The organism is Streptosporangium sp. NPDC050148 (assembly GCF_055586505.1).
Map to the genome: position 1 here is coordinate 23,552 of NZ_JBVJIA010000033.1, position 56,607 is coordinate 80,158.

The 56,607-nt window shown below is 73.0% G+C and carries 50 protein-coding genes (1 of these 50 running past the window's edge); 30 read left to right on the plus strand and 20 right to left on the minus strand.

Features of this window, described 5'->3' with window-relative positions; genetic code table 11:
• The 4 genes from ACZ6RT_RS29650 to ACZ6RT_RS29665 form a co-directional block, all read right to left on the minus strand.
• The coding region (locus ACZ6RT_RS29650) for an LLM class flavin-dependent oxidoreductase (RefSeq protein ID WP_470157251.1) at positions 1 to 1,109 on the minus strand (1,109 nt) is incomplete at its 3' end.
• Between the two features lie 10 nt (positions 1,110 to 1,119).
• Positions 1,120 to 1,515 (minus strand): TIGR04076 family protein, encoded by a 396-nt coding sequence (locus tag ACZ6RT_RS29655; protein WP_470157252.1) that lies wholly within the window; start codon positions 1,513 to 1,515, stop codon positions 1,120 to 1,122.
• 57 nt (positions 1,516 to 1,572) lie between these two features.
• Positions 1,573 to 1,998 carry a DUF4440 domain-containing protein gene (locus ACZ6RT_RS29660; RefSeq protein ID WP_470157253.1) on the minus strand — a complete coding sequence of 142 codons (426 nt, stop codon included), beginning with the start codon at positions 1,996 to 1,998 and terminating at the stop codon, positions 1,573 to 1,575.
• On the minus strand, positions 1,995 to 3,239 hold the full coding sequence (locus ACZ6RT_RS29665) for an amidohydrolase family protein (protein ID WP_399196460.1): 1,245 nt from the start codon (positions 3,237 to 3,239) through the stop codon (positions 1,995 to 1,997). The genes ACZ6RT_RS29660 and ACZ6RT_RS29665 overlap by 4 nt, the downstream gene beginning before the upstream one ends.
• A gap of 731 nt (positions 3,240 to 3,970) precedes the next feature.
• Here ACZ6RT_RS29665 and ACZ6RT_RS29670 point away from each other — a divergent pair.
• The 7 genes from ACZ6RT_RS29670 to ACZ6RT_RS29700 all read left to right on the plus strand — a co-directional run bounded on the left by ACZ6RT_RS29670 (position 3,971) and on the right by ACZ6RT_RS29700 (position 12,162).
• Positions 3,971 to 5,566: an ABC transporter substrate-binding protein gene (locus ACZ6RT_RS29670; protein WP_470157254.1), complete on the plus strand. Its 1,596-nt coding sequence runs from the start codon at positions 3,971 to 3,973 to the stop codon at positions 5,564 to 5,566.
• 13 nt (positions 5,567 to 5,579) lie between these two features.
• The gene (locus ACZ6RT_RS29675; protein ID WP_470157255.1) at positions 5,580 to 6,644 is read left to right on the plus strand and encodes an ABC transporter permease; all 1,065 of its coding nucleotides are present in this window, start codon (positions 5,580 to 5,582) and stop codon (positions 6,642 to 6,644) included.
• Between the two features lie 22 nt (positions 6,645 to 6,666).
• Positions 6,667 to 7,641, plus strand: a complete 975-nt coding sequence (locus ACZ6RT_RS29680; protein ID WP_470157256.1) for an ABC transporter permease — start codon at positions 6,667 to 6,669, stop codon at positions 7,639 to 7,641.
• A complete protein-coding gene (locus ACZ6RT_RS29685; RefSeq protein WP_470157257.1) occupies positions 7,638 to 8,678 on the plus strand; it encodes an ABC transporter ATP-binding protein in 1,041 nt (346 codons plus the stop codon). The genes ACZ6RT_RS29680 and ACZ6RT_RS29685 overlap by 4 nt, the downstream gene beginning before the upstream one ends.
• A complete protein-coding gene (locus ACZ6RT_RS29690; protein ID WP_344898265.1) occupies positions 8,675 to 9,640 on the plus strand; it encodes an ABC transporter ATP-binding protein in 966 nt (321 codons plus the stop codon). Before ACZ6RT_RS29685 ends, ACZ6RT_RS29690 begins: the two co-directional genes overlap by 4 nt.
• A 216-nt stretch (positions 9,641 to 9,856) precedes the next feature.
• Positions 9,857 to 11,059, plus strand: coding sequence for a metal-dependent hydrolase family protein (locus tag ACZ6RT_RS29695; protein ID WP_470157258.1), 1,203 nt, complete (start codon positions 9,857 to 9,859; stop codon positions 11,057 to 11,059).
• 26 nt (positions 11,060 to 11,085) lie between these two features.
• Positions 11,086 to 12,162: a LacI family DNA-binding transcriptional regulator gene (locus ACZ6RT_RS29700; RefSeq protein WP_399196466.1), complete on the plus strand. Its 1,077-nt coding sequence runs from the start codon at positions 11,086 to 11,088 to the stop codon at positions 12,160 to 12,162.
• Positions 12,163 to 12,278: 116 nt separating this feature from the next.
• Here the strand turns inward: ACZ6RT_RS29700 and araA are convergent, their stop codons facing one another.
• The 7 genes from araA to ACZ6RT_RS29735 all read right to left on the minus strand — a co-directional run bounded on the left by araA (position 12,279) and on the right by ACZ6RT_RS29735 (position 21,036).
• Positions 12,279 to 13,775, minus strand: a complete 1,497-nt coding sequence (araA, locus tag ACZ6RT_RS29705; RefSeq protein ID WP_399196468.1) for an L-arabinose isomerase — start codon at positions 13,773 to 13,775, stop codon at positions 12,279 to 12,281.
• Positions 13,772 to 14,443, minus strand: a complete 672-nt coding sequence (locus tag ACZ6RT_RS29710) for an L-ribulose-5-phosphate 4-epimerase (RefSeq protein ID WP_344898273.1) — start codon at positions 14,441 to 14,443, stop codon at positions 13,772 to 13,774. Before ACZ6RT_RS29710 ends, araA begins: the two co-directional genes overlap by 4 nt.
• The gene (gene araB, locus ACZ6RT_RS29715) at positions 14,440 to 16,122 is read right to left on the minus strand and encodes a ribulokinase (protein WP_470157259.1); all 1,683 of its coding nucleotides are present in this window, start codon (positions 16,120 to 16,122) and stop codon (positions 14,440 to 14,442) included. Before araB ends, ACZ6RT_RS29710 begins: the two co-directional genes overlap by 4 nt.
• Positions 16,123 to 16,192: 70 nt before the next feature.
• Positions 16,193 to 17,179 carry a galactofuranose ABC transporter, permease protein YjfF gene (gene yjfF / locus ACZ6RT_RS29720; RefSeq protein ID WP_399196470.1) on the minus strand — a complete coding sequence of 329 codons (987 nt, stop codon included), beginning with the start codon at positions 17,177 to 17,179 and terminating at the stop codon, positions 16,193 to 16,195.
• Positions 17,176 to 18,228, minus strand: coding sequence for an ABC transporter permease (locus ACZ6RT_RS29725; RefSeq protein WP_470157260.1), 1,053 nt, complete (start codon positions 18,226 to 18,228; stop codon positions 17,176 to 17,178). Before ACZ6RT_RS29725 ends, yjfF begins: the two co-directional genes overlap by 4 nt.
• The gene (locus ACZ6RT_RS29730) at positions 18,225 to 19,742 is read right to left on the minus strand and encodes a sugar ABC transporter ATP-binding protein (protein ID WP_399196472.1); all 1,518 of its coding nucleotides are present in this window, start codon (positions 19,740 to 19,742) and stop codon (positions 18,225 to 18,227) included. Before ACZ6RT_RS29730 ends, ACZ6RT_RS29725 begins: the two co-directional genes overlap by 4 nt.
• Positions 19,743 to 20,046: 304 nt before the next feature.
• Positions 20,047 to 21,036, minus strand: coding sequence for a LacI family DNA-binding transcriptional regulator (locus ACZ6RT_RS29735; RefSeq protein WP_470157289.1), 990 nt, complete (start codon positions 21,034 to 21,036; stop codon positions 20,047 to 20,049).
• A 235-nt stretch (positions 21,037 to 21,271) separates the two neighbouring features.
• Here ACZ6RT_RS29735 and chvE point away from each other — a divergent pair, with 235 nt between their 5' ends.
• From chvE to ACZ6RT_RS29755, 4 genes are all read left to right on the plus strand, one after another.
• Positions 21,272 to 22,408: a multiple monosaccharide ABC transporter substrate-binding protein gene (gene chvE, locus ACZ6RT_RS29740; RefSeq protein WP_344898285.1), complete on the plus strand. Its 1,137-nt coding sequence runs from the start codon at positions 21,272 to 21,274 to the stop codon at positions 22,406 to 22,408.
• A 103-nt stretch (positions 22,409 to 22,511) separates the two neighbouring features.
• Positions 22,512 to 24,041: a multiple monosaccharide ABC transporter ATP-binding protein gene (gene mmsA / locus ACZ6RT_RS29745; protein ID WP_470157261.1), complete on the plus strand. Its 1,530-nt coding sequence runs from the start codon at positions 22,512 to 22,514 to the stop codon at positions 24,039 to 24,041.
• Positions 24,042 to 24,050: 9 nt separating this feature from the next.
• On the plus strand, positions 24,051 to 25,304 hold the full coding sequence (gene mmsB, locus ACZ6RT_RS29750; protein ID WP_399196474.1) for a multiple monosaccharide ABC transporter permease: 1,254 nt from the start codon (positions 24,051 to 24,053) through the stop codon (positions 25,302 to 25,304).
• Positions 25,305 to 25,433: 129 nt separating this feature from the next.
• Positions 25,434 to 26,549, plus strand: a complete 1,116-nt coding sequence (locus ACZ6RT_RS29755) for a TerC family protein (RefSeq protein ID WP_470157262.1) — start codon at positions 25,434 to 25,436, stop codon at positions 26,547 to 26,549.
• Between the two features lie 50 nt (positions 26,550 to 26,599).
• Here the strand turns inward: ACZ6RT_RS29755 and ACZ6RT_RS29760 are convergent, their stop codons facing one another.
• Positions 26,600 to 27,340: a maleylpyruvate isomerase family mycothiol-dependent enzyme gene (locus ACZ6RT_RS29760; RefSeq protein ID WP_470157263.1), complete on the minus strand. Its 741-nt coding sequence runs from the start codon at positions 27,338 to 27,340 to the stop codon at positions 26,600 to 26,602.
• Positions 27,341 to 27,527: 187 nt separating this feature from the next.
• On the opposite strand from ACZ6RT_RS29760, the gene ACZ6RT_RS29765 reads away from it, so the two are divergent.
• Positions 27,528 to 28,238 carry a TetR/AcrR family transcriptional regulator gene (locus ACZ6RT_RS29765; RefSeq protein ID WP_470157264.1) on the plus strand — a complete coding sequence of 237 codons (711 nt, stop codon included), beginning with the start codon at positions 27,528 to 27,530 and terminating at the stop codon, positions 28,236 to 28,238.
• A gap of 34 nt (positions 28,239 to 28,272) precedes the next feature.
• Positions 28,273 to 30,489, plus strand: coding sequence for an SDR family NAD(P)-dependent oxidoreductase (locus tag ACZ6RT_RS29770; RefSeq protein ID WP_470157265.1), 2,217 nt, complete (start codon positions 28,273 to 28,275; stop codon positions 30,487 to 30,489).
• Between the two features lie 43 nt (positions 30,490 to 30,532).
• Here ACZ6RT_RS29770 and ACZ6RT_RS29775 read toward each other — a convergent pair whose 3' ends face one another.
• Complete coding sequence (locus ACZ6RT_RS29775; protein WP_470157266.1) at positions 30,533 to 31,204, minus strand: ArsR/SmtB family transcription factor; 672 nt, start codon at positions 31,202 to 31,204, stop codon at positions 30,533 to 30,535.
• A gap of 4 nt (positions 31,205 to 31,208) precedes the next feature.
• Entirely contained in the window at positions 31,209 to 31,703 is a 495-nt protein-coding gene (locus ACZ6RT_RS29780) for a cupin domain-containing protein (RefSeq protein WP_399196480.1), read from the minus strand.
• A gap of 255 nt (positions 31,704 to 31,958) precedes the next feature.
• Here ACZ6RT_RS29780 and ACZ6RT_RS29785 point away from each other — a divergent pair, with 255 nt between their 5' ends.
• A complete protein-coding gene (locus ACZ6RT_RS29785) occupies positions 31,959 to 32,555 on the plus strand; it encodes a DUF1349 domain-containing protein (RefSeq protein ID WP_399196482.1) in 597 nt (198 codons plus the stop codon).
• A 235-nt stretch (positions 32,556 to 32,790) separates the two neighbouring features.
• Positions 32,791 to 34,377: a golvesin C-terminal-like domain-containing protein gene (locus ACZ6RT_RS29790; protein WP_470157267.1), complete on the plus strand. Its 1,587-nt coding sequence runs from the start codon at positions 32,791 to 32,793 to the stop codon at positions 34,375 to 34,377.
• Between the two features lie 453 nt (positions 34,378 to 34,830).
• Here ACZ6RT_RS29790 and ACZ6RT_RS29795 read toward each other — a convergent pair whose 3' ends face one another.
• The 3 genes from ACZ6RT_RS29795 to ACZ6RT_RS29805 all read right to left on the minus strand — a co-directional run bounded on the left by ACZ6RT_RS29795 (position 34,831) and on the right by ACZ6RT_RS29805 (position 37,521).
• A complete protein-coding gene (locus tag ACZ6RT_RS29795) occupies positions 34,831 to 36,027 on the minus strand; it encodes an NAD(P)/FAD-dependent oxidoreductase (RefSeq protein WP_470157268.1) in 1,197 nt (398 codons plus the stop codon).
• A gap of 93 nt (positions 36,028 to 36,120) precedes the next feature.
• Positions 36,121 to 37,065, minus strand: coding sequence for an RNA polymerase sigma factor SigJ (gene sigJ / locus ACZ6RT_RS29800; RefSeq protein WP_470157269.1), 945 nt, complete (start codon positions 37,063 to 37,065; stop codon positions 36,121 to 36,123).
• 9 nt (positions 37,066 to 37,074) lie between these two features.
• A complete protein-coding gene (locus tag ACZ6RT_RS29805; protein WP_470157270.1) occupies positions 37,075 to 37,521 on the minus strand; it encodes a MerR family transcriptional regulator in 447 nt (148 codons plus the stop codon).
• Positions 37,522 to 37,548: 27 nt separating this feature from the next.
• On the opposite strand from ACZ6RT_RS29805, the gene ACZ6RT_RS29810 reads away from it, so the two are divergent.
• The 3 genes from ACZ6RT_RS29810 (at position 37,549) to ACZ6RT_RS29820 (ending at position 39,004) form a co-directional block, all read left to right on the plus strand.
• Positions 37,549 to 38,163: an MBL fold metallo-hydrolase gene (locus ACZ6RT_RS29810; protein WP_470157271.1), complete on the plus strand. Its 615-nt coding sequence runs from the start codon at positions 37,549 to 37,551 to the stop codon at positions 38,161 to 38,163.
• 90 nt (positions 38,164 to 38,253) lie between these two features.
• Positions 38,254 to 38,526 (plus strand): hypothetical protein, encoded by a 273-nt coding sequence (locus tag ACZ6RT_RS29815; RefSeq protein ID WP_470157272.1) that lies wholly within the window; start codon positions 38,254 to 38,256, stop codon positions 38,524 to 38,526.
• 253 nt (positions 38,527 to 38,779) lie between these two features.
• Complete coding sequence (locus tag ACZ6RT_RS29820) at positions 38,780 to 39,004, plus strand: DUF5999 family protein (RefSeq protein ID WP_470157273.1); 225 nt, start codon at positions 38,780 to 38,782, stop codon at positions 39,002 to 39,004.
• 42 nt (positions 39,005 to 39,046) lie between these two features.
• Here the strand turns inward: ACZ6RT_RS29820 and ACZ6RT_RS29825 are convergent, their stop codons facing one another.
• A complete protein-coding gene (locus ACZ6RT_RS29825; RefSeq protein WP_470157274.1) occupies positions 39,047 to 39,871 on the minus strand; it encodes a GNAT family N-acetyltransferase in 825 nt (274 codons plus the stop codon).
• A 449-nt stretch (positions 39,872 to 40,320) separates the two neighbouring features.
• On the opposite strand from ACZ6RT_RS29825, the gene ACZ6RT_RS29830 reads away from it, so the two are divergent.
• From ACZ6RT_RS29830 to ACZ6RT_RS29865, 8 genes are all read left to right on the plus strand, one after another.
• A complete protein-coding gene (locus ACZ6RT_RS29830; RefSeq protein WP_470157275.1) occupies positions 40,321 to 41,082 on the plus strand; it encodes a hypothetical protein in 762 nt (253 codons plus the stop codon).
• 206 nt (positions 41,083 to 41,288) lie between these two features.
• Complete coding sequence (locus ACZ6RT_RS29835; protein WP_470157276.1) at positions 41,289 to 42,035, plus strand: neutral zinc metallopeptidase; 747 nt, start codon at positions 41,289 to 41,291, stop codon at positions 42,033 to 42,035.
• A 1,068-nt stretch (positions 42,036 to 43,103) separates the two neighbouring features.
• Entirely contained in the window at positions 43,104 to 44,498 is a 1,395-nt protein-coding gene (locus ACZ6RT_RS29840) for an ATP-binding protein (protein ID WP_470157277.1), read from the plus strand.
• Positions 44,495 to 44,899 carry a roadblock/LC7 domain-containing protein gene (locus ACZ6RT_RS29845; protein ID WP_344898343.1) on the plus strand — a complete coding sequence of 135 codons (405 nt, stop codon included), beginning with the start codon at positions 44,495 to 44,497 and terminating at the stop codon, positions 44,897 to 44,899. The genes ACZ6RT_RS29840 and ACZ6RT_RS29845 overlap by 4 nt, the downstream gene beginning before the upstream one ends.
• Entirely contained in the window at positions 44,896 to 45,255 is a 360-nt protein-coding gene (locus ACZ6RT_RS29850; RefSeq protein WP_344898344.1) for a DUF742 domain-containing protein, read from the plus strand. The genes ACZ6RT_RS29845 and ACZ6RT_RS29850 overlap by 4 nt, the downstream gene beginning before the upstream one ends.
• Positions 45,233 to 45,844, plus strand: a complete 612-nt coding sequence (locus tag ACZ6RT_RS29855; protein ID WP_399196493.1) for a GTP-binding protein — start codon at positions 45,233 to 45,235, stop codon at positions 45,842 to 45,844. The genes ACZ6RT_RS29850 and ACZ6RT_RS29855 overlap by 23 nt, the downstream gene beginning before the upstream one ends.
• Positions 45,841 to 47,217, plus strand: a complete 1,377-nt coding sequence (locus ACZ6RT_RS29860; RefSeq protein ID WP_399196494.1) for a cytochrome P450 — start codon at positions 45,841 to 45,843, stop codon at positions 47,215 to 47,217. The genes ACZ6RT_RS29855 and ACZ6RT_RS29860 overlap by 4 nt, the downstream gene beginning before the upstream one ends.
• Positions 47,115 to 48,362: a cytochrome P450 family protein gene (locus tag ACZ6RT_RS29865; protein WP_470157278.1), complete on the plus strand. Its 1,248-nt coding sequence runs from the start codon at positions 47,115 to 47,117 to the stop codon at positions 48,360 to 48,362. Before ACZ6RT_RS29860 ends, ACZ6RT_RS29865 begins: the two co-directional genes overlap by 103 nt.
• Before the next feature lie 222 nt (positions 48,363 to 48,584).
• Here the strand turns inward: ACZ6RT_RS29865 and ACZ6RT_RS29870 are convergent, their stop codons facing one another.
• Complete coding sequence (locus ACZ6RT_RS29870) at positions 48,585 to 49,229, minus strand: class I SAM-dependent DNA methyltransferase (protein WP_399196496.1); 645 nt, start codon at positions 49,227 to 49,229, stop codon at positions 48,585 to 48,587.
• A gap of 215 nt (positions 49,230 to 49,444) precedes the next feature.
• On the opposite strand from ACZ6RT_RS29870, the gene ACZ6RT_RS29875 reads away from it, so the two are divergent.
• Positions 49,445 to 50,194 (plus strand): TetR/AcrR family transcriptional regulator, encoded by a 750-nt coding sequence (locus ACZ6RT_RS29875; protein WP_470157279.1) that lies wholly within the window; start codon positions 49,445 to 49,447, stop codon positions 50,192 to 50,194.
• Positions 50,191 to 52,707, plus strand: a complete 2,517-nt coding sequence (locus ACZ6RT_RS29880; protein WP_470157280.1) for a PEP/pyruvate-binding domain-containing protein — start codon at positions 50,191 to 50,193, stop codon at positions 52,705 to 52,707. Before ACZ6RT_RS29875 ends, ACZ6RT_RS29880 begins: the two co-directional genes overlap by 4 nt.
• A 130-nt stretch (positions 52,708 to 52,837) precedes the next feature.
• Here the strand turns inward: ACZ6RT_RS29880 and ACZ6RT_RS29885 are convergent, their stop codons facing one another.
• Positions 52,838 to 53,431 (minus strand): TetR/AcrR family transcriptional regulator, encoded by a 594-nt coding sequence (locus ACZ6RT_RS29885; protein WP_470157281.1) that lies wholly within the window; start codon positions 53,429 to 53,431, stop codon positions 52,838 to 52,840.
• 91 nt (positions 53,432 to 53,522) lie between these two features.
• Here ACZ6RT_RS29885 and ACZ6RT_RS29890 point away from each other — a divergent pair, with 91 nt between their 5' ends.
• The gene (locus ACZ6RT_RS29890) at positions 53,523 to 56,048 is read left to right on the plus strand and encodes a molybdopterin-dependent oxidoreductase (protein WP_470157282.1); all 2,526 of its coding nucleotides are present in this window, start codon (positions 53,523 to 53,525) and stop codon (positions 56,046 to 56,048) included.
• A gap of 46 nt (positions 56,049 to 56,094) precedes the next feature.
• On the plus strand, positions 56,095 to 56,607 hold the 5' portion of the coding sequence (locus ACZ6RT_RS29895; protein ID WP_470157283.1) for an FAD binding domain-containing protein. 417 nt of this gene lie beyond the right edge of the window; the window shows 513 of its 930 coding nt (coding positions 1–513); its start codon is at positions 56,095 to 56,097; its stop codon lies off the right edge, out of view.

Genomic DNA, 56,607 nt, shown 5'->3' on the forward strand with positions numbered 1-56,607 from the left:
CCCGCCGACGTTCCCGATCGTGGCGTGCACCAGGTACCCGCCCCCCCCCCCCCCCTCCCCTCCCCCCCCCACCCCCCCCCCCCCCCCCCCCCCCCCCCCCGGCCCCGGGTGCGGTCCAGCAGCGGCAGCACCGCGCCGCCCAGCAGCTCCACCCCGCCGTCGTCGGTCAGCCCGTGCGGGGTGCCGAACTCCACCCGGTGCGCGCCCGCGTCGATCAGGGCCTGGGCCTGGGCGGCCACCTGCTCCGGGGTGCCGGAGAAGGCGAACAGGTCGAGCACGTCGTCGGGGATCAGCCGCCCGGCGTCCTCGTCCCGCCCGGCGTCGACCAGCTCCTTGACCCGGCCGAGCAGGTCGGCGGGGACCCCCGCGGTCGGATCGAGGTCGGCGACCACCGCGAGGTACATGGCGACCTCGGTGCGGGCCCTGGCGCGGGCCGCGGCGCCGTCGGCGTCCACCACGGTCACCGCGCCCAGCACGACGCCGACCTCGCCGGGGTCGCGCCCGGCCGGGACGGCCCCGGCCGCGACCCGCTCGCGGATCACCCCGACCATCGCCGGGTTCGCGCTGCCGCCCACCTTGATCTCGTCGGCGATCCGGCCGGCCAGGGCCGCGCCCTTCGGCCCCCAGGCACCCAGCAGCAGCGGCGGACGGGGACGCCGTACCGGGTAGCGCAGCCGGGTACCGGGCGCGAGGCGGAACATCTCCCCCTCGAACCCCCCGGCGTCACCGGCCAGCAGCAGCCGGACCACCCGCGCGGCCTCCGCCAGCGCGGTCAGCGGGCGGGGCTGGGCGATGCCCACCGCGCCGAGCCAGGTGCCGCGCGCCAGCCCCAGGTAGGCGCGGCCGTGCGAGGCCAGGTCCAGCGCGGCGAGCTGCCCGGCGATCTCGTACGGGGCCAGCGAGTACGGGTTGAGGCAGGCCGCGCCGAGCCGTACCCGCTCGGTGGCGGCGGCCATCTCCAGCAGCGGGAAGATCGGCGGCTGGTACATCAGGTCGCCGAACACGCTCAGCACGTCGAAACCGTGCTCCTCGGCGCGGCGCGCGAGCCGCGCGTAGTCTCCGGCCCGCTTGTCGCTCTGCAGGCCGAGGCCGATCTCGGCGGTGCTCATGGGGACCCCCTCAGGTCAGGTCGGCGGAGTTCATCCGGCGGCGGCCGGTCCGCTCGACCCGCATCACCAGCCGTTCCTCCGGGTCGGGGCAGCAGAACAGGGAGTCGCGCGCCAGCCAGTCCCCGGAGGCCAGGTCGCGCTGCTTGGCCGCGAGGAAGGGCAGGACCGCGGCGAGCGCGTAGACGCAGAAGTGCTCGCCGTCGGGGAGCCGCAGGTGCGCGCTCCGTTCCAGGACGAAGCAGTCGCCCACCTCCATCCCGCAGACGGACCTGCCCTCGATGCGGTCGACCACGACCCGCAGGTCGTACAGCTCCATGTCACCGCCGGCACCGTCAGGGCCATCAGTGCCGTCAGTGCCGCCGGCGCCCTCGGCACCTCCGGCGCCGGTGTTCGCGTCGTCGCTCATGCCCGTCCCCTCTCCGGCCCGTGCGGGCCGCGGATCCCTTCCGCCCATGACGTGCCCTCACCCGTGCCCGGTGAGCAGTTCCGAGTGGTGGTGGACGATGAGCCAGTCACCGCCGACGCGGCGGAGCACGTCGGTCACCCTGCTGCGCTGGGCGGGCCCGCCCGGCGGCTCGGCGACCAGCACGTACCGCGCCAGTCCGGTGTCGCCCCACACGTCGATCCGCTTGTCCTCGGCCGCCAGCCGGTCGAGTTCGGGACGGGCGCCCGAGCCGTCCCGGCCGTCCCGGTAGGCGTCCAGCTCCGAGCGGGTCCGCAGCGGTCCCGGCAGGTGCGTCTCCCAGGTGGTCACCTCGGCGTGCAGGTGCCGGTCGAACCGGGCGCGGTCGGCGGACAGGAACGCGTCGTACATGTCGTCGATGCCCGCGGCGATCGCGGTGGCGTCCGCCCCGGTGTCCCTGGCGGAATCGATTGCGTCGGTGCTCACGGGCCCTCCCATCCCGACCGGTCGTCGCGGACGACCCGGCCCGCCTTCATCACCCAGCGGACCCCGCGGAAGGCCGAGGTGTCCGCCAGCGGGTCGGCGTCCATGGCGATGAGGTCCGCGTACTTCCCCGCCTCGACGGTGCCGAGGTCGGCGTCGGCGCCGAGCCAGCGCACCGGGCCGAGCGTCCCGGCGTGCAGCGCCCCGGCCGGGCCGAGCCCGCCCTCGGACATGAACTCCAGCTCGCGCACCGTGGCGTTGGTCCCCTCGAACGCCCAGAAGGGCGGCATGTCGCTGCCCAGCAGGACCTCCACCCCGGCGTCGAGGGCCATGGCGTAGCTCTCCAGGTGCCGGGGCCCGGCGCCGAGCGAGCGGCACTGCATCCACCCGGGCACGCCCAGCTCGTCGAAGAACTCCTTGCAGCGGGTGACCAGCAGCGTCGGCACCAGGGCCGTCCCGTGCCGGGCCATCCGCTCCGCCACCTCGGGGGTGAGCTGGTAGCCGTGCTCCACACAGTCCAGGCCCAGCTCGACGGCCTCGGCGATCACCGCCGCCGGTCCGGCGTGCGCGGTGACCTTACGGCCCCAGGCGTGCGCGGTCCGCAGCGCGGCGGCCATCTCGTCGGAGAACAGCTGCGGGGTGTCGATCCTCTCGTGCTCCCCGGCGATCCCCCCGGAGATCATGATCTTGATGAGGTCCGCTCCGGCCTTGATCTGGGCGCGCACCCCCCGGCGGAACCCGTCGGCGCCGTCGCACTCCAGGGTGTCGCCGCCCTCGTGCCCGTGGCCCCCGGTGCAGACCAGGGCGCGGCCCGCGGTGAAGATGCGCGGGCCGGTCGCCCTGCCCGCCTCGATCGCCCGCCGCAGCGCGAAGTCGGCGTGGTCCTTCTCGGCGACGCACCGCACCGTGGTGACCCCGCAGTGCAGGGTCCGGCGGGCGCCGTCGGCCATGTAGAGGGCCAGCTCGTGCGCGGTCATGTCCCTGACGTCGGCGCCGGCCCGTCCGGGCAGCGACAGGGACAGGTGGGTGTGCATGTTGACCAGGCCGGGGGTGACGTGCGCGCCGCCGAGGTCGATCACCCGGGCGTCACCGGCCAGGCCTGTCACCTCCTCGCGGGGGCCCGCCGCCTCGATCCGGTCGCCGTGGACCCACACCGCCGCGTCGGCGACACGCCCCTCGGCGGTGCTCCCCCGTGCGGCACGGGCGTCGGTGACCGTGCAGTTGACGATGACCACGTCGTTCATCGGGGCCTCCACTCCGTAGGTCCGGCGGGTGACGTCCGCCGGGACGCGGCCGTCGGCCGTGTCCCGCGAACCCGGTCCCGATCATGCCCGGCCGGTCCCCGCACCGGGCTCCGGAGCGGCACCCGCCCCGGCCGCGCGGTCGAGCCCTCTTCGGCCTCCGTCTTCGGCCTCCGTCGCGCGGGCGTTGTGAACGGGGATCGGCGCCGGGGCGCCCCGCGGGCGGCCGTGGACGGCCCGCCCGGTCCGCACATGCCGTATGTTCTATCAGACGCAAGTTCACTGAACAAGTGAACGATGATCGTTCATGGGCAAATCCCGTCCTCAGAGCGGGTACGGTGAAAAAAATAGATCGTTTCACCGGTTCCTGTTCATGGAATTTCACACAAATGTCTCCGATACGTGACCGAGGCGCCCTAGCCTTCGAGGCAGGATCGCATCGGTCCTCGCCCCTCCGGCACGCGGCCGGGCCCTCCGGGTCCGCGTCGCCCCGGCGCTCCGGCACCGCGGATCGCCCCGGAGCCCGAGGGGGCGGGACGGTCGCGGGTCCCGGCGCGCCCGGACGTCCCCGGGCCTTGCTTTGCAGAAACATTTCCGAAAGATTACGTATACGCTCACCTGTGGTTTTATCGGTCGAAGCCTTGACATAAAAGAGGTTGACCGGAATCGTTTGCGTCCTTGCGGAACCGTCTCGCGCCATGAGCCCGGTACGCGACGTATGAGAGGCGGACAGGATGGTTGGTCGTAGAGGTCTCGCGGTCCTCGGCCTGGGCGTGGTGGCCGCGCTGACCGCCGCCTGCGGCGGCGGAGGAGGAGCGGCGGGCACGGCTCCGGCGAGCGGCGGGACGGGCGGCGCAGCGGGCGGCGGCACGCTGGTCGTCGACACCTCGTTCCAGTTGAAGACCGCCGACCCGGCCCGGCAGTTCGAGCCCACGGCGCAGACGGTGCTCTATCCCGTCTACGAGACGCTGGTGACCTACAAGGGGGCCGACGTCAAGACGGCCGTCCCCGGGGTGGCCGAGCTGCCCGAGATCGACGAGAGCTTCAAGAAGTTCACCTTCACCCTGCGCGACGGCGTCAAGTTCAGCGACGGCACCCCGATGACGGCCAAGGACGTCGTCTACACCTTCGAGCGGATCGCCGGTCTGAAGGGCAACCCGTCCTTCCTGCTCGACGGCGTCAAGACCGAGGCTCCCGACGACAAGACCGTGGTGCTGACCACCGAGAAGCCCGACTCGGCGCTGATGGCCAAGCTCTCCAACCCCGCGCTCGGCATCGAGAACAGCGCGGCGGTCGAGAAGATGGGCGGCACCAAGGACGCCGAGAGCGACAAGGCCGAGCCGGAGTTCGCCAAGGCCTCCTACGGCAGCGGCCCGTACAAGATCACCAAGTTCGACGCGGCCAGCGAGGTCGTGCTGGAGCGCAACGACGGCTACTGGGGCACCAAGCCCGTCTACAGCAAGATCGTCGTGCGTAACGTCCAGGCGAACGTGCAGCAGCTCAACCTCACCCAGGGCGGCAGCCAGCTCGCGCTGGACCTGCGGCCGGACCAGGCCACCTCGCTGGGCGAGAACGTGACGGTCAACAAGACCGCCGCCGCCGACATCGCGTTCCTGCTGGTCAACGACGACCCCGCGGTCTCGTCGACCACCTCGAACAAGGACTTCCAGGAGGCCGTGCGCTACGGCGTCGACTACGCGGGCCTGCTGAACCTGGTGGGCGAGGGCGCGGTCCAGCCGGGCGGCGTCGTCCCCTCGATGTTCTCCGGGGCGCTCGCGCCGGCCGACGCCGTCAAGCGCGACGTCGCCCGCGCCAAGGCGGCGCTCGCCAGGTCGGGCATCTCCTCCCCCTCGGTGAAGCTGAACTACGCCTCCGACCTGACCTACAAGGGCGTGGGCATGGCCGACATCGCGGCCCGCCTCCAGCAGAACCTCAAGGAGGTCGGCATCGACGTCCAGCTCGACGGCAAGCCGGTGACCACCGCGCTCGACTCCTACCGCGCCGGCAAGGACGAGCTGAGCCTGCAGTGGTGGGGACCGGACTACAACCACCCCAACGACTACCTGCTGTTCACCCCCGGCCAGATGGTGGGCCTCCGGGCCGGCTGGAAGGAGGACGCGGCGCCGGAGATCACCAAGCTCGCCGAGAAGGCCGAGACCGCCGACGACGCCACCCGCGACGCCGACTTCCAGGCGCTGCAGAAGGCCATGAACGCCGAAGGCCCCTTCATCCCGCTGTTCCAGCCGTCGGCCGTGGTCGCGGGCGCCAAGCAGCTCGGCCCGCTCGACTACAACCCTCTGTGGACCGTCGACCTGACCACGCTGCGCTAGCCGGCGCCGATCGATGACGTCGTTCCTCACACCGGTCGCCAGACGGTGGTACGCGTTACCGGGCCTGCTCCGGTTCACGCTCCGCCGGCTGGCGGCCGGCATCCTCCTCGTCCTCGGCATCACGCTGGTCTCGTTCGTGCTGACCCAGCTGGTGCCGGGTGACCCGGTCACGGCCAACCTGGGCGAGCGCGCCGCCGCCGACCCCGCGGTCGTCGAGGCCTGGCGCCGCCGGCACGGCCTGGACCTGCCGCTGCCGCAGCAGTACCTGAACTACCTGGGCAACCTGCTCAGCGGCGACCTGGGCACCTCCCAGCAGAGCCACCGGCCGGTCACCCAGGACCTCGCGCAGTTCATGTCGGCCACCTTCGAGCTGGCCCTGGCCGCGATCGCGGTGGCGCTCGTGCTCGGCGTCGGCCTCGGCGTGCTGGCCGCCATGCGCCGCGACCGGCTCGCCGACCAGATCATCCGGGTCGTCTCGCTGGCCGGGGTCTCGGTGCCGACGTTCTGGCTCTCGCTGGTGGCGATGTACGTGTTCTACGCCCGCCTCGGCATCTCGCCGGGCTCGGGCCGGCTGAACCCGGGCACCACCCCGCCGCCGGACGTCACCGGCCTCTACACCGTCGACGCCGTGCTGAGCGGCCAGTGGACCGTGCTCGGCGAGGCCGCCGCCCACCTGTGGCTGCCCGCGCTGGTGCTGGCGATCTTCACCATCGGGTCGCTGACCCGTTTCACCCGGGCCTCGGTGCTGGAGGTGGTGGGCAACGACTACGTGCGGGCCGGCCGGGCCAAGGGCCTGTCGCCGTCGTACGTCACGTTCGGCTACATCCTCCGCCCCGCGCTGGTCAGCGTGATCACCGTGGCCGGGCTGGCGTTCGGCAACCTGCTGGGCGGCGCGGTGCTGGTGGAGACGGTGTTCTCCTGGCCGGGACTGGGCGCCTACGCCTACCGGGGCGCGCTGACCCTCGACCTCCCGGCGATCATGGGCGTGAGCCTGGTGGTGGCCGTGGTCTACGTGGTCGTCAACTTCGTGGTCGACCTGCTCTACGCGGTCGTCGACCCCAGAATCAGGCTGGGGTGAGCCCCTCGTGAAGCCCGCAGGCATGAAGCCCGGAGACGCGGGCACCGGTGGCGTGGAGCCCGGTGGCGTGGGCCTCGGAGGTATGGACCTCGGAGGTGTGGGCGCGGGGACGGTGAGCCTCAGGGCCTCCGCGCGTGCCGCCCGCCGCCTGGACCGCGAGGACGCCTCGGCGATGCGCTCGCCCTGGCGCAGGCCGCTCGGCGTGATCGGCCTGGTCATCCTGGCGCTGTTCCTGTTCCTGGCGATCGCGGCCCCGCTGGTCGCGCCGTACGACCCGATCGCGCAGGACTCGATGAAGCTGCTCCCGCCCTCGGCCGAGCACTGGTTCGGCACCGACCAGATCGGCCGCGACGTGTTCAGCCGGGTGATCCACGGGGCCCGGCTCTCGCTGCCGGTCGCCCTGCTGCTGGTCGCCGTCGCCTGCGCGGTGGGCACCCTGCTCGGCGCGATCGCCGGTTACTTCGGCGGCTGGGCCGAAGGGCTGATCATGCGCAGCGCCGACCTGGTCTTCGCCTTCCCCGGGATCATCCTGGCGATGGCCGTGGTGGCGGCGCTCGGGCCCGACCTGGTCAACGCGGTGCTGGCGGTCGTGATCGTGAGCTGGCCCGCCTACTCGCGGGTCGTGCGCGGCATGATCCTCAGCATGAGGGAGGAGAACTACGTGCACGCCAGCCGGTTGCTGGGCGCCTCCAGCCTGCGCACCCTCTGGGTCGACGTACGGCCCGGCGTGGTCGGTCCGATCGTGGTCCTGGCCGCGCTCGACGTGGGCAACGCCGTGCTGACCCTGTCGGGGCTGTCGTTCCTCGGCCTGGGCGCCCGCCCGCCGGTCGCGGAGTGGGGGTCCATGGTCGCCAGCGGCGCGCAGTACTTCGACAAGTGGTGGCTCGGCGTCTTCCCCGGCCTGGCGATCCTGCTGGTCGTGCTGGCCGCGAACTTCCTCGGCGACACCGTCCGCGACGTGCTCGACCCGCGCTCGGCACGCAGGGGACGGGCATGAGCGCCCCCGCGGAGCCGGCCGGCGCGCCCGCGCCCGTCCTGGACGTCCGCGACCTCACCGTCACGCTGCCGCGCCGCGGCGGTGCCCGGCTGTCGGCCGTCAGCGGCATGAACCTCGTCCTGCGCCCCGGCGAGATCGTCGGGCTGGCCGGGGAGAGCGGCAGCGGCAAGACGATGACCGCGCTCGCCGCGCTCGGCCTGCTCCCCGGCGGGGCGCGGACCACCGGGGAGATCCTCTTCGAGGGCCGCGACCTGCTGGCGCTGCCGCAGCGGGCGCTGCGCGACGTGCGCGGGCGCGACATCGCCATGGTGTTCCAGGACCCGATGACGTCCCTGCACCCGATGCTCACCGTCGAACGGCAGATCACCGACCACCTGCGTCACCACCGCAGGGTGAGCAGGGCCGACGCCCGCGCGCGGGCGCTGGAGCTGCTGGAGACCGTGCGCATCCCCGGCCCCGAGCAGGCGCTGCGCTCCTACCCGCACCGGTTCTCCGGCGGCATGCGCCAGCGCATCGCGATCGCGGTGGCGCTGGCCTGCGACCCGAAGGTGATCATCGCCGACGAGCCGACCACCGCGCTCGACGTGACCGTGCAGGCCGGCATCCTGCGGCTGCTCGACCGGCTGCGCCGGGAGCGGGACATGTCGGTGCTGCTGATCACCCACGACCTGGGGGTGATGTCCTCGCTGGCCGACCGGATCTCGGTCATGTACGCCGGCCGGGTCGTGGAGAACGGACCGCGCCGGGCGGTGCTGACCGAGCCCCGCCACCCCTACACGCGCGGCCTGCTGGACGCGCTGCCGCACCCGGAGGAGGAGACCTCCGAACTCCGCCCCATCCCTGGCCAGCCGCCCTCCGCCGGTACGACGCCCACCGGCTGCCCCTTCCACCCCCGGTGCGCGTGGGCGCGCGAGTCGTGCGTCGAACGGCTGCCCGGCCTCGTCGAGCTGGCGCCCGCGCACTCGGCCGCCTGCCCGGTCGACCCGTTCGGCCCGTCGCTCTCCGGTCCGCCGCTCCCCCGGGAGGTCCCCTCATGACCCTGCTCGACATGAGGGACCTGGTCGTCACCTACCAGACGCCGGGCAGGCCGCCGGTGACCGCGGTCGCGGGAGCCGGGCTCTCCGTCGAACGAGGGCAGATCGTCGGCCTGGTCGGCGAGTCGGGCTGCGGCAAGTCCACCCTGGGCAAGGCCGCGGTGGGCCTGCTGGCCCCGTCCTCGGGCACGGTCGTCTTCGACGGGACACCGGTGGCGCCGCTCACCCGGCGGGCCAGGCCGGTCGCCCAGCGCCGGCTGCAGATGATCTTCCAGGACCCGTTCTCGTCGCTGAACCCCCGCCGGAGCGTCGGCGAGCAGATCAACGACGGGCTGCGGCTCGCCGGTCACCGGCGCGACGCCGGCCGGGTACGGGAACTGCTGGAGCGCGTCGCGCTGCCGGTCGACGCGGCCGGCCGCTACCCGCACGAGTTCAGCGGCGGCCAGCGCCAGCGGATCGCGATCGCGCGGGCGCTGGCCGCCGAGCCGAGCTGCATCGTCGCGGACGAGCCCATCTCGGCGCTGGACGCCTCGGCGCAGGCGTCGGTGGCCACCCTCCTGGTTGGCCTGGCCAGGGAGCTCGACATGGGCCTGCTGTTCATCTCCCACGACCTGGCGATCGTGCGGCAGATCGCCGACGTGACCACCGTCATGTACCTGGGCACCATCGCCGAGCACGGCCCCACCCACGAGCTGTGGGCCCGTCCCCGGCACCCGTACACCCGGGCGCTCATCGACGCGGTGCCCAGGCCCGACGGTTCCGGGACGCTCCCGGCGCCGCTCCCCGGTGACGTGCCCGACCCGGCCGCGCCCCCCACGGGGTGCCGGTTCCACCCGCGCTGCCCGCTCGCCCTGCCCGAGTGCGCCGTCCGGGTGCCGGAACGGCTGGAGGTCGCCCCCGGGCACAGCGTCGCCTGCCCGGTGGTGAAGGAGCCGCTCACCGTCCCGCTCACCCCCCGTCCCTGACCCGTCCCCGACCCGCCCTCCGCGCCCGCGGACGGACCGTCCCCGTCCCGGCCGCGCGGCCCGTTCCCCGCCTCCTCCCCCGTCTCGCGGCCCCTCTCCCGCCCATCCCGGCCACGCGGCCCGTCTCAGCCCCGGCCACGCCCCCGTCCCCGTCGCGGTCACGCCCTCGTCCCCGCCCTGCCCGTCCGTCCCCCTGCCCCGGAAGGAGCCCCCACCGTGTGGCTCGCGAACTGCAACATCGTCGACGTGGAGTCCGGCACGGTCCTGCGCGGCCGGAGCGTCCGGACCGACGACGGGCTCATCGCCGAGATCACCTCCGGCGGCCCTCCCCCGGGTGGCGACGTCCACGACCTCGGGGGCCGCTACCTGCTGCCCGGCCTCATCTCCTGCCACACGCACCTGTCGGTCGTCTACCCGTTCTCGGCGACGGACGAGGCCGAGAACCCCGCGCTCACCGCGTACCGCTCGGCGGTCCGTGCCCAGGACGCGCTGCGCGCGGGGGTCACCACGCTGCGGTGCGTGCACGAGCAGAACCGCGCGGACCTGCTGCTGCGCGAGGCCGCGGCGCACGGCTGGATCGACGCCCCGCGGATCTTCGGCGCGGGCCGGGCGATCTCCCGTCCCGAGGGGCACGGCAAGGGCGGCGCCTGCGCGTACGCCACCGGCGCCGGGGAGTTCGGCGCGGCGGCCAGGCAGGAGCTGCGGGCGGGCGCCGACCACCTGAAGATCTTCATCACCGGCGGGCTGGCGCACGAGGGCGAGGACTTCGCCGAGCCGGAGATGACCGACGAGGAGATCCGGGCGACGGTGGAGGCGGCCCACGAGCACGACACCTACGTCGCCGCGCACGCCGGGGCCTGGCAGGCCATCAGGCAGGCCCTCGCCCAGGGCGTGCGGTCCTTCGAGCACGCCTACGACCTGGACCAGGAGACCGCGCGGCGGATGCGCGAGGCCGGGGCGTTCCTGACCCCGACGCTCTGCGTGACGCGCTCGGAGGGCTGGATGCGGGCCAAGGGGTTCGAGGAGTTCTCCATCCGCAACGCGCTGGACGCCGCCGACCGGCACCTGGACAGCATCCGTACGGCCGTGCGCGAGGGCGTGCCGATCGTGGCCGGCACCGACTACCCGCCGGGCGACGACGTGGACGGGGTCAGCGCGCACGTGCACGAGATGCTCCTGCTGGCGACCGCCGGGCTGAGCAACCTCGACGTGATCCGGTCCGCGTCGCTGACCGCGGCCGAGCTGGTGGGGGCCTCGTCGCGGCTGGGCCGGATCGCCCCCGGCTACGCCGCGGACCTCATCGCGCTGCGCGACGATCCCCTTCGTGATCTGAATGCGTACCGGGACGTGTCGTTGGTCGGCATCGGGGGCCGTATCATCCGAGATGATGATCTAGGGGACACCCGGACGGCCGGATAGCGCCGGCCCTGAGGAACGGTGAGGACATGGCCGCCACGCTCCGCGACGTCGCGGCAGCCGCCGGGGTTTCGGTGAGCACGGCGAGCCGCGCGCTCTCGGGGTCCTCGGAGATCTCCGAGTCGACGCGCCTGCGGGTCTCCCGGACCGCCCGCTCCCTGGGCTACCGGCGCAACCTGGCCGCCGCGAGCCTGCGGACCCGCCGCTCCGGGCTGGTCGGGCTGGTGCTCAACAACCTGGTCAACAACACCTTCCACACGGTCGTGGAGGCCGTGCAGCGGCGCCTGGTCGCCTCGGGCTACCAGGCGCTGCTCTGCATCACCAACGCCGACCCCGCGGTCGAGGCGGACTACCTGCGGCTGCTGCGCGACCACCAGGTCGACAGCGTCCTGATCGTGGGCACCGGCCGGAACGTCAGGGAGGTCAACGAGCTGCGCGCGTCGGGGATCACCGTCATCGACCTGATCCGGGAGATCGAGGGCTCACAGGGACCGGCCGTGCTCGCCGCCGACCGCGAGGGCGCCGTGTCCGCCACCCGCCACCTGCTCGACCTGGGACACCGCAGGATCGCGTTCGTGGGCGGGCCACCCGAGACCACCTCGGGCCGTGACCGGTACGCCGGGTTCGTCCAGGCGCTCGGTGACGCCGGCCTGACCCCGGACGCGGACCTGGTCCGGCGGGGCCCGTTCGAGGTGGCCTACGGGGCGCGGGCCATGGGCGAGCTGCTGGGGGCGGAGCGGGCGCCGACCGCGCTGATGCTCGCCAACCACGAGGCGACCTACGGGGCCCTGCCGGTGCTGGCCAGGTCCGGTATCGACGTCCCGTCCGCCCTGTCGGTCGTCGCGTTCGAGGACATGCCGCTGCTGGAGTGGTGGAGTCCGCCGATCACGGTCGTCGACACCGGAGCCCACGAGCTCGGCAGGCTCGCCGTCGAGCTCCTGCTGCGCTCGATCGACGGCCAGGAGCTGAAACCGCGCCGCTACACCGTCGGCGCCGACCTCGTCGTCCGCTCCTCCACCGCGCCGCCCCCGTCGTCCCCGCCACCCCTGTCGTCGCGGCCCGTCGATCCGCCTCCCGGAGAGCCCTCGGCCACGGAGGCGAGCTGAACCGCGCGGCCCGTACCGACTGACAGGGGCACGGACCGCGTGACAGGGACACGGACCGGACCGGCCGGGCGGACGTCCGCCCGTGCCGGGGGTCTAGGGGTTCCTCGGCGCTCCCCTCAGAGGCCCTGGGCCAGGCGGTAGTACGCCTGGTTCCAGCGGATCTCCTTGGCGAACTGGCGGGGGGTGGTGTCGGCGTCGATGACCAGCAGCTCGACCCCGAGCATGTCGGACAGGTCGGTGAGCTCCTCGACGGTCAGCGCGGCCGACAGCACGGTGTGGTGCGGCCCCCCGGCGGTCAGCCACGCCTCCGCCGAGGTGCTCAGCGAGGGACGGGGCTTCCACACCGCGCGGGCGACGGGCAGGCTGGGCAGCGGCTGGGCCGGGGCGACCACGTCGATCTCGTTGGCCACGAGCCGGAACCGGTCCCCCATGTCGGCCAGGCCGAGCACCACGGCGGGGCCGGGCTCGGCGTCGAACACCAGCCGGACCGGGTCCTCGCGCCCGCCGATGCCCAGCGGGTGGATCTCGCAGGAGGGCACCCCGGAGGCGATCGTCGGGCAGACCTCCAGCATGTGCGCGCCCAGGATGACCTCCTCGCCGGGCGTCAGGTGGTAGGTGTAGTCCTCCATGAAGGAGGTGCCGCCCTCCAGACCGGCCGACATCACCTTGAGCGTGCGGACCAGCACCGAGGTCTTCCAGTCGCCCTCGCCGCCGAAGCCGTAGCCGTCGCCCATCAGGCGCTGCACGGCCAGGCCGGGAAGCTGCCGCAGCCCGCCCAGGTCCTCGAAGTTGGTGGTGAACGCGCCGAAGCCGCCCTCGGTGAGGAAGTGGCGCAGCCCCAGCTCGATGCGGGCGGCGTAGCGCAGCGCGTCGTGCCGCTCGCCCCCGGCGCGCAGCTCGGGAGCGACCTTGTAGGTGTCCTCGTACTCGGTGGTCAGCGTGTCCACGTCGGCGTCGGAGGAGGCGTCGACGACGGCGACCAGGTCGTTGACGCCGTAGGTGTTGACCGAGACGCCGAAGCGCCGCTGCGCCTCCACCTTGTCGCCCTCGGTGACGGCCACGTCGCGCATGTTGTCGCCGAAGCGGGCCAGCCGCAGCGTGCCCACCTCGGCGCGCCCGGCCGCGGCCCGCGCCCAGGCAGAGACGCGGGCGGCCACGGCCGGGTCGCTCACGTGCCCGGCGACGGTCTTGCGCGCCACGCCCAGCCGGGACTGGATGTAGCCGAACTCGCGGTCACCGTGGGCGGCCTGGTTGAGGTTCATGAAGTCCATGTCGATGGAGCTCCACGGCAGTTCCACGTTGGCCTGGGTGTGCAGGTGCAGCAGCGGGGTGCGCAGCGCGTCCAGGCCGGCGATCCACATCTTCGCCGGGGAGAAGGTGTGCATCCAGGCGATGATCCCGATGCAGTCGTCGGCCGCGTTGGCCTCCAGGCAGACCCGGCGGATCGCCGCGGCGTCGGTGAGCACCGGCTTCCACACCAGGCGGAACGCCAGCCGCTCGCCGAGCTCCTCGGCGATGCGCCGCGACTGCTCGGCGACCTGGGCCAGCGTCTCCTCTCCGTACAGCCCCTGGCTTCCGGTGAGGAACCAGATCTCACGCTCGTGGACGGTCAACGCGGACTCCTTTGCCCGTAGACGTTCTGGTAGCGGTCGTACAGACGGTCGATGTCGGGTCGCGCGATCGGCAGCGGCTCGCCGAGCTGGCGGGCCACGTGCACGGTGCGCGCGACGTCCTCGCACATCACCGCGGCCTTGACCGCGGCGCGGGCGTCGGCGCCGACGGTGAAGACGCCGTGGTTCTGCATCAGGACCGCCGGGGAGCGGTGGCCCTCCAGGGTGGCGACGATGCCCTTGCCGATGTCGTCCCCGCCGATCAGCGCGAACGGACCGACCGGGATCTCGCCGCCGAACTCGTCGGCCATCGCCGTCAGCACGCACGGGATGGCCTCGCCGCGCGCGGCCCAGGCCGAGGCGTAGGTGGAGTGGGTGTGCACCACCCCGCCCACCTGCGGCATCGCCCGGTAGACATAGGCGTGCGCGGCGGTGTCGCTGGAGGGCGACAGCTCGCCCTCGACCAGCTCGCCGTCCAGGTCGCACACCACGATCGACTCCGGTGTCAGGTCGTCGTAGGACACCCCGGACGGCTTGATGACGAACAGGTCCTCACCCGGGACCCGGCCGGAGACGTTGCCGGCGGTCCAGGCGACCAGGCCGTAGCGGACCAGTTCCTCGTGGAGGCGGCACACCGTCTCCTGAAGCCTCCGTACCGTGACGCCGCTCACGCGTCCTCCTCCTTCTCGTCCACGGGTCGGCTCGCCTCGTAGCGCAGGGCCCGCAGGCCGTGCAGCATCGCTCCGTCGGCGAAGTGGTCGTGCAGCCGGCGGTACTCGGCGTACAGCCGGTCGTAGGCGTCGGCGCGGCCGGGGTCCGGCCGGTAGACGGTCTCGCCGCGCCTGCCCATCGCGGCCGACGCCGCGGTGATGTCGGGGTAGGCCCCGGCCGCGACGGCGGCGTGGATCGCCGATCCCAGGGCGCATCCCTGCTCGGAGCCGATCACCGAGATCGGGCGGCGCAGCACGTCCGCGTAGACCTGCATCAGGAAGCGGTTCTTGATCAGCCCGCCGGCCGCGACGAAGTCGGTGACGGCCACCCCGGACGCCTCGAAGGTCTCCACGATCGTACGGGCGCCGAACGCGGTGGCCTCGATCAGCGCGCGGTAGGTGTCCTCGGGCCGGGTCGCGAGCGTCTGGCCGACGACCACGGCGGAGAGGTTGTGGTCGACCAGCACCGAGCGGTTGCCGTTGTGCCAGTCGAGTGCCACCAGGCCGTGCCGGCCGACCGGCTGGGCCGCGGCGAGCTCGGTGAGGTACCCGTGCACGCTCAGCCCGCGCCGCTCGGCCTCGCGCTCGTAGGAGCCGGGCACCGAGGTCTCGACGAACCAGCCGAAGATGTCGCCGACGCCCGACTGGCCGGCCTCGTACCCCCACAGTCCCGGCACGATGCCGTCGCGCACCACCCCGCACATGCCGGGCACCTCGGCCAGGGTGTCCGACGGCATGACGTGGCAGGTGGAGGTGCCCATGATGGCGACCATCTGGCCGGGACGGACCGCGTCGGCGGCCGCGGAGGTGACGTGGGCGTCCACGTTGCCGACCGAGATCGGGGTGCCCTCCGGCAGCTTGGTCCACTCGGCCGCGCGGGCGGTCAGCCGGCCCGCGAGGCCGCCGAGCGGCGACGGCTCGCCGCCGAGCTTGGCGGTGAAGCCGGTGAAGCCGGGGTCGAGCTCGGCGAGGAACTCCTGCGACGGGTAGCGCCCGTCCTGGCGGACGGCCTTGTACCCGGCGGTGCAGACGTTGCGGGTCTCCACGCCGGTGAGCTCCCAGACGATCCAGTCGGCGGCCTCGATCCAGCGCTCGGCGCGGTCGTAGATCTCCGGGTCCTCCTGAAGGACCTGCAGGCCCTTGGCGAACGACCACTCCGAGGAGATCTTCCCGCCGTAGCGCGGCAGCCAGCTCTCCCCGCGGCGGGCGGCGACCGCGTTGATCCGGTCGGCGTGCGGCTGCGCCGAGTGGTGCTTCCACAGCTTGGGCCAGGCGTGCGGCCGGCCGGTGAACTCCTCCAGCTCGCACAGCGGGGTGCCGTCGGCGGTGGCCGGCAGCACGGTGCAGGCGGTGAAGTCGGTGCCCAGGCCGACGATCTGGGACGGGGAGACGCCGGCCGCGGCCACCGCCTCGGGCACCGCGGTGCGCAGCACGTCCCGCCAGTCGTCGGGCGACTGCAGCGCCCAGTCCGGGCCCAGGGGCGCGCCGCCCCCCGGCAGCCGGTCCTCGATCACCCGGTGGGCGTACTCGTGCACGGCGGAGCCGACCTCGGCGCCGTCGCTCACCCGCACCACCACGGCGCGGCCGGACAGCGTGCCGAAGTCGACCCCGACCGTGTAACGATCACTGTTAGCGTTCACATGCTCTCCCGGGACATCAGGACCTCCGTGGACGGGGCCCCGGTGCGGTCCGCCGCACCGGGGCCGTGGTTCAGGTGCGGCGGATCACGCCGAGGCGCTGCAGCAGGATGAAGGCGAACAGCAGCAGGCCGATGACGATCCTGGTCCACCAGGGACTGAGGGTCCCCTCGAAGCTGATGATCGTCTGGATCAGCCCGAGGATGAGCACCCCCAGCACGGTGCCGACCAGGTATCCCGACCCCCCGGTCAGCAGGGTGCCGCCGATCACCACCGCGGCGATCGCGTCCAGCTCCATGCCGACCGCGTGCAGCGGGTTTCCGGACAGCATGTAGAAGGAGATCAGCACCCCGCCCAGCGCCGAGCAGAAGCCGCTGATCGTGTAGACGGCGATCTTCGTTCTGGCCACCGGCAGTCCCATGAGCAGCGCCGACTGCTCACTGCCGCCGGTCGCGTACACGTTACGCCCCAGCCTGGTGTACTGCAGCACGTAGGCCCCGATGACGATCACCACGAACGCCACGATCACGCTGGGCGAGATGAACGCCCCGCCGGGCATGTCGATCCTGGTCTGGGCCAGGGCGGTGTAGGTGGGGTCGGTGATGGAGATCGACTCGGTGCCGATGACGTAGCACAGCCCGCGGGCCAGGAACATGCCGGCCAGCGTCACGATGAACGGCTGGATGTCGAAGTACTGGATCACACATCCCATGGCCAGGCCGATCACCGCGCCGATCAGCAGCACCAGCGGGATGACCAGCAGCGGGGACCAGCCCTTGTTCGTCACCAGGCTCGCCGAGACCATCGTGGCGAGCGCGGCCACCGCCCCCACCGACAGGTCGATGCCTCCGGTGAGGATGACGAACGTCATGCCGACCGCCAGGACCAGCAGGAACCCGTTGTCGACGAAGACGTTGAGCACCACCTGGCCGGAGGCGAAGCCCTCGTAGCGCAGGCCGCCGGCCGTGAACATCGCCAGGAAGAGGCCGGCGGTCACCAGCACCGGCACGTACGCCCTCGGGAACGGGCGGTTCAGGGAGAGAACGCTGGGGGTGGTCATGCCGGGATCCTCACCTTCGCATCGGTGCCGGAGGAGGGCGCGGCGGGACGGCCGCGTTCCCTGCGGCGGAACACCTTCGCCCGGAAGGTGGGTGACTGCAGCAGGCACACCAGGACGATGACGAGCGCCTTGAACAGCAGCGTCGTCTCCGGCGGCACGCCGATGGAGTAGATCGTGGTGGTCAGCGTCTGGATGATCAGCGCGCCGAGCACGGTGCCGCCGAGCGAGAAGCGCCCGCCGACCAGCGAGGTGCCGCCGATCACGACGGCGAGGATCGCGTCGAGCTCGATCCACAGGCCGGCGGCATTGCCGTCAGCGCTGGAGATGTTGGAGCTGATCATCAGTCCGGCGATGCCGGCGCACAGCCCGCAGAAGGTGTAGACCAGGATGATCAGGCCCCGGGAGCGGATGCCCGCCAGGCGGCTGGCCTCGGCGTTGCCGCCGACGGACTCGATCAGCAGTCCGAGCGCCAGGCGCCGGGTGAGGAACGCGGTCACCGCGAGCACGACCAGCACGATCAGGATGCCGAACGGCACGGTCAGCCAGTACCCGCCGCCGATGAGCTTGTACGGGGTGCTGTTGATCGTGATGATCTGGCCGTCGGTGATGAGCTGGGCGACCCCGCGGCCGGCGACCATCAGGATCAGCGTCGCGATGATCGGCTGGATGCCGATGCCGGCGACCAGGAAGCCGTTCCACACCCCCAGGACCAGGGAGAGGACCAGCGCCAGGCCGATCGCGGCCAGCACGCCGCCCACGGCGTTCTGGTCCTCCAGCCCGCTGATCTGCAGGCAGGCCAGGGCTCCGGAGATGGCCACCACCGAGCCGACCGACAGGTCGATGCCGCCGGTGGCGATGACCAGCGTCATGCCGATCGCGACCAGGATCAGGGGGGCGCCGAAGCGGATGATGTCGATGAGGCTGCCGTAGAGGTGACCGCCCTTCATCTCCACCGACAGGAAACCGTCGGTGAAGACGACGTTGACGGCCAGCAGCAGCACGAGGATGAGGGCCGGCCAGAAAAGGCGGTGCCGGATCACCTGGTTCATGTGCGGGCTCCGCTCGCGATGGTCTGCATCAGTACGTCCGTGGTCAGGGCGTCGTCGTTGGGAAGCTGGGCCACCAGGTGCCGGTCGCGCAGCACGCCGACCCGGTGGCTCAGGCGCAGCACCTCCTCCAGCTCGGCGGAGATGAACAGCACGGCCATGCCTCCGTCGGACAGGGAGGCGACCAACCGCTGGATCTCCGCCTTGGCCCCGACGTCGATGCCGCGGGTCGGCTCGTCCAGGATGAGCAGGCGCGGCTCGACGATGAGCCAGCGGGCCAGCAGCACCTTCTGCTGGTTGCCGCCGCTGAGGTTGCGGACGAGCTGCTCGGGGTTGGGCGGGGTGATCTTCAGGGCGGAGATGTACTTCTCCACCAGCTCGTCCTGGCGCCGCCGCGGCACCGGCCTGGCCCAGCCGCGCGCCGCCTGCAGGGCGAGGATGATGTTCTCCCGCACGGTCAGGTCGGCGATCAGGCCCTCGGTGCGCCGGTTCTCCGGGCAGAAGGCGATCTTGTGGGCCGTGGCCGCGCGCGGGGTGCGCAGCGAGGTCGGTGTCCCGTCGACGACGACCTCGCCGGTGCCGGCGTGGTCGGCCCCGAAGAGCAGGCGGGCGATCTCGGTGCGGCCCGAGCCGAGCAGCCCGGCCAGCCCCAGCACCTCGCCCTCGTGGATGGTCAGGGTGAACGGTTCCACGGCCCCGGCCCGGCCGAGCTCGCGCGTCTCGACGACGGCCTTGGCGTCCGGGGACAGGTCCTTGGGCTTGTCGTCGAGGCGTTCCAGGTCGGCGAGCGCCTGGCCGATCATCTTGCCGACCAGCTCGACCTGGCCGAGCTCGCTGGTGAGGTACTCGCCGACCAGCCGGCCGTTGCGCAGGATCGTCATCCGGTCGGCGATCTCGTAGATCTGGTCCAGGAAGTGCGAGACGAACAGGATGGCGATCCCCTCGTCCTTGAGCCGCCGCATCACCCGGAACAGCTGCGCGACCTCGCCGGCGTCCAGGCTGGAGGTGGGCTCGTCGAGGATGAGCACGCTCGCGGAGATGTCGACCGCCCGCGCGATCGCCACCATCTGCTGCACCGCCGGCGAGTACGACGACAGCGGCGCGTTCACGTCCAGGTCGAGCTCCAGGCGGGTGAGCAGCGCGGCGGCGCGGGTGCGCATCTCGCCCCAGCGGATGCGGCCCAGGCGGCGCGGCTCGCGCCCGATGAAGATGTTCTCCGCCACCGACAGGTTCGGGCAGAGGTTGATCTCCTGGTAGACCGTGCTGATCCCGGCCCGCTGCGCCTCCAGCGGGCCGGTGAAGGAGACGGGCCTGCCGGCCAGCTCGATCTCGCCGGCGTCGATGTGGTGCACGCCGGTGAGCACCTTGATCAGGGTGGACTTGCCCGCGCCGTTCTCGCCCATCAGGGCGTGCACCTCGCCCGGCAGGAGCCGGAAGTCCACGCCGTCCAGCGCCTTGACGCCGGGGAACTCCTTGCTGATGCCGGTCATACGCAGGATCGGATCGGGTGCGGTCATACGACGTCCCTTGTGCTCGCGGGGACGGGCCGTCCGCCGGGGGCGGCTCGTCGGGTCGGTGGTGAGGGGTGCGGGGGGCTCGGGCGTCCCGGCCCCCGGCGAGGATCTCCGGAGCCCGGTCCCGGACCGGAACGAGGGCCCGGACCGGAACGGAGGCCGGAGCCGAGGTCGGTACCGGCTCCGATGCCGGTCCCGAGGCGGGCTCCGGTGCCGGTGCCGATGCCGGTGCCGGTGCCGGTGCCGGCGTCGGTGCCGAGGCCGAGGCCGGTGCCCGCCTCCGGTGCGGTTCGCGACACGTCCGCGCTCATCCGCCCGGCGGGGCGGTGCTGGCTCTGGCCACGAACCGCGGCGGGACGACGTGACGTTCGTGGGACCATTCCGCTCCCGCCTCCAGCTGCCTGAGCAGCACTTCGATGCTGTGCCCGCCGACCGCCCCGAAGTCCTGGCGGATCGTGGTGAGCGGGGGCGTGAAGAACTCCGACTCGGGGATGTCGTCGAACCCCACGATGCTGATCTGCTCGGGCACCCGCACGCCCCGCTCGGCGAAGGCCCGCAGTGCCCCCAGGGCCATCTGGTCGTTGGCGACGAACACCGCGGTGACCCCGGGCGTCCGCGCCAGGCGCAGTCCCGCCTGGTAGCCCGATCTCGGGCTCCAGTCGCCGGGCAGCGCCTCGGGGACGGGACGGCCGGCGGCGGCCAGCGTGTCGCGCCAGCCCTCCAGCCGTCCCTCGACCTCCAGCCAGTCCGGCGGTCCCGCGATATGCCAGACGGTCTCGTGGCCCAGGTCGAGCAGGTGCCGGACGGCCAGGCGGGCGCCCTCCACCTGGTCGACGCTGACCACCGAGACGTCGCCGTCGTGGCCGCCCTCGACGGCGACCACGGGGATGTCGGTGGGCGCGTCGGCCAGCGCCGGGGCGGCCGAGCGCTGCGGCGCGACCACCACGATGCCGTCGACGCCCTGCTCGGCGAGGTAGCCGAGCGCGTCGCGCACGCCCGCGGTGTCGATGGTCTTGAGGCTGACCATGCTGACGAAGTAGCCGGCCGCCCTGGCCGCCTGCTCGATGCCGTAGACCATGCTGGCCGGGCCGTACAGGGTGGTGTCGAAGCTGACCACGCCCAGGGTGCGGGTGTGCCGGGTGACCAGGGCGCGGGCGACCATGTTGCGGCGGTAGCCCAGCTCGTCGATCGCCTCCAGGACGCGGGCCCGGGTCTCGGCGCGCACGTTGGGATGATCGTTGAGCACCCGGGAGACCGTCTGGTGGGAGACGCCCGCCTTCGTCGCGACGTCGGCCATCACCGGCGGGCGGCGGTCGCGGTTCGCGGTCACGGTCGGCTCCTTCTGGTGGCTTGGGACAGACTGTGAGCGTTAACAACACCCCGCGTCAAGCGTCTCCCGCGTTACGGTCCGGTTACACCAAGATCTTTGTTAACACCCTCTTGACGTGGTGGCCACTACCGCCTTAACTGACCCATACCCTTTTGTTAGCGCTCACATCTCCCGCGAGAAATACCCATACTGGAGGTATGCGATGAAGTTCGCGAAGCTGGCCACCGCAGCGGTGAGCCTGGCTCTCGCCATGGGGGTGACGGCCTGTGGCTCGAGCGTCAAGACCTCGGAGCAGGCCGCGACGAGCGGGGCCTCGGCCGCGCCCGCCGACACCCTGGTCGGCGTGACGATGCCCACGAAGTCCTCCGAGCGCTGGATCCACGACGGCGACAACGTCAAGAGCGCCCTGGAGAAGCTGGGCTACAAGGTCGACCTGCAGTACGCCGAGAACGACATCCCCACCCAGGTCAACCAGATCGAGAACCAGATCACCCGCGGCGCCAAGCTGCTGATCATCGCCTCGATCGACGGCACCGCCATCACCACCCAGCTCCAGCAGGCCGCCGACAAGAAGATCCCGGTCATCGCCTACGACCGGCTGATCCGCAACTCGCCGAACGTCGACTACTACGCCACCTTCGACAACTACAAGGTGGGCGTGCAGCAGGCCACCTCGCTGCTGGTCGGCCTCAAGCTGAAGAAGGAGGACGGCTCCGAGGGCGACGCCAAGGGCCCGTTCAACATCGAGGTCTTCGCCGGCTCTCCCGACGACAACAACGCCACGTTCTTCTTCAACGGCGCGATGGACACCCTCAAGCCGTACATCGACAAGGGCACCCTGGTCGTCAAGAGCAAGCAGACCGACTTCAAGACCGTCGCGATCCTGCGCTGGGACCCGGCCACCGCGCAGAAGCGCATGGAGGACCTGATCACCAAGTACTACTCCGGTGACACCAAGGTCCAGGGCGTGCTCTCCCCGTACGACGGCCTGTCCATCGGCATCCTGTCGGCGCTCAAGAGCAGCGGCTACGGCACCTCCGGCCAGCCCTACCCGATCGTGACCGGCCAGGACGGCGAGGTCGCCTCGGTCAAGTCGATCATCGCCGGTGAGCAGTACGCGACGATCTACAAGGACACCCGCCAGCTCGCCGCGGTCACCGTCGAGATGGCCGACGCCGTGCTCAAGGGCGGCAAGCCCGAGGTGAACAACACCAAGGACTACGACAACGGCAACAAGGTCGTGCCCTCCAACCTGCTGGAGCCGGTGATCGTGTACAAGGACAACTACAAGAAGGTCCTCATCGACTCCGGTTACTACACCGAGGACCAGCTCAAGTAGTACCGATCGGCACGACGGCGGACGAGACATCCGGCCGGCGGCGACCCCCGTCGCCGCCGGCCGGATGCTCGGAGGGTGGAGGGACCTTGCGAAGGCGGGCGGCATGACCGACGACATACTCCGGATGCGCGGCATCACCAAGACGTTCCCGGGCGTCAAAGCCCTGCAGGACGTCAACCTGGCGGTCCGCAGGGGCGAGATACACGCGATCTGCGGGGAGAACGGCGCCGGCAAGTCGACGCTGATGAAGGTCCTCTCGGGCGTGTACCCGCACGGCTCGTACGAGGGTGAGATCTTCTTCGAGGGCGAGCAGTGCCGCTTCTCCGACATCAGGGACAGCGAGAAGCTCGGCATCGTGATCATCCACCAGGAGCTGGCGCTCAGCCCGTACCTGTCGATCGCGGAGAACATCTTCCTCGGCAACGAGCGGACCAGCCGCGGCCTGATCGACTGGAACCGGACCAACGCCGAGGCCACCGAGCTGCTGGAGCGCGTCGGGCTCCGGGAGAACCCGACGACGCTCGCGATGGACATCGGGGTGGGCAAGCAGCAGCTCGTGGAGATCGCCAAGGCGCTGTCGAAGCGGGTACGGCTGCTCATCCTCGACGAGCCGACCGCCTCGCTCAACGACGAGGACTCCGCGCACCTGCTCGACCTGCTGCGCGGGCTGCGCGACGAGGGCATCACCTCGGTGATCATCTCGCACAAGCTGAACGAGATCCGGGCCATCGCCGACTCCACCACGATCCTGCGGGACGGGCGGACGATCGAGACCCTGGACATGCGCGGCGACGACGTCGGCGAGGACCGCATCATCTCCGGCATGGTCGGCCGCGACCTGGAGCACCGCTTCCCGCCGCACGAGCCGAACATCGGCGAGGAGGTGCTGCGGATCGAGGACTGGACCGTGCGCAGCCCCGCCGACCACGGCCGCGTGGTGGTCGCCGGCGCCTCCCTGACGCTGCGCCGGGGCGAGATCGTCGGCCTGGCCGGCCTGATGGGCGCCGGCCGCACCGAGCTGGCGATGAGCGTGTTCGGCCGCAGCTACGGGGTGGACATCACCGGCCGCGTCTACAAGAACGGCAGGGAGATCAAGGTCCGCACGGTCGGCGAGGCGATCGAGCACGGCATCGCGTACGCCACCGAGGACCGCAAGCGCTACGGGCTGAACCTGATCGAGGACATCAAGCGCAACGTCTCGGCCGCGGCGCTGGGCAAGCTGGCCAGGCGCGGCTGGGTGGACGACAACAGGGAGTACGAGGTCGCCGACGGCTACCGGAAGAGCATGAACATCAAGGCTCCCAGCGTGCTGTCGGTCACCGGGAAGCTGAGCGGCGGCAACCAGCAGAAGGTCGTGCTGTCGAAGTGGATCTTCACCGACGCCGACGTGCTGATCCTCGACGAGCCCACCCGCGGCATCGACGTGGGTGCCAAGTACGAGATCTACTCGATCATCAACCGGCTCGCCGACCAGGGAAAGGCCGTTCTGGTCATCTCCTCGGAGCTTCCCGAGCTGCTGGGCGTCTGCGACCGCATCTACGCCATGTCGGCCGGTCGCATCACGGGTGAGGTCTCCCGCGCGGAGGCCACCCCGGAGCGGCTCATGCAGTTCATGACCAAGGAAAAGGAATAGGGGAAGACAATGAGCAGCGGCAAGGTCCCGACAGAAACCGCGCCACCGACCGGCAGCCTTCCCCTGGTGCCCGCGAAGACGCCGGCGGGCCGTTTCTCGGTCAACCTGCGGCAGAGCGGCATCTACATCGCCTTCGCGCTGATCATCGTGCTGTTCTCCGTCCTGACCGACGGTGAGCTGCTCAGCCCGCAGAACATCTCCAACATCGTGGTGCAGAACTCCTACATCCTGATCCTGGCGATCGGCATGATCCTGATCATCATCGCCGGTCACATCGACCTGTCGGTGGGATCGGTGGTGGGGCTCACCGGCGCGATCGCGGCGGTGCTCATGGTCGACATGGACGTGGCGTGGCCGCTGGCGATCCTCGTCACGCTGATCGCCGGCGCGCTCATCGGGGCCTGGCAGGGCTACTGGATCGCCTACTTCGGCATCCCGGCGTTCATCGTCACCCTGGCCGGAATGCTGATCTTCAGGGCGCTGACCCTGACCGTGCTCGGCAACCAGGGCATCGGCCCCTTCCCCGACGAGGTCAGGACCCTGGCCAACGGCTTCGTGCCCGGCTACCTCGGCAACATCGGCCTGGGCCCGCTCGGCGGCGCCGACCTGCTGACGCTGCTGGTCGGCCTGGCCGCGGTGGGCGGGCTGGCCCTCACCCAGTGGCGGGCCCGCCAGGCCCGGCTGGGCTACCGGCAGAAGGTCGACGCGCTGCCGCTGTTCCTGCTGAAGATCGGTGCCGCCGCCGCGGTGGTGATGGTGGTCATCGTGCAGCTGGCCAGGTTCAAGAACCTGCCCTGGGTGCTGGTGCTGCTGGCGATCCTGGTGCTGGGCTACACGCTGATGACCGACCGCGCCGTCTTCGGCCGCCACATCTACGCCATCGGCGGCAACCTGAACGCGGCGAGCCTGTCCGGCATCAAGGTCAAGTCGGTCACCTTCTGGATCTTCGTCAACATGGGGGTGCTCGCCGCGCTCGCCGGGATCATCTTCGCCGGGCGGCTGAACCAGGCCGGCCCGACCGCGGGCGGCAACTTCGAGCTGGACGCCATCGCGGCCGCGTTCATCGGCGGCGCCGCCGTCCAGGGCGGGGTGGGCAGGGTGGTCGGCGCCCTCACCGGCGGCCTGATCATGGCCGTGATCAACAACGGCATGTCGCTGATCGGCGCGCCCAGCGAGCGGGTCCTGCTCTTCAAGGGCCTGGTCCTGCTGGCCGCCGTGGCGCTGGACGTCTGGACCAAGCGCCGGGCCGGCGCGGGCGGCTGACCCCGGGCCCGGGTCGGAGCCAGGGACGGACGCGGGACCGCGGCGGGTGCCGCCGTGGTCCCCGGGCCTGGTGTGGAGCCTCTTACGCCGGGTAAGGCGAATGATCTCGGCCGGTATGAGGGGACACGGATGGCGATCGACTCGTTGGGCATGTGGATCGCGGTCATCGGCCTGGTGGTGGTGCTGCTCGCGATCGACTTCGTGGTGGCCGCGCGACGCCCGCACGCGGTGGGCCTGCGCGAGGCCACCGCGTGGACGGTCTTCTACATCGGCGTGGCCATCGCCTTCGGCCTGGTCCTGTGGTGGCTGGCCGGGGCCACGCTCGCCACCGAGTACTTCGCCGGCTGGATGGTCGAGAAGAGCCTGTCCGTCGACAACCTCTTCGTCTTCGTGATCATCATGGCGCGGTTCTCCGTGCCGCCGGAACACCAGCAGAAGGTGCTGCTGTTCGGCATCGCCACCGCCCTGGTGCTGCGCGCCATCCTCATCGCGGTCGGTGCCGCCGCCATCACCCTCTTCTCCCCCACGTTCCTGATCTTCGGCCTGCTGCTGATCTGGACGGCGATCCAGCTGGTCCGGCACCGCAACCAGGACCCGGACGTCGAGAACAACCCCCTGATCAACGGCGCGGGCAAGATGCTCCCGGTCACCGAGGAGCTGCACGGCGGCAAGCTCGTCACCCACGAGAACGGCAAGCGGATGGTCACGCCGCTGTTCGTGGTCTTCATCGCCATCGGCAGCACCGACCTGCTGTTCGCGCTCGACTCCATCCCCGCGGTCTTCGGCGTCACCAGCCACCCGCTCATCGTCTTCTCCGCGAACGCCTTCGCGCTGCTGGGGCTGCGCGCCCTGTACTTCCTGATCGAGGGCCTGCTGGAACGGCTGGTCTACCTGTCGATCGGCCTGGCGGTCATCCTCGGCTTCATCGGCCTCAAGCTCATCCTGTCGTTCCTGCACGAGGACGTCTCGAAGTCCTTCCCCGAGGTCTCCACCCCGCTCTCACTGGGTGTGATCTTCCTGGTGCTGCTGATCACCGTCATCGCCAGCATGCGCCGGGTGCGCGCCCACCCCGAGGAGCGCGCGCACGCGGGGACCCTGCACCGGCTGCGCCGCAAGGACGGGGACCGGCGCGACGCCCCGGACGGGGACGACGGCCGCGACGGGACGGGAGACCGGACGGAGCACCAGGAGGACCGGGAGGACCGGGAGGACCGGCCGGGCCAGCGGGGACCCGCCGCCGACTGAGGAGCCGGGGCGCGGCCCCGTACCGGCCCTTACCGGCTCGTACCTCCCTGTCAGGCCAGGCAGCGCAGGGCGTCCCTGAGCCGGGCGTCCATCGGGTGGTCCTGTGGCAGCCGTCCGACCGTCGCCTCCACGAACACCGGCAGGGAGAGCTCGTGGCTCGTCCCGTACGCGTGCACCCGGACCGCGCCCCCGGCGCCCCCGGCGCCCCTGGTGCCGGCGAGTTCGGCGCGGGCCTCGGCGTCCTGCTCGGCCAGCACGAAGACGCCCAGCCTGGCCCGCCAGCGGGTCCGCGCCGCGGCCTCGTCCGGTGCGACGGGCGCGCCCACGTCGTCGGCGTGGGTGGCGTACTCCGAGGCGTAGTGGAAGGTCTGCGACCCCACCGGGTACGGCCCGGCGAAGGTCGGCAGCGAGGCGTCGCGGCCGAGCGCGCGCATCCGCTCGCGGGTGTCGCCGTTCTCGCGCCGCCACTCCCGGAGCACCTCCGCCACCGGCAGGTGCCTGCGCCGCTCCACGCACCACGCGTTGAAACCGTCGAAGCCCTCGCCCGCGCCCTCGCGCCGGAGCATCGCGGTGAACCCGTCGATGTCGTCGTCCAGGCAGGCGTGGTTGTACAGCTCCTCCCCCGCCAGGTGCCCCAGCACGTCGCGGACCGACCAGCCCTCCGCCCGCGAGGGACGCCTCCAGCCCTCCTCGTCGAGCCCGGAGAAGTAACGGTCGAGACGGGCCGCCTCGGCGTCGAAGAGGTCGAACGGGTCGAGATCTCCCAGGGAGTCCTTCGGTTCTGTCGTCATGCCCCGGCAGTACCCGGGGAACGGCGTCCCTCCCCCGCCTGACGATCCGGCATGCCCTCGCCGGGACCTCGCTCCCCGGCCTCGGAGCCCGATCCCCGCCCCGGGGTCCTTCTCCCGCTCCGAACCGTCGCGTCAATCCCCTCACCGATGGATTATGGGGCGGGGACGAGCCTGGCAGACTGTCGGCATGAGCAACAGCGAGGAACCGGGGGCCGCCGCGGCGCCCCGGACGCGCCGCCGGGGGCGCCCGCCCGCGGACCGGTCGGCGCCGTCCACGCGCGACCGCGTCCTCGCCGAGGCGACCGTCCTGTTCGCCCGGCACGGCGCCGACGGCGTCTCCATGCGCGACATCGCCGCCCGGGTCGGGATCGACGTCTCCAGCGTGCACCACCACTTCCCGTCGAAGGCGTCGCTGTACGACGCCTGCTTCGCCCGCGTCTTCGAGCTGGAGCAGGCCACGCTCACCCCGCCGGTGCGCGCCTTCCTCGCCGCGGTGCGCTCCGAGCCCGCGGGCGACGTGGTCGGAGCCGCGCACGACCTGGTGGACGCGTTCGTCGACTTCCTCGACGAGCACCCGCAGACCACGTTCCTGTGGCTGCGGCGGTGGCTGGACCCGACCCTGCACCTGTCCCTGGACGAGGCGTACTCGCTGCCGATCTACGGCGAGATCGAGCGGGCCCTGCTGGAGGCGGCCACCCGGGGCCTCGTCGTCGAGCCGACCCCGCACATCACCGTGCGCAGCCTGGTCTGGGCGGCCCACGGCCACGTGACCGCCCTGAGCGCCCGCGGGGGCGACGCCGTCACGGCCGACCGCGAGAGGCGCGAGTTCCGTGCCTACGCCCACCGTTTCGTCGACCGGTTCTACGCACCCCCTGGCGCGGGCGCCGCGGACGGCTAGTATTCCATCATCTGATGGAATATGGAGGCAGCGGATGAGCTCGACGGAACCGGCCCCGGACGCGACCTCCGACACCGCGCCTCCGGGCCTGAACACGGCCGCGGGCGCCGCGCCGAGCCGGGGCGCGCTTCCCGGCGGCGTACCCGCCCGGGGGGTCACGGCCGTGGTCGGCGGCGGCGCGGCGGGCATCGCCGCGGTCAAGGCCCTCGTCGAGGCCGGCCTGCCCGTCCTCGGCATCGAGCGTGCCGCCTCCCTCGGCGGCCTGTGGCGGCTGGAACCCGGCACCGCCTCCTACGAGAGCCTCCGTCTCAACACCAGCAGGGCGCGTACCGAGTTCTCCGACTTCCCCATGCCGCGCGACTGGCCCGACCACCCCGGCCGCGCCCTGATGCTGGAGTACCTGCGCTCGTACGCCGACCACTTCGGCGTCGGCGAGCGGTTCCGGTTCGGCACCGTCCTGGAGTCCGCCAGGCGCGCGGACGACGGCTGGGAGCTGGAGCTGACCGGTCCCGGCGGGCCGTACCGCGAACGGGTGGAGCACCTGGTGGTGGCCAACGGGCACAACCACGAACCCCGCCTGCCGGACCCGCCGTACCCGGGGACGTTCACCGGCACCGAGTCCCACGCGCACGACTACGTCGGCCCGTCCGAGCTGACCGGCAGGCGAGTGCTCGTCGTGGGCACCGGCAACTCCGCGATGGACATCGCCGCCGAGCTGGCCGGGCACGCGTCCGGCGTGCTGCTCTCGGCCAGGCGGGGCGTGTGGGTACTGCCGAAGCGGCTGCTCGGCCGCCCCTCCGACCAGCTCAACGGCGCCCTCGCCGCCCTGCTGCCCTGGCGGGCGCGCCAGGTCGTCTCCCAGGCGGTGCTCAGGGTGGCCGCCCCCAGGTACGCCGGGCCGCGCCTGCCCGCCCCCGCCCGGGGCGTGCTCCAGGACCACCCGACCCTGAGCGACGCCGTTCCCGAGCTGGTGGCGCGGGGAGCGATCCTGCCGCGCGCGGGCATCGCCCGCCTGGACGGCACCCGGGTCCACTTCACCGACGGCCGGACGGACGAGGTCGACCACATCGTCTGGTGCACCGGCTACCGGGCCGTGACGCCGTTCCTCGACCCCGCCCTGGTGCCCGACCCGTCGTCCCTGCTGCTGTACCGCCACGTCTTCCCCATCGGCGACGCCTCGATCAGCTACATCGGCCTGATGCAGTCGACCGGCTCGGCGCTGCCCGTCGTGGAGGCCCAGGCCCGCCTCCTGGCCGCCGTGCGCGCCGGGACCCACCGCCTGCCCGACCCCGCGACCGCGCACCGGATCGCCTCGGCCGAGCTCGCCGCCGCACGCGACCGCTGGGGGGAGCGCAGGCCGCACATGCGCATCGACGTCGACCACTACCTCCGCGTCGTGCGGCGCGAGCTGCGTCCCGCCGCGTCCCACCCGCTGACCGGGCGCCGGATCCTCGTCACCGGGGCGGCCGGCACCTTCGGCAGGGCGATGAGCGCTCGGTTCACCGCCCTGGGCGCGCGCGTGGTCGGCCTGGACATCGCCCGCCCCACCGGCTCCGGCGACGGGTCCGGCATCCCGGTCATCTCATGCGACATCACCTCCCCCGAGTCCGTCGACGCCGCCGTGGCCGAGGCCGTGACGCTGCTGGGCGGCATCGACGTGCTGGTCAACAACGCGGGCCGGGGCGGGCCCGCGCCCGCCGAGCTCGCCCCCGGCGAGGAGGCCGAGGCGCAGCTACGGCTGAACCTCCTCGGCGCCTGGCGGGTGACGGCCGCGGCCATGCCCCATCTCGTACGCGCCCGCGGGCGGGTGGTCTTCATCGCCTCGCGGATGGCGGTCCTGCCGCTGCCGCTGGCGGCGGCGTACGGCGTCTCCAAGCGGGCGCTGACGGCCTACGCCGACGCGCTCCGCCTGGAGGTCGGCACGCACGTCGGCGTGACGACGGTCTACCCGAGCATGGTCCGCAGCCCGATCCACGACAGCACCAGGCAGGCCGGGCTCTCCCTGGACGCGGTCTCCAGGCCGGAACCCGTGGAGGGCGTGGTGGACGCGGTCGTCGGCGCCGTCACCGCCCGCCGCGCGCCCCGCGACGTGGCCACCACCGCCCGGGGACGCGTCGAGATGATGGTCGGCAGGCACGCCCCGGCCCTGGCCGACCGTCTCGTACGCCGCACCGTCGCGGCCCGGATCGCGGCCGGCGACCTCTCGGGCGCGCCCCTGGCCGCGGGCATGGTCCGCAGGCACCGCTCGTAGGAGGACGCAGAGGCCTCGGGAGGCCGTACGGGACGCCCGGCCGTCATCTCGCCGCGGTCCCCTCCTCCAGCCGGTTGCCCGTACGCCGCCAGCGGGTGATCCCGCCCTCCAGCGTGCGCGCCCGCAGGCCGTGGTCGCGCAGCAGCCGCACGGCCTGCGGGGAGACCACGCAGTAGGGCCCGCCGCAGTAGGCCACGATCTCGGCGTCCCGGGGCAGCTCGCCGAGCCGGTCCCGCAGCTCGGCCAGCGGGACCGAGACCGCCCCCGGCACGTGGCCTCGGGCGTGGGCGGCGGCGGGGCGGACGTCGACGACCACGACGCCGGGGTCGGCCAGACGGCGCGCCAACTCCTCGGCGGTCACCGGCTCCAGCGCCACGGGGTCGCCGAGGTGCCGGGACACGGCCTCCCGCAGGTCCGCGAGCCTGCCTTCGGCGAAGTCCTGCAGCTCCCCGAGGAACCGGGAGACCCGCTCGTCGGCCAGCCGGTAGTAGACCCGCGTCCCCTCCCTGCGGCTCGCCACCAGGTGGGCGGCGCGGAGCTGCTGCAGCTGGGCAGAGGTGTTCTTCAGCGGGACGTCGGCCTCCTGGGAGAGCTGCTCGACGGTGCGCTCGCCCGCGTCGAGCACGTCGAGCAGCCTCAGCCGCACGGGGCTGGCCAGCGTCCTGCCGATGCGCGCGAGCTGCCGGTAGATGGGCTCCTCGGGGAACTCCGTCACGGCGTCAGACCATGTACTGGTCGTGGCGGAGGTAGAGCTCCGTCCACTCGGCGTCGGTCAGGGTGCGCCCGCCGGTCGCGATCTCGGCGAGCTCCTCGAAGTACGCCTCGCGGGGCGCTCCGGGCGTGAAGAGGATCAGCATGGACGCCGGTTCGCCGGACGTGTTGCAGAAGCTGTGCACGCCGCCCTGCGGGACGTACAGGAAGTCCCCCGCGGTCGCGTCGACCGTACGCTCCCCGTTGGACAGCCGGATCGTCCCGGACAGGACGAAGAAGGACTCGGAGATCGTCCTGTGGAAGTGGGGGGACGGGCCGGTCGGCTTGCCCGACATGTCCCAGCGGTACAGGCCGAACTGCCCGTCCGTCGACGCGCCCGTGCCCAGGTAGTGCACCCGCGTCCCGCCCACGCCCATCGTCAGGTCCGGTTCGGTGCTCGCGGGCCGGAAGACCCCGCTGCTCTCGCCCTGCTCGCCCAGGTAACGCGCCCGTGGGTACGACATCCCGCCCTCGCCTCTTCGTCGGCCAATGTTCCAAAGAACCATAGAACAGTCGACGATCAAGGGGAAGACCCGGCGAAGACGGGCCTGTCGGTCCCTCCCGCGGGAGCGGTACCGTCACATCCCGGAGAAGATCACCTCCCGGTGCGGGATCTCCCGTACGGGCCGTCACGCGGCCGTCCGGTCGTTCCCGGACCCGGCCGATCGGGGCCACCGTGAGGAGATCGTTCCCGGTTCACCGCGAAGAGGGAGAGACACATGTCCGAGCCGGTCACCCTGCCCGCCTTCCCCGAGCCGCTGCGCTGGCTGAACCCGCCGGCCGGATGGAGTGCCGACGGTGACGACCTGACCGTCGAGGCGGGCCCGAACACCGACCTGTTCACCGACCCCGGCGGTCCCGACCGCTTCGCCAACGCGCCGGCCCTGGTCGGGCGCCTGGACGGGGACTTCACGCTGAGCGCCCGCGTCAGGGCCGACCTGCTGTCCACCTACGACGCCGGGGTCCTCCTGCTGTACGCAGGCGAGCACGCCTGGGCGAAGTTCTGCCTGGAGATGTCCCCGCAGGGCAGGCCCACGATCGTCTCCGTGGTGACCCGGGGGGTGTCCGACGACTGCAACTCCCTGACCGTGGAGGGGGACGACATCAGGCTGCGGATCTCGCGGCTCGGCTCCGCCTTCGCCTTCCACGTCTCCACGGGCACGGGCTTCTGGCACCTCGTCAGGTACTTCGCGCTCGACGGGGACCCGGAGGTCGGCTTCCTGGCGCAGTCGCCCACGGGCCAGGGCTGCACCGTCCGCTTCGAGGACATCCGCCGTTCGCCGGAACGCCTCGCGGACCTGCGGAACGGCGAGTGACCTATCCCATCTGCACATATGTCGGCCTATCAGATCAAAAAGGGGAATTAATTAAAACAAACAAAGGAGTGTTAATTATTTACATGTATTGCGATTCTGCTTTACGGTGCCGAATCAGCCGGTGTCCGGACGGGCCCGAATCCCCGTCCCCGAACCCCGCCACCGGGTCCCCGGGTCCTCTCGGACCCCCGGCGCGGGGCACCGGCCTCCGATCTCCGACTCCCGAGGAGGCTCCGTGCAGAACGCCCGGCCGCGCTCGCATCGCCGGTCAGCCGCCGTCCTGTCCGCCGTTCTCGCCGTCCTGCTCACCGCACCCGCCCAGACGGCCTCCGCCCGGTCGGCGTCCACCCGGACGGTGAGCGCCGGGACGGTGAGCGCCGGGACGGCGGCCGTCCGGACGGCGGGCCCCCTGGCCGACGCCTTCGCCCGCGCCGCCGAGACGTACGACGTGCCGCGCGACCTGCTCGTGGCGCTCGCGTACGCGGAGACGCACCTCGACGGGCACGGCGGCGAGCCGAGCGCGAGCGGCGGGTACGGGGTCATGCACCTGGTCAGCAACCCCACCGCCCGCGTCCTGGAGCGCGCGGCCGAGCTGACCGGGCAACCGGCGGCGGCGCTGCGCGAGAACGACGCGGCCAACATCCGCGGGGGCGCCGCGGTGCTGCGCTCGCACGCCGACGCGCTCGGCCTCGACGCCGCCGCCAGGAAGGACGCCGGCCGGTGGTACCGGGCCGTGGCCGAGTACGGCAACGCCTCCGGCCCCGAGACGGCCAGGCTGTACGCCGACACCGTCTACGACCTCCTCGGCAGCGGCGTGCGCGCCACCGTCGCGGGAGGCGAGGTCGTCACGGTGCCGCCGACCGAGGTGCGGGCGGACCGCGGCCCGCACGAGGGACTACGGGAGGCGGCCCCGCCGCCCGCGAGCCCGGACCACCCGGGCGCGAGGTGGGTGGCCGCCCACGCGGGGAACCGGACCGCCGCCGGGCGGCCGGGGACCCACAGGATCGACCGGGTCGTCGTCCACGTCACCCAGGGGGCCTACGCGGGCGCGATCTCCTGGTTCCAGAACCCCGCCGCCAGGGTCTCCGCGCACTACGTCGTCCGGTCCTCAGACGGCCGGATCACCCAGACGGTGCGCGACAGGGACGTGGCCTGGCACGCCGGGAACTGGTCGTACAACACCAGGTCCATCGGCATCGAGCACGAGGGGTTCGTCGGTGACGCCTCCTGGTTCACCGACGCGATGTACCGCGCCTCGGCGGCCCTGACCCGCGCCGTCTGCGACAAATACGGCATCCCCAAGGACCGCGCGCACATCATCGGGCACGACCAGGTCCCCGGCGCCACGCACTCCGACCCGGGCTCGAAGTGGGACTGGGCCAGGTACATGCGGTACGTCACGGGGAACACCGCCCCCTGGTCGGCCACGGTCGACAACTCCACCTCCGGCGCGTTCACCGCGAGCGCGAACTGGAGCTCCGCCTCCACGGCCGGGCGCCACGGCCCCGACCATCGCCGGGCGAGGCCGACAACCTCCAGCGACGTCGCCCGCTACCGGTTCGCCGTCCCCTCCGCGGGTACCTACCGGGTCGAGGTCTGGTACCCGGCGGCCCCCGGGCACAACAGCGCCACCCCGTACGTCGTCGCCACCTCCTCCGGGAGCAGGACGGTCCACGTCGACCAGCGCACCGGTGGCGGCGCCTGGCGGAGCATCGGCGCGTTCGCCCTCAGGCGCGGGACGCACGACACCGTCGGCGTCAGCAGGTGGACCTCCGGCAAGGGACTCGTCGTGGCCGACGCCGTACGCCTCACCCGCCTCTGACCCGCTCTGACCCCGGCCCCACTCCCCCTCGGGCCCGGTTCCGGCCTCGTGGGACCGCGGCGTCTTCACCACCGTGGTCGTGACCACCAGCCCCGCCCTGCTCGCCACCGCCGACCGGGTGGTCGTGCTGGACGGCGGCAGGGTGGTCGCCGAGGGCTCGCACGCCGGCCTGGGCGCCACCGACGACGACTACCGGCGGGCCCCACGAGCGGCTGGTCGCCGCCGGAGGCCGTTACGCCCGCCTGTGGGAGGCCTGGGAGTCGCGCTGAGGAACGACGGTCCCGCGCCGGTCGGCTCCGGTCAGGGCCGCCCGGGGCCATCCGGGGCCATCCGGGCCGGAGCGGCGATCCGCCCGGCGCCCGCGCCCCGCCCTGTGCCGCCCCGCCCTGTGCCGCCCCGCCCTGTGCCGCCCCGCCCTGTGCCGCCCCGCCCCGTGCCGCTCCACCTCGTGCCCTACGCCGGCTCCCTGACGGCCGGGCCCGTCACGGCCCGCTCCGGCATGACGCGCCGGCGCCGGATCGGCAGCCCCAGCGTCGGGTTGGACACGCCCCAGGCGGCGCCCTTGCAGATCAGCTCCTTGTAGACGGCGGCGAGCCGTCCGGTCAGGGCCGCCCGCACGGCGCGGTCGTCGGCCGTGACGTACTGGATCAGGCCCTCTTTGCGGCCCAGCGAGACGCACCGGTTGAAGTAGCGGATCGGCATGTTCGGAAGCCTCCCACCGGTCAGGCGCGCCACGATCGCGCCGGCGGCCTGCCACGCGGCCGGGCTTCCCGAGGCGCACGACATCCGCAGCGGCTTGTCACCGGGGCCCATCGCCATGGCCGCGTCGCCGACGGCGTACACGTCCGGGTGCGAGACCGAACGCATGGTCGAGTCGACCACGATCTGGCCGGTGACGGCGACCTCCAGGCCGGTGGCCCTCGCGATCGGATGCACCGCGAAGCCCGTGGCCCACACGGTGACCTCGGCTGGGACGGCCCCGCCGCCCGCGGTGGTGACGCGCCCGGCCTCGACGCCGGTGACGTCGGTGTGCTCGTGCACGGTGATCCCGAGCCCGTCGAGGACCCTGCGCAGGTGCTCGCGGCCCCTGGGTGAGAACTCGTCCCCCAGGCCACCGCGGACGACGAGGGCGACGTCGAGGTCGGGGCGGGTCTCGGCGATCTCGGTCACGGCCTCCAGGCCGGTGAGGCCGCCGCCGACGACGACCACGCTCCGCCCGGCGTCGAGGCGGGCCAGGCGCTCGCGCAGCCGGAGTGCCCCGGGGCGGCCGGAGACGTCGTGGGCGTGCTCGGCGACGCCGGGGACGCCGGAGTCGTTCCAGCCGCTGCCCAGGGCGTAGACGAGCGTGTCGTAGGCGAGTTCCTCGACGCCGTCCGCGTCGGTGACGGTGACGACCTTGCGGTCGGCGTCGACGCCGGTGACCGTCGCGATCCTCGGCTCTACGCCGGTGCCCGCGAACATCTCGGCCAGCGGCCGGGGCCTGAGGTCCTGGCCCGCCGCGAGCTGGTGCATGCGGACGCGTTCCACGAAGTCGGGCTCGGCGTTGACGATGGTGATGGCGACGTCCTCGCGGCGGAGCCGCCTGCCGAGGTAGCCGGCGGTGATGGCTCCGGCGTATCCGGCTCCGAGGACGATGATGCGGTGCTGCATGTCCCTGCTCCTGTCCTGTGCGGGTTCGTCCCTTGAACCGGGCGGCGCGCAGTTTCCTGACAGGAACGCGGTGTGAGGCGCCTCACACGCCGATCAGAAGGCGTTGAACAGGGGCTCCCCGTGGTCGGTGGCCGCCCAGTACGCGGTCGCGCGTTCGAGCTTGTCGGGGTTGACCTGGTTGTGGAGGGCGGCGACGCCCTCGGCGGTGACCTTCAGGCACATGACGCCGACGACCCGGCCGTCCAGGACGACCACGACGGCGGGGTCGCCGTTGACGGTCCAGGCATGGACCTCGGGCGAGCCGCCGACCAGGGCTCGCTTGGCCTCGCCGGGTCTGAACAGGCCCCGCAGGAACTTCGCGACCGCGATGGCGCCCTCGAACGCCTTGGTACGGGCGGGGATCTTGCCGCCGCCGTCACTGATCGAGAAGGCGTCCTCGGTGAGCAGGCGCACCAGCGGCTCGGTCCGGCCGCTGGTGGCGGCCGCGAGGAACTCCTCGACGATCCGCCGGGCGGCGGCCTCGTCGACCTCGGCGCGGACCCTGCCGTCCGCGACGTGCCTCCTGGCGCGGTGGAGGATCTGCTGGGCGGCGGTCTCGGTGATGCCCAGGATGTCGGCGATCTCCCGGTGCGGGTAGCCGAACGCCTCCCGCAGCACGTACACCGCCCGCTCGTTGGGGGTCAGGCGCTCCATGAGCACGAGGACCGCGTACGAGACCGACTCGCGCTGCTCGGCGGTCTCGGCCGGGCCGAGCATCGGGTCCCCGGCGAGCAGCGGCTCGGGGAGCCACTGGCCCACGTAGGTCTCGCGGCGTGACCGCGCCGAGGCGAGCTGGTTGAGGCACAGGTTGGTGAGGACCTTCGTCAGCCATGCCTCGGGGACCTCGATGCGGCCGACGTCCGCGGCCTGCCAGCGCAGGAACGTCTCCTGCACGGCGTCCTGGGCGTCCCCGGCGGAGCCGAGCAGGCGGTAGGCGATGGCCTCCAGGCGCGGCCTGAAGGCCTCGAACCGGTCGACGTCCTCCGCGGTCAGGGCCATGGCCCGATCCTAGGTGCCGGGGTCGCCGGGTCGTGGCGCGGCTCGGCCCTCGCGGCGGGAGGAGGCCTGCGAGGGGATCCGCGCCTCGATCTGCTCGTGCGCGTGGGGGCATTCGTCGAAGCTGAGCGGGCAGTCCAGCGCGTGTTCGATGAGGTCCTTGGCCGCCTGTGCCCGCGCGATGCGCCGTTCCAGCACGGCGAGGTGCTCCCTGAGCAGGCCGGCGTGCCGCATCGGGTCGGGAGAGGAGAGGATCCGGGAGAGATCGCGCAGGCCCAGCCCCGCCTCCTTGCCCATCAGGATCATCGCCACCCGCCGCAGGTCCGCCGAGCCGTACCGGCGATGACCGCTCGGCTGCCTCACCGGGGTCAGCAGGCCGGCGCTCTCCCAGTGCCGCAGCACGTGCGTGGGCAGCTCGAACCTTCCGGCGAGCTCGCCGATGGTCATGGTTGACTTCATGCGCACATCAACCTGCATCGTGACGGCATGAGCAACCGACCTCTTCTCGCCGTGACCCGGGTGGCCAACTCCTGCGTGCTCCTGGAGATCGGCGCGCATGCCGTAGTGACCGATCCGTTCTTCACCGAGCGGTGGCACCTGCACCGTGGCGAGCCGCTCGGCCTCACCGTCGAGGAGCTCCCACCGCTGACCGCCATCGTCGCCAGCCACTCCTACCCCAACCACTGGGATCTGCGGGCCCTGCGGCGCTACCCCCACAAGGCCGCGACACCGGTCTACGTGAGCAGCGCGCGGATGGTCCGCCAGGCCCGTGCCCTCGGCTTCGACAGGGCCGAACACCTGCGATGGGGACGGACCGGCCCCGCTGGGCGTCCCGCGCCGGATCCTCCCGCCGGGACCGCCCCCGTCGCCCGGCGCGTGCGCCGCGTCCGGGGACGGGGACAGGCGCGGGGGCAGGGACGGGACAGGGGCGGGGACGGCCTTCCGGGGCACGTGCCGGGACGGTGTCCCCACGACAGGTCGCCGGCCACGGTGGCCGAGTCGCCGTCTTTTTGGACGGGCACACCCATCGGATCTGGACGAGCCACATCACCGCCCCGCGTCTCCAGGCGATCCGCAAGTGGCTTCCAAGGGTGCCCGTGAACCCTCTGAGGGGACATCACGCGCCCCGTACGCGGTCCTTCGCGGATCGACGCTCACGGGCGCGCGCCTCCTCACGAAGGGCGGAACAGAATGAGAACTCGTCGTCTGGCCACGGCGGTGCTGATCGCGGGCGGGCTGACCCTCGGCGCCACGGCCGCTCCCGCGACGGCCGGGACGGTGTCGGCCGGGACGGTGTCGGCGGCCGACTCCGCGCGGCTCGCCGAGAGCTGGTACTACGCGGGCACCTACAGGATGCGCAGTTTCTGTGCCAACGCAGGCGTCAGGGCCGTCTTCAACGGCGCCCTCGACTTCGAGTGCAGGGCCGCCGCCGGCTCCTCCTTCGACCTCTACCTCCTCCACTAGGAGGCGCGCCCCGGCCCCGGCCCCGGCGACCCCGGCCACAGGGCGAGGCCGCCGGGGCCGGGTGCCCGCGGGGGCGGGGTGGCGGGACGGGCCCGCGCACGGCGGCACCGTCCCGACCCCTATGAACCCGTACTTTCAACGGAACGACGTTAGGGGTATTTGTACGAGGACCCGCGGACGGTTCCGGGGTGATAGTGGGAGGTGTTCGACGGCGAGCAGCCGTCATCCGCCGAGCCGACCATCGAGGTCCGCCATGTGTCAGCACGAACCCCGCTGCCCCTCCGCGTACGCGTCCGACCGCGAGGCCGCGCGCCCCGTCGCCTTCCGCCCCGAGCAGGGGTGGAGCCTGCTGTGCAACGGCGTCGTCCTGTTCGACGACACCGGCGAGCTCCTGCCCGACGGCCGCGCCGTCGCCCCGCACCGCCCGGCCGTCACCCCGCGCCGGTCCGCCCGTCCCCTGCTGTCCCCGGTCGCCTGACCGGTCAGGAGCCGGGCGGGACAGCTCGTCCCGCCCGTGCCCTCACCCTTCGAGTGCCATGTACAGGCGGGTGCCCCGGGGCCGGTAGCCGACGCGTTCGTAGACGCGGCGTGACCCCTCGCCCCCGTACTCCAGCCATACCGAATCCGCTCCCCGGGCGAACATGACCTCGGTGAGCGCGGCGGTGACCGCGACGGCGATGCCACGGCCGCGGAAGGCGGGGCGGGTGCCCACGCCCGACAGCTCGGCGGTGCCCACGGCCGGTGCGGAGCAGCAGGCCCCACCGGCGCAGCCGCCGCCGGGTGCCCGGACGAACCGCACCGCGCCGCCGCTCTCCTGGATGTGTCGCAGCCGGGCCGCGCCCTCCGGGGAGGAGACGAACTCCCCGTCGAACGCCTCGGACAGGGCGGCGTCGATCGAGGCGTAGTCCTCGTCGGTGGCCGGGACCTCCACCGGGAGCGCGGACGCACCGGTGACCGACGGCGCCGGCGACACCGACGGCACCGGTGGCACCGGTGGCACCGGTGGCACCGGTGGCACCGGTGGCACTGCCAGCGTGGCTGGGGTGCAGACCAGGTACTCGTGCACCGCCTCGGTGGTGAACCCCGCCTCGCGCAGCGCGGCCTCCACGGCCGGGGCGGCGTCCGGCATGAACTCCAGCCGAGGCTTGAGGCCGCGTTCGCGGAACGCCTCGATCAGCGACGCGACGTCCCGGCCGGTCGGTCGTGCGCCGGGCACGGGGGTCGCGTAGTTGAGGTAGGGGCTGGTGGTGTCGCGCTGGAACCCCGCGACGAAGCCTCCGGCCTGGACGACCACGGGACGGCGGCGAAGGTTGGCGACGGTGAAATTCTGGACGTCGATGTCCATGATGATGGTGACCTCACGCAGATGACATGGTGGGGCGCGCTCCCGCCGGACGTGCCGGATCGGATGGGACGCGCGGGATCGTCAGACCCGGCATCGGTCCGTGGCCGTCCCCGTACCGGGGACGGAGCGGTGTGTCGGGACACCGCGCGTGGGGTCGCCGCGAGAGGGGCGTGGCACCGATGCCGCCGGTGCTGCGAGAGCAGACCGGTCAGTGCCGGCGGCGACCGCGAAGGGACGCCGAGACCATGGCCTCAATCCTTTGTCATGTGCGTGCGTGCCGAGAAGCGTGGTCAACCCTGCCACGGCGCCGGGGGGTACGCAACCGGATAAGGGCGTGCCTCGTCCGGTGGCGAGAGATCGGCCCCAAGGACATGGACGGCTCTCTTACAGGGCTTTTAGGGGTGTTGATGCATGGTTGTCATGTTGCGCACCTATCGGGAGGAAGAACAATGGCACCTGAGCCGGATCGATTCAGCTCCGCGGAGACACTGGCGAACGAACCGCCCAGGCGCCGTCTCCCCCGTTCCCTGCTGCTCGCCGCCACCAGCGCGCTCGTCGTGATCACGGGCGCCGGCGTCGCCACGGCGGCGGCGTTCTCGCCCTCACCGGCTCCGACGCCCACGGCCGGCGCCCCCACGGCTCCGGCGGCGAGCCCGTCCGGGGCGCCCTCCGACGAGGTGCCCGGACAGCACCGGGGCCGGGGGCACCGGATGGGCCTGGGCGGCCCCTCCGTCCACGGCGAGTTCGTCGTACCGGACGGTGAGGGCGCGTACGTGACCGTCGCCACCCAGTACGGCGAGGTCACGGCCGTCGACCAGGACTCGATCACGGTCAGGAGCGAGGACGGTCACACCAGGGAGTACGCGGTCGACGGCGCCACCCGGGTCGGCCGGGGCGGCACCGGCATCGACACGATCAAGACCGGCCAGAAGGTCCGGGTCGTGGCGAAGGTGAACGCCGGGACGGCCACCGCCGTGATGATCCGCGACACGCCCGTGCGCGACCGGTACGGCATGCGCGGCGACCGCGGCGACCGGGGCGGCCGGCACCACGGCCACCGGCCCGGCGGCCCCCCGCCCGTGCCCGCCACCCCCTCCGCGCCCGACGCTCCGCCCGCACCGGCCTCTCCGTCCGCGCCCGCGAGCCCGTCCACGCCCGCCACCCCGCCGGCGCCGGCCACCCCGGCGACCCCGTCCGCGCCGGCCTCCTGAACCGATCGGCCCGATCGACCCGGGTCTGAAGAAGGCTTACGAGTCATCACCCTTGGGACCTCGTCCTGGGCCTGACCGCAGCCGGCTCGACGGCCGGAGGGCCGGAGGTCCTATGCTGTCCGACCGTGCGCCTTCTCCCGTTCCGCGCGGACCTCCGGCGGCCTTCGCGGTGTCGTCCGGCCGCCCTCGCACGACGGGCCGTTCCGGTGGTCGCGTGCCTGGCCGTCCTGCCGGTCGCGATCGTCCCTCCCGCCGGAGCCGCACGGGCCGCCCCGCCCGGGAACCCGTTGCTGAAGTCCGGCAGGCTGGTGGCCGCGCCGTGCCAGGAGCCGCCGCTCGTCGACCGGGGCGTCCCGCGGACGCGCGAGTACCTGAAGGCGGTCCTGGGATGCCTGGACAGGTCGTGGTCGGCGCACTTCGCCCGCGCCGGCCTGAGGTTCCGCAAGCCCGCGGTCTGCTTCTACGAGGAGCCCGCGCGGCGCGTGTGCGGGCTGCGCTGGCCGCCCAACGCCGCGGCCTTCTACTGCACCGAGCGGGCCACGCTGGTGTTCCCGCTCGACGGCGCCTGGATCGAGGGCCGGACCGACCTGTACCCGCTCAAGGTCGCGGCCCACGAGTACGGCCACCACCTGCAGAGCCTCACGGGCATCAGGGCCGCCTACGAGGCCCTCGCCCGCTCCGACCGCGCCCGCGGGGCCGAGCTGGGCCGCCGCTACGAGCTGCAGGCGGACTGCCTGTCGGGCGTGTTCCTGGGCGGCGTACGGCGCTTCCTGCCGCGTACCGGGCAGGACTGGGAGGTGCTGCGCGACGCGCTCCGCGCCAGCGGTGACGAGGGCGGGCGCCACACGCACGGCATCGGCGCCAACCGGGTCCGCTGGTTCGAGCGCGGTCGCGGCGCGGTCTCCCCCGCCGCCTGCGACACCTGGACCGCCGCGCCGTCCCGGGTGTCCTGAGGCCCCACCGACGGGGAACTGCGTGTCCGAGCCCTCCTCGCGTTCATCCATTCGCCGTCTTGACCGTGCGTGTTGACTCACACACGGCCCCTGCCGGACGTGCGGTGATTGACATGGGATTCACCATTGCGGCCGGGTACGGCGGCCTTCGCGATTACAGCGTGAGACGTCATATGACTCTCTGCATGTCCTTCTTTTTGCTCGCCCTCCCCTTTCATGCTGCTTTGCATATGGTCCATAATCACCATCTGTACATGATGGCCGGAAACGGTAGCCGCAGCGTATTGGAGATGCCCGCATGAACCACCTCGCAGCGCGTCAGGATATGCGCTGGCAGGCCAGGCGACACGCGGGAAAGAGCGCTCCGGCCTGGTCAGCGGCCCCGGGGCGCGGCCCCGAGGACGCGCGCGGCATGACGGTCCTCCCACCCGGGGGCGGCGCGGCGTCGTGACGGAAGGCCGCCGGGCACGAGGCGGGACGCCGCCGTACGTGTCCGGATGCGGCCACTTCGCCGTCGCGCGATGAAATGTTCACGTCGCCGGTGACGCGCGCCCGCGGTGGTGACCGCCGGGCCGCCGCCCGCCCCTGTTCCCCCTGAAGCAATAGAGGCATGAATGATCGACCATACGGAAATATGTACGAATTCGGGAAATTCCTGTAAATGGGCGTTTGACCCATGCGTTCCCAATGGTGCCCGTATGTACGAGTTCAGGCGCGGCGCAAACGATCATACCCTCGGCGGTACGGCGTGATCCCGGGCCGCGGCCCCGCCGCGGCCCGTCACCTCCGATCCGCGCGGCGGACGGGCCCCGCGCCCGACACGATCCGCCGCGTTCCCGCTCGCACACCCCCGACAGGATTCGGCTCTCAGGGTGTGCGTCCGCGGGCCGGTCGTCACCTCACGGTTCCGGCCGGCCCGCACCATCCGGAAAGGACCGGCACCATGACCGTCCCGGCCCCCGCCGGCGCCGCCCGGCGACTCCGCCCGAGCCGCCGCGCCTCGCCCCGGAGCCGGGCTCCCCTGCCTCGCGCGACCTCGCCCATCCCTATCCCGATCAAGAGGACCTGATGTCACAACCCCTGCCGGAGGTGCTGGCGGCCCTGCTCGCGCTGTGCCTGGTGGCCACCGCGGTGGTGGCGGTGCGCCAGTGGCGTGCCGCCAGAGCCCTGCGACGGCGGAACGACGAGCTGGCCGACCAGTTGCGCGCCCGCGACGAGGAGGCCCGCCACCTGGTCACGTCCCGCCTGCCCGCGCTGGCCGAGTCCCTCTCCCAGCCCTCGGTGGTGGTCCCGGGCCCCGTGCACGAGCACCTGACCTCCACCGAGTACGGCCAGAACCTGCAGGCGACGATGCCGCTGCTGACGTACCACGTGCACTCCGCGCTGGCCCGCGCCGACCACGCGGCCCGCGCCACGCTGACGGCCACGATGCGGAGCCTGCAGAGCCTGGCCGGTGAGCAGCGCCGGGCCATCTCCGCCATGCAGAGCCGCCACGACCACCCCGACGTGCTGGCCGGACTGCTGGAGATCGATCACACCAACGCCCAGTTCGGCCGGCGCGCCCAGGCGATCGCGGTGCTGTGCGGGTCCTGGCCGGGCCGGCAGCGCGGTGACGTCGCGCTGGAGACCGTGGCCCGCGGCGCGACCTCCCGCATCCGCGACTACCTGCGGGTCAAGACGTCCGCGCAGACCGACCGGGCGGTCGTGGGCCTGGCGGTCGAGCCCGTGGTGCTGGCCATGGCCGAGCTGCTGGACAACGCCACCCGCCACTCCGCGCCCGACACCGACGTCGAGGTCAGCATCGAGTCGGTGCACAACGGCGCCGTCATCGTGATCGACGACCGCGGCATCGGCATGCACGAGCAGGACAAGCAGCGCGCCACCCAGACCCTGTCCGGCGCCGACCCGGTGGACGTCACCCGGCTGGGCAACCCGCCGAAGATCGGTTTTCCCGCCATCGGGGCGCTCGCCCGGCGCTACGGCTTCCAGGTCACCGTGGACTCCCGATCTCCCTACGGAGGTGTGCGCGCCGTGGTGTTCCTGCCCAACGCGCTGCTGACCCACGCGGGCACGGGGACCGGCCCCTCCCTGCCGTCGTCCGCCTCGAACGCGGCCCTGCCCTCGGCCTCCCCGGCCCACTCGTCCTCGCCCGGCCTGGCCCAGGTACAGGCCCAGGCCCAGGCCCAGGCGTCGTCCTCGTCGGACCGGCACCCGACGGTACGACCGGCCGCCCACCCCGTCGCGCAACCGGCCGCGGGGCCGGCCCCGGGATCGAACGGCTACCCCCAGCGTCGCCGCCTCGTCCCCGACGCCGACCTTCAGCAGAACGTCACCGCGCTCACCGCGCCCGCGGAACCCGCGCGGTCGGCGGAACGCGCGGCCGCCGCCATGGGCGCGTTCCAGCGTGGGTCCGACGCCGCCCGCGCCTCCCACCCGATCGAGCACGAAGGAAACCGACAGTGAGCACAACGGACAGCTGGATGCTCAACGACATCGTGAACCTGCCCGAGGTCCGGCACGCGATCGTGCTGACCGCCGACGGGCTGCTGGACGCCCATTCGGCCGGGATCACCCGGGAGCAGGCCGAGGTTTACGCCGCCGCGGCGTCGGCGCTGCAGTCCCTCAGCCGCAACCTCGCCGGGCCGTGCCTGGGCGACCCTCGGACCTCCTGGCACCAGACCATGGTGGAGTTCGCCAACGGGTACGTGATCGTCATCGCCGCCGGGGCGGGTTCCTACCTGGCGGTGTCGTGCACCGGCGCGGCCGACCTGCAGGTGATCGCGTACCAGATGCACAAGACCGTCGACCAGCTGGGCCGGGAGATGACCAGCCCGCCCCGCAACGGCGTCACCACCTCGTCATGACGCCGGTCCCGCGCGACGACGACCTGGTGCGGCCCTATGTGGTGACCGGCGGCCGCGCCCACGCCCGCGTGCCCTTCGACCTGGTGACGCTGGTCGTCGCCGACGCGGCCTTCGGCGCGCCGGACCTGGGCACCAGCCCGGAGAAACGCCGCCTGCTGGAGCTGTGCTGGGGCGGGGCGCTGTCGGTGGCGGAGATCGCCGCCTACCTGTCCCTGCCCGTCAGCGTCACCAAGGTGCTGCTCAGCGACCTGGCCGAGGCCGGTCAGATCAGCACCCGCGCCCCGGCCCCCGTCGTCCACGGTCCCGACATCCAACTTCTACAGGAGGTACTCGATGGGCTTCGCGCCCTGGTCTGAGCGTCCCCCGGGCGCCGTCTACCTCGGCGCCACGGTGCGGCGATCGGTGAAGATCCTCATCGTGGGGCACTTCGCCGTCGGCAAGACCACCCTGGTGGGCGCCCTGTCGGAGATCACTCCGCTGCGCACCGAAGAGATCATGACGCAGAGCGGCGCCCTCGTCGACGACCTGGCGGACGTGCACGGCAAGAACACCACCACCGTGGCGCTGGACTTCGGCCGCCTGACCCTCAACGAGCACCTGGTGCTGTACCTGTTCGGCGCCCCCGGGCAGGAACGGTTCCGGCAGCTCTGGCACGACCTGGCCTACGGCGCGCTCGGCGCGCTGGTCCTGGCCGACACGCGCCGCCTGCAGGACTCCTTCCCGGTGATGGACCTGGTCGAGTCCCACGGCCTGCCGTACGCCGTGGCCGTCAACCACTTCGAGGACGCGCCCGCCCCCGACCTCGCGGCCCTGCGCGGCGCGCTGGACCTGCTGGAGGAGACCCCGCTGGTGGTGTGCGACGCGCGCGACCGCGTCTCCGCGGGCAACGCCCTGATCACCCTCGTGCAGTACCTGCTCGACCGCGCCACCAAGGAGCTCGTGTGACCGCCCGCCGCCACCTCGCCACCCCCGCCGCGCCCGCGGCCGGCTCCGACCCGCCGGCCGCGTCCTGGCAGTGCGCCCCGCTGTACGGGCCCGAGTTCGCCGCCGACCCCCGCGGCGTCTACGCCCGGCTGCGCACGCTGGGACCGGTGGCCCCGGTCGAGCTGGCCCCCGCCGTGTACGCCTGGCTGGTCACCGACTACTACGCGGCCCTGGAGGTGCTGCGCAACCCGCACATCTACTCCAAGGACCCGCGCAACTGGCGCGCCCTGGCCACCGGCGAGGTCCCGGCCGACAGCCCGGTCATGCCGATGATGGGCTACCGGCCCAACGCGCTGTTCTCCGACGAGCCCGACCACGGCCGCTACCGCCAGGCGATCACCGACAGCCTGGCCCGGGTGGACCCGCACACCCTGTACGGGTTCATCACCCGTACCGCCGACCAGCTCATCGACGTCTTCGCCCCGCGCGGGCGGGCCGACCTGCTGGCCGACTACGCCACGCCGCTGCCGGTGCTCATCTTCAACCAGCTGTTCGGGCAGGCCGACGACGCCGGTCCCCGGCTGGTCGCCGCGCTGGCCAAGATGTTCGAGGGCGGGGACGGCGCCGCCGAGGGCAACGAGCTGTTCACCCGGTACATGGTCGATCTGATCACGCTCAAGCGCGCCCGGCCGGGCGCGGACGTGACCTCCTGGCTGATGTCCCACCCGGCGGGGCTGAACGACGAGGAGATGATCCACCACTGCACGCTGATGATCGCCGCCGGCACCGAGCCGGTGACGAACCTGATCGGCAACGCGCTGCAGCTGCTGCTGTCCGACGACCGCTTCGCCGGTGACCTGTCCGGCGGCACCCTGCCCGTGGACGCGGCCCTGGAGGAGGTCCTGTGGAAGGACCCGCCGATGGCCAACTACGCCGTCCACTACCCGCGCCACGACGTGAACCTGCGCGGCGTGCTGCTGCGCGCGGGCGACCCGGTGGTCGTCAGCCTGGCGGCGGCCAACAACGACCCCGTCCTGAACCCGTCGCTGAACCGTGCCGGCAACCGCGCCCACCTGGCCTTCTCGGCGGGCCCGCACGCCTGCCCCGCCAAGGACCCGGCCCGCCTCATCGCCACCGCCGCCATCGAACGGCTCCTGGACCGCCTGCACGACGTGGAGCTGTCCGTGCCCGCCGCCGACCTGCGGTGGCGGCCGGGGCCGTTCCAGCGCGCCCTGACCTCCCTGCCCACGCACTTCACGCCCCTGCATCCCCTTTCCCTAGGAGACAGCTCATGGACGTCACCAGCGCCTGCCCATTCACCATCGACCCCACCGGTGCCGACATCCACGGCGAGGCCGCCCGCCTCCGCGCCGCAGGCCCTGCGGCACTGGTGACGCTCCCCGGCGGGGTCGAGGCGTGGGCGGTGACCGACCACGAGCTGCTGCGGCGGCTGCTCGGCGATCCGCGCGTCTCCAAGGACCCGCGCCGGCACTGGCCCGCCTTCAGGGAGGGCAGGATCACGCAGGACTGGCCGCTGTTCACCTGGGTGGCCGTCAACAACATGTTCACCGCCTACGGCTCCGACCACGCCCGGCTGCGCCGGCTGATCTCCCCGGCGTTCACCCCGCGCCGCACCGAGGCGCTGCGCCCGCGCGTCCGGCAGATCACCGACGAGCTGCTGGACGGCCTGGCCGCCGTCCCCGCCGGTCAGGTCGTCGACCTGCGCGACACCTTCGCGTACCAGGTGCCGATGCGGGTCATCGCGGAGCTGTTCGGCCTGCCCGGGGAGTCGCACGGCGACATCCGCCGGGTCGTCGACAGCGTGTTCCACACCTCCGCCGACGTCGAGGAGGTCCTGGCCACCCAGCGCGACGCCTACGCCATCCTCACCGGCCTGGTCGCCGCCAAGCGGGAGAACCCCGGCGACGACATGACCAGCGACCTGATCACCGCGCGCGACGGGGAGGGCGACTCCCGGCTCAGCGAGGAGGAGCTCGTCGACACCCTCTTCCTGATGATCGCCGCCGGGCACGAGACCACCGTCAACCTCATCGACAACGCCCTGTACGCGCTGCTCACCCACCCCGACCAGCTCCGGCGCGTCCTGGCGGGCGAGAGCTCCTGGGAGGACGTGGTCGAGGAGGCGCTGCGCTGGCGGGCGCCCGTGGCCAACCTGCCGCTGCGCTACGCGGTCAGCGACATCGTCCTGGACGAGTACGGCATCGTGATCGGCGAGGGCCAGCCGATCCTGGCCGGGTACGCCGGCGCCGGTCGCGACACGGCCGTGCACGGCGACGACGCCGACAGGTTCGACATCACCCGCGCGACCCGCCGCGAGCACCTGGCCTTCGGCTACGGCGCCCACTACTGCCTGGGCACCTCGCTGGCCCGGCTGGAGGCCGGAATCGCGCTGTCGTCGCTGTTCGACAGGTTCCCCGGCCTCGCCTTCGCCGTCCCCGCCGAGGAGCTGCGGCCGCTGGACTCCTTCATCGCCAACGGGCACCGCGCGCTGCCGGTCCTGCTGCACCCCGCCGCCTGACCCCGGCGTCTTCGGCGTCCTGGGCGCCGGGGTTCCAGGAGGTCCCGTCGCCCGGTCCGGGAAACGGCCGGTCAACGGGCGGCACGCGGCGGTGGAGGCGCCGCGTGCCGCCCGCGGGTGACGGCCCCGCCGACGGCGTCCTCGGCGTCCTCGGCGTCCTCGACGTCCTCGACGTCCTCGACGTCCTCGGCATCGGCAGCGGCAGCGGCGTCGGCGGCGGCGTCACCGCCGGGCGAGCAGGTGCGCGTGCGGAAAGCCCCGTACCGGGTCCTCGCCCGGAGCCTGGATCAGCCGGGCCACCTCGGTGAGCCCGGTCCGGGCCAGCAGCCCGGCCACGTGGTCGGGCGAGTACCGGTAGGCCGGGGACACCTTGTGGTCGAACGCCTCGGCCGCCTCGGTGGGACGGTCGTACGCCTGGAAGGACAGCAGCAGGTGGCCGCCGGGGGCGAGCACGCGGCGGAACTCGGCGAACGTCCCGGGAAGGTGCCCGGGCGGGGTGTGGATGATCGAGAAGCCGGCGAGGACCCCCGCCAGGGAGGCGTCCTCCACCCGCAGGTCCTCCATCGCCCCCACCTCGAAGCGGAGGCCGGGATGGGCCTCGCGGGCCAGCGCGATCATCTCCGGTGACAGGTCGACGCCGAAGGCGGCCACGCCCAGGGAGTTCAGGTGCGCGGTGACGTGCCCCGGACCGCACCCCACGTCGGCCACCGGGCCGCCACCGGCCGCCCTGACCCGGCCGGCGAGGACGGAGAGCATCGCGTGGCCGATCAGGTCGGTGGGGAAGTGCTCGCCGACCAGCTCGGCGTAGGGGACGGCCGCGGCGTCGTAGGCGGTACGGGTGGCGGCGAGGAAGTCCGGCTCGGTCATGGGCGACCATCCTAGATCGGAACTGTTCCGGCGCCGACCGCCGATCCGCCCTCACCACGGCTCTCCCAGGCGCGTCCCCCCTCCGCCACAGGCAGGCCCCCGTCCGCGACACCGACCATGGCCCCGGGCCCCCTGCCCGGCACCGCCGAACGTGTGCTATCAATTTAATGACCGGATAAGAAGATGTGGTCAAACTATTGAGAACGGCGGGGACCGTGGGATCGGACACCAGAAGGGCCGGGCGCCCCCCGCAGGACGCCGCGCACCGGCTCGCGCGGGCGCACCGCATCCTGGACGCCACCTGCGACCTCGTCCTGCGCTGGGGGTACGACAAGACCACCGTCGAGGACATCGCCCAGCGGGCCGGGGTCGCCAAGGGCACGATCTACCTGCACTGGAAGACGCGCGAGGAGCTGTTCTCCGCGCTGCTGCGCCGCGAGCGGGTCGAGATGATCACCGAGGTGCGGCGGCGGATCACCGAGGGCCCCGGCACGCTCCGCGACCTGCTCGCCCTGCTCGCCGCCGAGCTGCTGGGCAGGCCCCTGATGCGGGCGAGCCTGCTGGGCGACTCGGCGGTGCTGGGCAGGCTCACCCGCCGCAAGCGGGAGGACCGGGCCGCCGAGGAGCTGGGCGGCGACTTCCAGACCTACCTCGGCACGCTGCGCGAGCACGGCGCGCTGCGCGGCGACCTGTCGCCGGCCGAGCAGGTGACCACGATCGTCTCGGTGCTGTACGGGTTCCTGATCGTCTCGCAGATGATGCCGGACGGGTACCGCCCCTCCGACGAACGGCTGGCGCAGCTGATCGCCGACGCCGGTGGCCGGGCGGTGGAACCCGAGAGCCCGATCGCGGCCGGCGCCGCCCGCGCGGCGGCACGGGCCACCCTGGACTACGTCGACGCCGCCGTGGAGAGCGCGCAGCGGAAGCTGCGCGTCTCCCTCGGCAGTGAGGAGAGCACGCGGTGAGGATCCTCCCCCTGGACGACGAGGCGGCCGACCTCGCACTGACCGGCGGCAAGGGGGCCTCGCTGGCCCGGCTGGCCCGCGCCGGGCTGCCGGTCCCCGCCGGGTTCCACGTCACCACCGAGGCCTACCGCGACTTCGTCGCGCGCGACGGCCTGAACGAGCAGATCATGGAGGCCGTCTCCGGCGCCTCCCCGGACGAGGCCGCGCGGCGGATCGCGGCGCTCTTCGCCGGGCGGGAGATGCCCGCCGGGCTCGTCGCCGAGATCCGCGCGGCCCACGCCGGTCTCGGCGACGACGTGCCGGTCGCCGTACGGTCGTCGGCCACCGCCGAGGACCTGCCCGGGATGTCGTTCGCCGGGCAGCAGGACTCCTACCTCAACATCCGCGGCGACGCCCTGCCGGACGCGGTCAGGCGCTGCTGGGCCTCGCTCTGGACCGCCCGCGCCATCGCCTACCGGGTCTCGAACGGCGTCCCGCACGACGACGTCGCCCTGGCCGTGGTGGTCCAGGAACTCGTGGACGCCGACGCGGCGGGCGTGCTGTTCACCGCGAACCCGGTGACCGGGGCCCGCGACCAGCTGATGGTCAACGCCGCCTGGGGGCTGGGCGAGGCCGTCGTGGGCGGGCAGGTCACGCCCGACACCGTCGTCGTGGGCGTGCCCGGGGGTGAGGTCGTCGAGGAGCGGACCGGCGACAAGACCGTCATGACGGTCCGCGTGCCCGGCGGCACCCGCGAGGAGCCGGTCCCCGTGGAGCTGCGCCGCCGTCCCGTCCTCGACCGGGCCCAGATCGCGGACCTGGCACGGCTCGCGGCGAGGATCGAGGAGCTGTACGGAACGCCCATGGACGTGGAGTGGGCCAGGCGGGCGGGGGCGTTCCTCGTCCTGCAGGCCCGCCCGATCACCCGCCTCGGCCCGCAGGTCGAGGAGTGGAACGACAGCCTGACCGGCGACTACCTGTGGACCTCCGCCAACCTCGGCGAGGCCGTTCCCGACGTGATGACGCCGTGCACCTGGTCCCTGGTGCAGATCTTCATCTCCGAGGCGATGGCGGCGTCCCAGCTGCCGGGTTTCAAGGTCGTGGGCAACATCGGCGGCCGGTTCTACATGAACCTGAGCGTCGCGTTCTCGGTGGCCCGCGCGCTGGGCATGGGCCGCAGGGTCGGCGCCATCGAGCAGGTCTTCGGCAGGCTGCCGCCCGGGGTGGAGGTGCCGCTGCTGCCCGTCTCGCGCCTGCGGATCGTCAGGACCGTGCTGCCGGTCGCCCTCGCGGTCCGCAGGCGGGTCGCGGCCGGGACGCGCGTGATGCCCGCCTTCCTCGCCACGGCACGGCGGCGCTGCGAGGCGCTGCGCGAGCGGGCCGCCACCGCCGCGACCGCGGGCGAGCTGGTGGTGCTCTGGGAGTCGGAGCTGCTGCCGTACTTCGTCCAGGCCTGCCGGGTGATGGAGGCCGCCGGGCGCCAGGGCGGCCTGGCGCTGGTCATGACCCGCCAGAGGCTGTACAGGCTGGCCGGCGAGACCGACGCCGAGGCCATGCTCACCGGGGCGGGCGACGACGGGGAGCTGGCCAGCCTCGGCACGATCGTCGGGCTGGAGCGGCTCGCCGCCGGGGAGATCGACCGGGAGACCTTCGCCCGCCTGTACGGGCACCGCGGCGCGCACGAGTTCGAGGTCTCCATGCCCAGGCCCGGGGAGGACCCCGGCTGGATCGACGCGCAGCTCGCGGCCATGTCCGCGGACGGCGGGCGCACGTCCGCCCTGTTCGACCGCCGCCGGCAGGCGCGCGACGCGGCCTGGAGGCGCTTCGCGGAACGCCACCCCCGCAAGGTGACCCGGACGCGGGCGCGCCTGGCCCGGTGGAACACCGTCGTCCGCGACCGGGAGACGTCCCGCTCGGAGGTGATCCGTACCTTCTGGGCGCTGCGCGCCTTCGTGCTGCGGGCCGGTGAGCTCACCGGCCACGGCGAGGACCTGTTCTTCCTGTCGATCCAGGAGATCCTGGCCGTGCTGCGCGGTGACGAGGGGCCCCTGGCGAAGGTCGCCGTCCGGCGGGCGACCTACGAGCGGTACGCGGCGCTGCCCGTCTACCCCACGGTGATCGTCGGCAGGTTCGACCCGGTCCGCTGGGCCGCCGGCGCCGACCGGCGCGGCGACCTGTTCGACGCCCGCGGCTCCGTCACGCCGGTGAGCGAGACGGTGACCGGTTTCCCGGGCTCCCCCGGCGTCGTCGAGGGCGTGGCCCGCGTCCTGACGGGCCCCGAGGAGGGCGACCGGCTCGCGCCCGGCGAGATCCTGGTGACGACGCTGACCAACATCGGCTGGACCCCGATGTTCCCCCGCGCCGCCGCCGTGGTGACCGACATGGGCGCCCCCCTGTCACACGCCTCGATCGTCGCCCGCGAGCTGGGCATCCCGGCGGTGGTCGGCACCGGGAACGCGACCATGCGCCTGCGCGACGGCGACCGGATCAGGGTCGACGGCGAGCGCGGCACGGTCGAGGTGCTGGCGCCCTGAGCCCTGCGCGGCCGGTCCGGCCGGTCCGGCGCGGCACGGCACGGCACGGGGAAGCACGGCACGGTCGGAGCGATCGGAGCGGCACGGGGCAGCGCGGCGCGGACGCTCCGGCCGGGGACGTGCCCCGCGCTCACCGCGGTCGTTCGCCGGGCAGGTCCTGGAGCACGCTCCCCAGGGGGCCGGAGCCCTCCCCCTGGGGGAGCAGGGCGTCGACGACGTCACCGGGCCGGAGCCCCTTCTGCGTGAGGTGGCCGTTCACCGCGAGCTCGGCCAGGCCGTGGGCGGTGGCCAGCAGGGCCATGATCCGGGCGTGGGTCACCGTCGCGTCCCCGGCGGCCTCCAGGCCGAGCGCGGTCATCACCTGGTCGATCGCCTCCTCCAGCTCGGGGTGGTCGCCCGCGCCGAACACCGAGGCGAACACCAGCCGGTACTCCTGGCGGTGCTCGGTGGCGTAGGCGATGTAGCTCAGGTAGAAGGCCCGCAGCCGGGCGCGCCGGTCGCTCTCGCGCAGCACCTGTCCCGCGACGTGCACGCTGAGGTCGGTGATGACCCGTACGGCGAGCGCCGCCAGCAGCGCGGTCTTGTCGGCGAAGTGCCGGTAGGGGGCGGTGCGCGACAGGCCGGTCAGGTCGCCGACGGCGCGCAGTGTCACCGCGTCCAGGCCCTCCTCGCGCAGCAGCCGCAGCGCGCTCTCGATCAGGCGGTTCCTGGTGTCGTCGGCCACCCGATCCACCCCTCCCTCATGCTGTGTTGACAACGTCAACGTAGCTGGTTGACACTGTCAACATGAAGTTGACGACGTCAACCGGAGAGACATGAAGATCACCGTGAACGGTCTGCCCGCGACGGTGGACGCCTCCCCCGACGACCCCGTCGTGGACGTCCTGCGCGAGGAACTCGGCCTGACCGGCACCAAGGCGGCCTGCCGTACCGGCGTCTGCGGGGCGTGCACGGTCCTGGTGGACGGCGTCCCCCAGGTGAGCTGTCTGCTTCCGGCGGCCGTGCTGGAGGAGCACGAGATCACCACCGCCGAGGGGCTCGACCACCCCGTCCAGCGGGCGTTCGCGGCCCACGACGGCCTGCAGTGCGGCTACTGCACCCCCGGGTTCGCGGTGGAGGCGGCCGCCTTCGTCGACGCCTGGCGCGACGGTCACGGCGACACGGCACCGCCGCGCGAGCGGATCGCCGCGGCCCTGGCCGGTCACCTGTGCCGGTGCGGGGCCTACGAGGGGATCCTCGCGGCGGTCGCGGCCGCCTGCCGGGGCGAGCACGACGACCCGGCCGGCGCGCCCGCCCGCGTGGAGGCGATGGACAAGATCACCGGCCGGGCCCGCTACACCACCGACGTACGCGAGGACGGCATGCTGGAGGGGGTCGTCATCCGCTCCACCGAGGCGCACGCCCGCGTCACCGGCGTGTCCGCGGACGCCGCCCACGTGGTCGACCTGCTCCCGCCCGACCGCGTCGTCCGCTACGCCGGCCAGCCCGTCGCCGCCGTCGCCGCCCCCACCCGGCGCGAGGCCCTGGCGATCGCGCAGGCCGCCCGGATCGGCTACGAACCGCTGCCGGCCGCCCTCGGCGACGGCGCCGCCGACCCGGGCGCCCCGCTCGTCTACGAGGACGAGGCCGCCCGCGGGCGCGCCCCCAGCTCCAGCGAGGGCGTGAGCCTGCCCGGCGCCTGGAACGGCAACGTGCGCGGCCCCTTCACCCGGGCGAGCTGGCGCGGGCGCACCGCCGCCAGGCGGATCGAGGCCGCGCGCCGCACAGGCGACCCCCGCCTGGTGAGCGGCACCTTCACCACCGCCGTGCAGGTGCACACCCCGATGGAGCCGCACGCCTGCGTCGCCCGCTGGGACGCAGGCGGCGACCTGCACCTGCACCTGTCCACCCAGACCGTCGGCATGGCCGCCGAGCAGGCCGCCCGCAGGTGGGACCTGCCCGTCTCCCGGGTGCACGTCGTCGCCGACCACGTCGGCGGCGGCTTCGGCGCCAAGAGCGGCGTCACCGTCGAGACGATCGCCGCCGTCGAGCTCGCGCGGGCCTGCGGCGCCCCGGTGCGGGTGGTCTTCGGCCGCGCCGAGGAACTGACCGACGCGGGCGGCCGTCCCGGCAGCCGTACCGTTCTCGACCTGCTCGCCGACGACCGGGGGGACCTCGCCGCCCTGTCCGTGGACGTCCACGGGCGCGGCGGCGTGGCCGTCGGATCGGCCGTCGCGATGCTCGCCCGGCTCATGTACGGCACGGCGCCCCGGAGGCTGCGCGACCATGACGTGGTCACCAACGAGCCGCCCGGCGCCCCGTTCCGCGGTCCGGGCGGGGCGCCCCTGCTCTGGGCGCTGGAGCAGGCGGTGGACGAGGCCGCCCACCGCCTCGGCGAGGACCCCGTCGCGCTGCGCCGCCGCTGGGACGGCAACCCTAAGCGGCGCGCCCTGTACGACGTGGCCGCCGCCCTGCCGCAGTGGACCGGCAGGCCGCGGACCGGCACCGGGACGGGCCGCTTCCGCCGGGGCGTCGGGGTGGCCGCCGCGAACTGGCCCTACATCCTCGATCCGGGCACCGAGGTGGAGCTGCGCGTCGAGGGCGGCACGGTGGTGGCCGCCACCGCCACCCAGGACATCGGGACCGGCATCCGCAGCGTCATCGCGGCCGTGCTGGCCGAGGAGCTCGGCCTGCCGGCCGGGCGGATCCGCGTCGAGATCGGCAGGACGGGCACCGTGCACGGGCCGCCCTCCATCGGCAGCCGTACCACCACCTCGGTCGCCCCGGCCGTCCGCGACGCGGCACGGCGCCTGCGGGAGGTGGGGCTGACCGACGGCGCCCGGGTCGTCGGCGGGCGCCGTCGCGACCGGCGCGGCTACCTGACCCCGTTCCCGGTGGGCGGGATGGCCCTCGGCCGGGGCTTCAGCGGATCCGTCCACGTCACCGAGGTCGAGGTCGACACCCGGCTGGGCGTCGTCCGGCCGCTGCGGGTGTGGGCCGGCATGGCGGTGGGTCACGTCTACGCCGAGCGCCTGGCGCGCAGCCAGTGCGAGGGCGGCGTCGTCCAGGGCATCGGCTACGCGCTGTACGAGGAGCGCCTGGTCGACCCGGTGACCGGGACCGTGCTCACCACCGACCTGGACCGCTACCGCATCCCGGGCATCGGCGACACGCCCGAGATCACCGTGCACTTCCACCGGGACGGGTGGGACCACGTCAACGGCCGCGGCGTCGGCATCGGTGAGATCTCCACGATCGGCGTGGCCGCCTCGGTGGGCAACGCCGTGCACAACGCCACCGGCTGGCGCCCCCGCGACCTGCCCATCCGCCCCGACCGGCTCCTCGAAGGGATCTCCCGTTGACCTCCTGCCCGCGGCCCGTCCGCGCCCTCACCCCGGGAGGCGTCCGATGAGGGCGCTCGCCGACCTCGAACAGGCCGCGCGGCGCGGCGGCGAGTTCCGCGCCGGCGGCACCGACCTGATGGGCCGCCGCGCGGCCGGGCCGCACGTGGACCTGCGCGGCCGGCCGGAGCTGTCCGGTGTCACCCGGCTGCCGGACGGCTCGACCAGGATCGGCGCGCTGACCACGGTCGCCCGCGTCGCCCGCGACGCCGGTCTCGGCGCGGACCATCCCTGCCTGACGCTGACCGCGGCCGCCCTGGCCACCCCCCAGATCCGGGAGGCGGCCACCGTCGGGGGCAACCTGCTGCAGCGCAACCGCTGCGCGTACTTCCGCACGCCCGTCCCCTCCTGCCACCAGAACGGCGGCGACCGCTGCCCGGCCCGGATCGGGCTCGCCCCGAACGCGGCGCTCGCCGAGACCGGCCCGTGCATCGCCCCGCACCCATCCTCGCTCGCGGTGGCGCTGCTCACCTGCGACGCCGTCGTCGAGGTCCACGGCCGCGACCCGTTCCCGCTCCCC

Excerpts from the sequence above, each read along its gene's own strand:
- mmsA (WP_470157261.1), top strand. The coding sequence starts at position 22,512 with ATGACCGACGACATACTCCGGATGCGCGGCATCACCAAGACGTTCCCG.
- ACZ6RT_RS29805 (WP_470157270.1), bottom strand. The coding sequence starts at position 37,521 with ATGAAGTCAACCATGACCATCGGCGAGCTCGCCGGAAGGTTCGAGCTG.
- mmsB (WP_399196474.1), top strand. The coding sequence starts at position 24,051 with ATGAGCAGCGGCAAGGTCCCGACAGAAACCGCGCCACCGACCGGCAGC.
- ACZ6RT_RS29850 (WP_344898344.1), top strand. The coding sequence starts at position 44,896 with ATGACGCCGGTCCCGCGCGACGACGACCTGGTGCGGCCCTATGTGGTG.
- ACZ6RT_RS29780 (WP_399196480.1), bottom strand. The coding sequence starts at position 31,703 with ATGTCGTACCCACGGGCGCGTTACCTGGGCGAGCAGGGCGAGAGCAGC.
- ACZ6RT_RS29655 (WP_470157252.1), bottom strand. The coding sequence starts at position 1,515 with ATGAGCGACGACGCGAACACCGGCGCCGGAGGTGCCGAGGGCGCCGGC.
- ACZ6RT_RS29785 (WP_399196482.1), top strand. The coding sequence starts at position 31,959 with ATGTCCGAGCCGGTCACCCTGCCCGCCTTCCCCGAGCCGCTGCGCTGG.
- ACZ6RT_RS29865 (WP_470157278.1), top strand. The coding sequence starts at position 47,115 with ATGGACGTCACCAGCGCCTGCCCATTCACCATCGACCCCACCGGTGCC.
- sigJ (WP_470157269.1), bottom strand. The coding sequence starts at position 37,065 with ATGGCCCTGACCGCGGAGGACGTCGACCGGTTCGAGGCCTTCAGGCCG.
- ACZ6RT_RS29795 (WP_470157268.1), bottom strand. The coding sequence starts at position 36,027 with ATGCAGCACCGCATCATCGTCCTCGGAGCCGGATACGCCGGAGCCATC.
- ACZ6RT_RS29870 (WP_399196496.1), bottom strand. The coding sequence starts at position 49,229 with ATGACCGAGCCGGACTTCCTCGCCGCCACCCGTACCGCCTACGACGCC.
- ACZ6RT_RS29890 (WP_470157282.1), top strand. The coding sequence starts at position 53,523 with ATGAAGATCACCGTGAACGGTCTGCCCGCGACGGTGGACGCCTCCCCC.
- ACZ6RT_RS29765 (WP_470157264.1), top strand. The coding sequence starts at position 27,528 with ATGAGCAACAGCGAGGAACCGGGGGCCGCCGCGGCGCCCCGGACGCGC.
- ACZ6RT_RS29725 (WP_470157260.1), bottom strand. The coding sequence starts at position 18,228 with ATGAACCAGGTGATCCGGCACCGCCTTTTCTGGCCGGCCCTCATCCTC.
- ACZ6RT_RS29830 (WP_470157275.1), top strand. The coding sequence starts at position 40,321 with ATGGCACCTGAGCCGGATCGATTCAGCTCCGCGGAGACACTGGCGAAC.
- ACZ6RT_RS29680 (WP_470157256.1), top strand. The coding sequence starts at position 6,667 with ATGAAGCCCGGAGACGCGGGCACCGGTGGCGTGGAGCCCGGTGGCGTG.
- yjfF (WP_399196470.1), bottom strand. The coding sequence starts at position 17,179 with ATGACCACCCCCAGCGTTCTCTCCCTGAACCGCCCGTTCCCGAGGGCG.
- ACZ6RT_RS29755 (WP_470157262.1), top strand. The coding sequence starts at position 25,434 with ATGGCGATCGACTCGTTGGGCATGTGGATCGCGGTCATCGGCCTGGTG.
- ACZ6RT_RS29735 (WP_470157289.1), bottom strand. The coding sequence starts at position 21,036 with ATGGCCGACGTCGCGACGAAGGCGGGCGTCTCCCACCAGACGGTCTCC.
- ACZ6RT_RS29815 (WP_470157272.1), top strand. The coding sequence starts at position 38,254 with ATGAGAACTCGTCGTCTGGCCACGGCGGTGCTGATCGCGGGCGGGCTG.
- ACZ6RT_RS29840 (WP_470157277.1), top strand. The coding sequence starts at position 43,104 with ATGTCACAACCCCTGCCGGAGGTGCTGGCGGCCCTGCTCGCGCTGTGC.
- ACZ6RT_RS29760 (WP_470157263.1), bottom strand. The coding sequence starts at position 27,340 with ATGACGACAGAACCGAAGGACTCCCTGGGAGATCTCGACCCGTTCGAC.
- ACZ6RT_RS29730 (WP_399196472.1), bottom strand. The coding sequence starts at position 19,742 with ATGACCGCACCCGATCCGATCCTGCGTATGACCGGCATCAGCAAGGAG.
- ACZ6RT_RS29855 (WP_399196493.1), top strand. The coding sequence starts at position 45,233 with ATGGGCTTCGCGCCCTGGTCTGAGCGTCCCCCGGGCGCCGTCTACCTC.
- chvE (WP_344898285.1), top strand. The coding sequence starts at position 21,272 with ATGAAGTTCGCGAAGCTGGCCACCGCAGCGGTGAGCCTGGCTCTCGCC.
- ACZ6RT_RS29675 (WP_470157255.1), top strand. The coding sequence starts at position 5,580 with ATGACGTCGTTCCTCACACCGGTCGCCAGACGGTGGTACGCGTTACCG.
- ACZ6RT_RS29665 (WP_399196460.1), bottom strand. The coding sequence starts at position 3,239 with ATGAACGACGTGGTCATCGTCAACTGCACGGTCACCGACGCCCGTGCC.
- ACZ6RT_RS29685 (WP_470157257.1), top strand. The coding sequence starts at position 7,638 with ATGAGCGCCCCCGCGGAGCCGGCCGGCGCGCCCGCGCCCGTCCTGGAC.
- ACZ6RT_RS29770 (WP_470157265.1), top strand. The coding sequence starts at position 28,273 with ATGAGCTCGACGGAACCGGCCCCGGACGCGACCTCCGACACCGCGCCT.
- ACZ6RT_RS29825 (WP_470157274.1), bottom strand. The coding sequence starts at position 39,871 with ATGGACATCGACGTCCAGAATTTCACCGTCGCCAACCTTCGCCGCCGT.
- ACZ6RT_RS29700 (WP_399196466.1), top strand. The coding sequence starts at position 11,086 with ATGGCCGCCACGCTCCGCGACGTCGCGGCAGCCGCCGGGGTTTCGGTG.
- ACZ6RT_RS29810 (WP_470157271.1), top strand. The coding sequence starts at position 37,549 with ATGAGCAACCGACCTCTTCTCGCCGTGACCCGGGTGGCCAACTCCTGC.
- ACZ6RT_RS29820 (WP_470157273.1), top strand. The coding sequence starts at position 38,780 with ATGTGTCAGCACGAACCCCGCTGCCCCTCCGCGTACGCGTCCGACCGC.
- ACZ6RT_RS29670 (WP_470157254.1), top strand. The coding sequence starts at position 3,971 with ATGGTTGGTCGTAGAGGTCTCGCGGTCCTCGGCCTGGGCGTGGTGGCC.
- ACZ6RT_RS29690 (WP_344898265.1), top strand. The coding sequence starts at position 8,675 with ATGACCCTGCTCGACATGAGGGACCTGGTCGTCACCTACCAGACGCCG.